We start from the raw sequence: 40424 nt of genomic DNA on the forward strand, positions 1-40424 counted from the left end.
GCCTTCCAGCGGGCCCTCCGGGCGCTTCGTTCTTTCGTGTTTCCAGCTTACCAGATGTTTTCCGCTCCGTTTTCCGGAGTTTCATTCATCCGATTCCCGCTGGCGGGATTTCCTGCGAACTTCGTCCCGAAGCCTATCAAAGCTTTCGGAGTGTTCCGTCCGTGGGATTTGCTTCATCAGAGGGTGCGCATTTCGTGAAATGCACTCGCCTCGATTTCGGCGGTGTCGTAGACACTAACGCCCGGGCCCGACCGTTGTCCAGTCAGTCCCAACCGTTCAAACCTACTAGCCCACCCTCACCACGTCAATGGTTTGGTCGGGATGCGAGAAGAGTAGCAGGTCAGCGGCCTGTTGATCACATCGGCTCAGGCCGCGACGGGCTGAAGGTCCGCCCGATCGGCCGCATCCACATCGCCGAACTCTCCGCTCGCCGCCGCCTTTCGGCCCAGCCCCAGGGCATAGAGGAGGAAGGCCGCCTCGGCCACCACGCCGATGGAAATGCGCGCCCAGGTCGGCAGGCCGGACGGGGTGACGAAGGCTTCGAGCACACCGGAGACCGCCAGCACCGTCGCCAGGCCCATCGCCATGCCGACGATCGAGCGGCCCTGTTCCGCCAGGGCCACCCCACGGGTGCGCGGTCCGGGGTCGATGACCGTCCAACCGAGGCGCAGGCCCAGGCCGCCGGCCACGAAGACCGCGGTCAGCTCCAGCAGGCCGTGCGGAATGAGCAGGCCGAGGAAGGTGTCGAGCCGCCCGGCCGAGGCCATCAGTCCGATGCCGATGCCGAGGTTGACCACATTGGTCCACATCACCATGAGCACCGGAATGCCCAGCGCGATCCCGAAGACCAGGCACTGCGCCGCCACCCAGGCGTTGTTCGTCCAGACCTGGGCCGCGAAGGAGCTGGCCGGCCGGTCCGAGTAGTAGGCCTCGTACTGTCCGCCGGGGCGGGTCATCTCCCGCAGGTCGTCGGAGGTGAGAAGGCTGTTGCGGACCTCGGGGTGGGTGGCCATCCACCAGGCGAGCAGCACGGTGAGCACCATCGACACGGCCGCCACCGGCACCCACCAGCGGCGGGCGCGGTACAGCGCGGCCGGGAAGCTGACCGTGTAGTAGCGGGCGACGTCCTGCCACCCGCTGCTGCGAGCGCCGGTCACCGTGCTGCGGGCCCGCGAGACCAGACCGGTCAGCCGGCTGACCAGGGCCGGATCCGGCGCGGCGGCCTGAACCTTGGCGAGGTGGCCGGTGGCGCGCTGGTAGAGCGTGACCAGCTCGTCGGCCTCCTCACCGCTGAGCCGGCGCCTGCGGGCGAGGGCGTCCAGCCGGGCCCACTCCCCCTGGTGGGTGGCGACGAAGACGTCCAGGTCCATTCGGCGGCTCCATGGTCGGCGATGGCGCGAGGCGATGGCGCGAAGCGCGCGTGCGCGGTCGGGCAGGTACGTACGGACACGTGCGGGCCCAGCATGCCAGGAGCCGTCACCACCCCGGCCGTCGGGATCTCACTTCCCGTGCGCCCACCGGGCGCCGTATGTTGGCCGCTGCGGATCGGACTGCGGAGAGCGGGCAGTGGGGGCCGATCCAACCGCACTCCACCCGCCCGCGTGAACGTGAACGGACAGGTGTCTTGAGCGACCTGGTGACGGGTGAGGCGGTCGTCCTCGACCTGCAGACGGCGAAGCTTCCGAGCAGGGCTCTGGCGGTCGTCCTCGACCTGCTCATCGAGTTCGCCGCGCTGTTCGTCACCACCCTGGTGATGACCGTCGCCCTGTCCGACCTGGACAGCGCCGCACTGGCGGCCACCATGATCGGCATGACGGTGTTCTACCTGATCGCCCTGCCGGTGATGATCGAGACCCTCAGCCACGGGCGCTCGGTCGGCAAGGCCGCGCTCGGTCTGCGGGTGGTGCGCACCGACGGCGGGCCGGTGCGGTTCCGGCACTCGCTGGTGCGCGGGCTGGTGGGCTTCTTCGAGGTGATCGCGATAACCGGCGCCCCGGCCGTGATCACCTCCGCGCTGAACTCGGACGGCAAGCGGCTTGGCGACATCTTCGCCGGGACGGTGGTGGTCCGCGAGCGCACCCCGGGCGGGGCCGGTGCGACCGCTCCGCTGCCGCCGGTGCACCCCCAGCTGCTGCACGACATGGGCCGCGAGCTGGTCGCGATGGACCTGTCCGCGGTGCCCGAGCCGCTCTGGCTCGCGAGCCGCCAACTGCTCGGCCGGATCGGCCAGTTGGACCCGGGCGTGACGTTCCGGATGTCCACCGAGCTGGCCGCGGACCTGGCCGCCCGGATCGGTCACCCGGTGCCGTCGGGGCTGCACCCGGCCGCCTACCTGGGCGCGGTTCTCACCGAGCGCCAGCGCCGGGAGTGGATGCGCGCCCAGCAGCGGTTCGTGGTGCCGAACCCGATGCCGGTGCCCACCCCGCAGCCGGCCGCCGCGCCGGTCGCCGCCACGGCCGACGACCGGCCCCACCGCGTCCTCGGGATGCCCGCCGCGCCCGCCGCGCCCGCCGCGGCCCCCACTCCCCCGATCACCCCCACCACACCTGCTGCCCCGGTACCGGCCGCCCCCACCGCGCCGTCCTTCGAGAAGCCCGCAGCCCCTGCCCCCGCACCCGCACCTGCCCCTGCCCCTGCCCCCGACGCCGGCTTCGCCCCGCCCGCCTGAGCCCGCGTCCGGCCTGAGCCCACGTCCCGTCCGGGCCCGCTACTCCCCCACCACCGGCCAGGCGTTCGGCGGCGACGCCAGCTCCTCCAGCTCGACCCCCGCCGCCGCCAGCACCACGTCCCCCGCCAGGTGCACGACCTGCTGCTCCCCCGTCTCCAGGTCCGCCACCTGGTACCGCTCGACCGTCAGCACCCCCGAGTCCGTCTCGTGGGTGTCCACGCCCTCCAGCAGCCACCCCTGGTCGAAGGTGCGCGGCGCCAGCACCGGCTCGGTGAACGCCACCAGCCGTACCCGCGCGCTCGCCCCCTCCCGCAGCCGCAGCATCCGCGCGGTGGCGATCAGGAAGCCCGGCGAGCGCCCGGCGAACCCGTGCGCCCGGTCGTGGCCCTCCACCGCCTGCCCGCCACCCGGGTCGGCCGCGTCGGTGCGGACCCAGGCCACGCCGTCCACCGCGCCACCGCGCACCTGCCAGCCGCCGGCCCGCAGTTCCATCCGCAGCGGCCGGGCCCGCGAGTCCAGGGTCAGGTCGACGCCGCCGATCACCCGGCCGTCCGGCGCGTAGGTCTTGGAGACGTACCGCCAGCCGGCCGCCCCGGGCGCGCAGCTGAAGCGCTCCTCTCCGAGCAGCAGGTGGTCGTGGGTGTCGTGGAGCGAGTACCGGCCGTTGGGCATGCCCGAAGCCTACGCACGAACTCCCGTGCAACGTTCCGGGCCGGTGGCCGCATCAGTGGGTCGGACGGCGCGGGAGACGCCGTCCGAACGCCGGGAGCGGAACGACGAGAGGGGGTGCGGATGGCGAAGCCGACGCGTGACGAGGAGTTCACCGAGTACGTGGCCTCCAGGGGCGGCTGGCTGCGCAAGGTCGCCTATCTGCTGTGCGGGGACTGGCACCGGGCCGACGACCTGGTGCAGGAGACGATCACCAAGCTGTACGTGCACTGGTCGAGGGCGAGCCGGGCGGACAACCTGGACGGCTACGCCCGCCGGACGCTGGTCAACACCTTCCTCGCCGAACAGCGCACCTCCTGGTGGCGCCGCACGGTGCGGACGGACGTCGACCCGGAGAGCGCGGTCGCGGCCCTCGACCTGGAGGCCTCGCTCGACCTGCGCCGGGCCCTCGCCGCCCTGCCGCCCCGACAGCGGGCCACCGTCGTCCTGCGGTACTACTGCGACCTGTCGATCGACCAGGCCGCCGAGGCCCTGGGCTGCTCCTCGGGCAACGTGAAGAGCCAGAGCTCACGCGCTCTGGAGGCACTGCGCAACACCCTGCTCCCCCGCCCCAGCGCCGCCGCAGAGAGGACGTCATGACGAACCTCGACAACGTCGAACTGGCCGTCCGGCTGGCGGACCTGGCCGCCGAACCGGCGCCGCCGCCGACCTTCGATCCCCACACGGCCGTCGCCACCGGCCGGACCAGGCTGCGCCGTCGGCGCCGAGCGGTGGCCGCCGCGGTGGCCACCGCCACGGTGGCGGCGGTCACCGCCGCGCTGCTGCTCGTCCCCGGTGGCGGCGGCTCGTCCTCGCTCCGCCTGGTGCCGGCCGCCCCGCCGCACGGGGAGCAGGGCGTGGTCGTCCCGAAGCCGGTCCGGACAGCAGTGGGCACTCCCACCGACCCGCTGATCAGCGGCGGGACCTTCGGCTGGCTGCCGGACGGGCTGGACCCGGTCCGCGACGTCAGTTACGAGGCGGGCCAGGACGCGGTCGTCACCCGGGCCTCGCAGCCCGTCTCGAACGGGCTGAACCTGGCGCTCATCGTCCACCCCACCGGGGCCGAGCCCCCGTTGGTCGACACGGCGCAGCAGAAGCAGGTGAAGGTGCCGGCCCCGCCCGTCGACGGCCGGACCGCCTACTGGGTGACCGACCCGACGCATCCGACGTTCGACCGGCAGCGGATCCTGCGGTGGCTGACCGCCTCCGGCCGCTGGGCGCAGCTGATCTCCAGCCCGCCGCAGGACGCCGGCGTCCCCGACGACGCGCTGCTCCGCGTCGCGGCCGAGGCCGTGGTGGACGAGCGGCCCGTCCCGATGCCGTTCTGGTTCTCCGGCCTGCCGACCGGCACCCGGGTGACGGGGGCGGCGGTGACCCGCCCGGCGAACGGGCAGCCCTGGACCGCCAGCGCCGACCTGTGGCTCGACGGCAAGACCCTCGGCGTCTTCGTCCTGCCCGACGACAACCGGCGGTACGGGAAGACCGACACCCGCTGCCGCCGCGAGCAGGGCCTGCAGATCTGCGCCACGGCCGAGAGCGACGACCTGCCGCTGGCCCCGCAACTCGGCGACCTGGACGCGGTGACCAACCTGATGCACGTCACCGGCCCGGACGAGAAGACCTGGACCACCCGGGTCATCCGCTGAACACGCCGGTGGCCGGCACCCCCGGGCGGGGGTGCCGGCCACCGGCGTCGCAGGCGTCACCGCATCAGTAGCGGTACTGCTCCGCCTTGTACGGGCCCTCGACCGGAACGCCGATGTAGTCGGCCTGCTCCTGGCTCAGGGTGGTCAGCTTCACGCCCAGCGCGTCGAGGTGCAGGCGGGCGACCTTCTCGTCCAGGTGCTTCGGCAGCACGTAGACGCCGATCGGGTACTGCTCGGTCTTCGTGAACAGCTCGATCTGGGCGATCGTCTGGTTCGCGAAGGAGTTGGACATCACGAAGGACGGGTGGCCGGTCGCGTTGCCCAGGTTCAGCAGGCGGCCCTCGGACAGCACGATGATGGTGCGGCCGTCGGCCTTGCGCCACTCGTGGACCTGCGGCTTGACCTCGGTCTTCACGACGCCGTCGAGCTTGGCCAGGCCGGCCATGTCGATCTCGTTGTCGAAGTGGCCGATGTTGCCCACGATGGCCTGGTGCTTCATCCGGGCCATGTGCGAGGCCATGATGATGTCCTTGTTGCCCGTGGTCGTGATGAAGATGTCGGCGATCTCGACGACGTCCTCCAGCGTGGCGACCTGGTAGCCGTCCATCGCCGCCTGCAGCGCGCAGATCGGGTCGATCTCGGTGACGATGACGCGGGCGCCCTGGCCGCGCAGCGACTCGGCGCAGCCCTTGCCGACGTCGCCGTAGCCGCAGACCACGGCGACCTTGCCGCCGATCAGGACGTCGGTGGCGCGGTTGATGCCGTCGATCAGCGAGTGGCGGCAGCCGTACTTGTTGTCGAACTTCGACTTGGTGACCGAGTCGTTGACGTTGATCGCCGGGAACAGCAGCTGGCCGTCACGGTGCATCTCGTACAGGCGGTGGACACCGGTGGTGGTCTCCTCGGTGACGCCCTTGATGGTGGCGGCGACCTCGGTCCACTTGTTCGGGGTGTCCTTGAGGGTGCGGTTGAGCAGCTCCAGGATGATCCGGAACTCGTCGTTGTCCGCGGTGGACGGGTCCGGGGCGGCACCGGTCTTCTCGAACTCGACGCCCTTGTGGATCAGCAGGGTGGCGTCGCCGCCGTCGTCCAGGATCATGTTCGGGGTCTTGCCGTCGGGCCAGGTGAGCGCCTGCTCGGTGCACCACCAGTACTCCTCCAGGGTCTCGCCCTTCCAGGCGAAGACCGGCACGCCCTGCGGGTTCTCCGGGGTGCCCTCCGGGCCGACGGCGATGGCGGCGGCCGCGTGGTCCTGGGTGGAGAAGATGTTGCAGGAGCACCAGCGGACCTCGGCACCGAGCGCCGTCAGGGTCTCGATCAGCACCGCGGTCTGGATGGTCATGTGCAGCGAGCCGGTGATCCGGGCGCCGGCCAGGGGCTGCGACTCCGCGTACTCGGCGCGGATGGACATCAGGCCGGGCATCTCGTGCTCGGCCAGCTGGATCTCCTTGCGGCCGAACGGCGCCAGGGAAAGGTCGGCGACCTTGAAGTCACCGGTGATGTCGGTCGACATGCGTCTGCTCCTCGCTGATGGGGGTGGGGCACGGCCAAAGGTCCGGATGTGCGTTGCGCATGGCGGGCCGTACGGGTGCACGGCTACGCCGGGGCGCCCTGGTCCCGTGGTGCGGACCGGCTCCCCGCTGCGCAGCACAAACCGTCGGAGGACCTCTCTCCCTCGACCGGCGCACACCCTACGGGCGCGGACCGCCGATCGACCGCCATCAGCAGCGACGTTCTGGCTCTGGTGACGAATCTACACCGGCGGCCCCGTCGGCCGTCCGCCGATGACCGATTTCGGTCGCGGACCCGACCGCCGCTCGACCGGGGCCCGAGCCGCGTCCCCGGGCGTCGCGCAGGACGGACCGTCAGTGCGCGGGGGCCGGTCCGGGACCGCCCGGGGTGGCGGCCGGGTCCTCGCCCGCAGCGGCCTTCTCCGCGCTGTAGACGTCCGGCTCCAGGTAGATCGCCCGGGCGATCGGGACGGCGGCGCGGACCCGCTCCTCGGCCTCGTCGATGGCCCGCGCCACCCGGGCGGCGCTGTCCTCCGCGTTGACGGCGATCTTGGCGGCGACCAGCAGTTCCTCGGGGCCGAGGTGCAGGGTGCGCATGTGGATCACCCCGGTGACCGACTCGCCGTCCACCAGCGCGGCACGGATCCGCCGCACCGACTCCTTGTCGGCGGACTCGCCGAGCAGCAGCGACTTGGTCTCCAGCGCGAGCACCACGGCGATCAGCACCAGCAGCACGCCGATGGCCAGGGTGCCGACGCCGTCCCAGACGCCGTTCCCGGTGACCACGGTGAGCGAGACGCCGAACAGCGCGAGCACCAGGCCGATCAGCGCGCCGGTGTCCTCCAGCAGCACCACCGGCAGCTCCGGCGCCTTGGCGGTGCGGATGTACTGCACCCAGCCCTGACCGCCCTTGGCCTTGGTGGACTCGCGCACCGCGGTCAGGAAGGACCAGCCCTCCATCGCGACGGCGAAGAGCAGCACGCCCACCGCCCAGCCCCAGGAGTCCAGCGTCTCGGGGTGGTTGACCTTGTGCCAGCCCTCGTAGACGGCGAACAGTCCGCCGACGCTGAACAGCACGATCGCCACCAGAAAGCCGTAGACGTAGCGCTCGCGCCCGTACCCGAACGGGTGCTCCTCGTCGGCCGCCCGGCGCGCCCGCTTGCCGCCGATCAGCAGCAGCACCTGGTTGCCGGAGTCGGCGACCGAGTGCACGCCCTCGGCCAGCATCGAGGAGGATCCGGTGAAGCCGAAGGCGGTGAACTTGGCCGCCGCGATCGCCAGGTTCGCGGACAGCGCCGCGACGAGTGCCTTCGTTCCGCCCTCAGTGCTCATGCGGAGAACGCTAGCGGGAAGGCCGTCAGGACTGCGCGGCGGCGAGCCCCAGGTAGACGGCGGCGAAGTCGGTCAGCGCGACCAGGTCGGCCAGCGCGTGCAGCGGGTCCGGGCGGGTGCTCGCGTACTCGGTCAGCCGGACGTCGTGGGCGGCGGCGAGCCGGTGCGCGCGGCTCGCGCCGAAGCTGCGCGGCCGCTCGTCGTCCTCGGTCACCTCGGCCGGGCCGTCCTGCTCCCCCACCGCGACGGTGCCGGCGGCGCTACCGGCCGCGGTACCCGGGAGGTGCCGCAGCAGCAGCACCTGGAGGTGCAGCGGGTCGGGCTCCTCGACCCGGTCGCGGAAGAAGTCGTCCGGGTCCGCGCCCGCGCCCAACTGGCCGGTGAACATGCCGCGGTGGGCGGTGAGCACCTGCGGCAGCGACCCGGCCAGCGCCGGGCGGCCGGCCCGGTCGGCGAGCTGGGCGGCGAACCGGCCGGCGGCCGCCCCGGCGAGCGGGCCCTCGGCCCACAGCAGCGGGACCGTCCCGGCCAGCCGGGCGGCCAGCCCCTTGGCCGGGTTGGTGTACGCGGCGGCGTCCGGGCGGCAGCGCACGGCGGCGGCGTCCAGCAGGTCGGCGACGCCCGGCAGCGCGTCGTACGGCAGCTGGGTGAGGCCGAGCTTCTGGGTGAGCGCCAGCAACGGGGTCAGGTGGGACCACAGCGCGGCCGGGTCCTCGGCCGGCAGGTCCGGCTCGGCGGCCGGCGCGGCGGGCCGGCCCTCGTCGGGCAGCACCCCGGCGACGTACGGCAGCGGCAGGGCGCGCACCTGCAGCGCGGCCTCGGCCAGCGGGCTGCCGGCCGGGGCGGTGACGACGATGGCGCAGCCGCGCGCGTAGGCCTGCTCGGCGAGGCCGATCAGGCCCCGCTCGCCGCCGTCGGCGGAGCTGATCACCAGCAGGTCGAGCGGGCCGGCCCAGCCGGGCAGTTGCCAGCCGAGTCCGGCGGTGAAGACCGGCGGGGCGCCGGCCCGGTCGGCCCGCGGGGCGGCGGCCTCGGTCGGCGGCAGCGGGGTGACCAGGGTGGCGGAGCCGGCCAGCGCGGCGAGGACCTCGGCGGCGGTCAGGGCACTGCCGTGCCCGGCGACCAGGACGGTGCGCGGGCGGCCGTCCGGGCGCAGCCGGTCGAGGCCGGCCGCGTCGGCCTGCCGCAGCGCGGTGCGGACCCGGGCGCCGGCGCCGGCCAGGGACAGCAGGGCGCGGTCGTGGTCGGCGCGCTGGAGGGCGGCCGGGTCGTCGAGCAGGGTGTCGTCGAGCATGCGGCGGGCCTCCGGCTGTCCTGTGGGCGGCGGGCGCGGTTGGGGCTCTGGCGCGGTTGGGGCTCTGGCGCCGTCGGGGCGCCGGGCGCCCCAACAGGATCAGGCCGGGCGGCGGGCCTCGTCCACCAGGAGGACCGGAATGCCCTCGCGGATCGGGTACGCGAGGCCGCAGTCCGCGCCGGTGCAGACCAGCTCGGGCTGGTCCTCGGTGCCGCCCTCGACGAGCGCGGCCCGGCACTGCGGGCAGACCAGGATCTCCAGCAGGAAGGATTCGAGCTTCATGGGGCTCTCCAAAGTTCGGGGGTGGCACGGAGGTGCCCCGGCCGATAGGCAACCCTACCGGCCGGGGCACCCGGGCCCGCGGTCAGGCGCAGCGGATCGGCGGACGATCAGCCGCGGACGATCGCGAGCACACCGTCGCGCAGTTCGGCCATCTTCGCCGGGTCCTTGGCCTCGACGTTCAGGCGCAGCAGCGGCTCGGTGTTGGAGGCGCGCAGGTTGAACCACCAGTCCTGGCCGGCCACGGTGAGGCCGTCCAGCTCGTCGACGGCGGTGCCCTCCAGGCCGGCGTAGGCGGCGCGCACGGCGGCGGTGCTGGCGGCCTGGTCGGCGACGGTGCTGTTGATCTCGCCGGAGGCGGCGTAGCGGTCGTACTCGGCGGTCAGCTCGGAGAGCGTGCCCGGCTGCCCGCCGAGCGCGGCCAGCACGTGCAGCGCGGCGAGCATGCCGGTGTCGGCGCGCCAGAAGTCGCGGAAGTAGTAGTGCGCGGAGTGCTCGCCGCCGAAGACGGCGTCGGTGACGGCCATCTCCTGCTTGATGAAGGAGTGGCCGACCCGGGTGCGCACCGGGGTGGCGCCGAGCTCGCGGACCACCTCGGGGACGGTCCAGGAGGTGATCAGGTTGTGGATGATCGTCGGCTCGGCCTCGCCGGCGGCCTGGGCGCGGGCGATCTCGCGGGCGGCGACCAGGGCGGTGATCGCGGACGGGGAGACCGGCTCGCCGCGCTCGTCGACGACGAAGCAGCGGTCGGCGTCGCCGTCGAAGGCCAGGCCGAGGTCGGCTCCGACCTCGCGGACCTTGGCCTGGAGGTCGACCAGGTTCTTCGGGTCGAGCGGGTTGGCCTCGTGGTTGGGGAAGGTGCCGTCCAGTTCGAAGTACATCGGGACGAGGTCGATCGGCAGGCCGTCGAAGACGGTCGGCACGGTGTGGCCGCCCATGCCGTTGCCGGCGTCCACGGCGACCTTCAGCGGGCGGATCGCGGTGAGGTCGACCAGGCCCAGCAGGTGGTCGGCGTAGCCGCGCAGGGTCTCCTGGGCGGAGAGCGCGCCGGGCTTGACGTCCTTGGCCGGGACGGTGACGGTGTCGTCCTCGGCGGTCCAGGACTCGACCAGCTCGCGGATCTCGGACAGGCCGGTGTCCTGGCCGACCGGGGCGGCGCCGGCCCGGCAGAGCTTGATGCCGTTGTACTGGGCCGGGTTGTGGCTGGCGGTGAACATCGCACCGGGCAGGTCGAGCTTGCCGCTGGCGTAGTAGAGCTGGTCGGTCGAGCAGAGGCCGATCTCGACCACGTCGGCGCCGTAGGCCGCCGCGCCCTCGGCGAAGGCCCGGCTGAGCGACGGGGAGGAGGGGCGCATGTCGTGCCCGACCACGATCGCGGACGCGCCGGTGACCTGCACGAACGCGGCGCCGAAGGCCCGGGACAGGCTCTCGTCCCACTGGTCCGGGACGACGCCTCGGACGTCGTACGCCTTCACGAGCTGCTTGAGGTCGCGCACTGCGGCTCCACCCTGGTTCTCTGCTGATCGATACGTCGGGCCACCCCGCCCGTCGCTCGACGGGTCGCGGTGGGGTCAGACGGGCAGCGTACCCGGGCCGGGCGAACGCGCCGTGCGGGTGAGGCGCTCAGTTGTCGGGCGAGCGCAGCACCCGGAGGTGGCCGCGGCGGCCGCCCTCGGTGGAATCGGGGTCGGGACCGCGGCCCTGACGGGGGGTCTGCGGGCGGGCGGCCTCGCGGACGGCGTTGGCGAGGGCTTCCAGGTCGTCGCTGCTGCGGCGCAGCGGCCCGGCCTCGGCGGCCAGCCGGACCACCTCCCAGCCGCGCGGGGCGGTGAGCCGCTCGGCGTGCTCGGCGCACAGGTCGTAGCAGTGCGGCTCGGCGTAGGTGGCGAGCGGGCCCAGGACGGCGGTGGAGTCCGCGTAGACGTACGTCAGCGTCGCGACGGCCGGTCGGCCGCACGCGGTCCGCGAACAACGACGTACAGAGCTCACGAAGGTGGACGGTACCGCACTCCCCGCCGGGGAGCGAAGACCGCCTGCCCGGTGGGGGTGCCGTGTCGCGGTCCGGGTACCCGCCCGCGCCCCCCGGCGCGCCGCCCGGCTCCCGTCGTCCGGCTCGCTCCGGCCGTTCGGGCACGCGCCGCCGCACCGGTGATTCCCCCGTCGGAGTGGTCCACTTCCGACCAACCAAGGACTACTCTCGGCAGTGATATGGACAGCTCCGCACCGCAGTCATCGACAGGGCCCTCGCGCCGCCCGCGGCACCGCGACCGGCACGGCAGGGGGCTGCGCGGCCCGCTGGCGCCGCCCCAGGTGCCGATCTCGCTCACCCGCTCCGAGCTCTTCGACGACTACGTGCGTGAGTCGGTGGAGCGGTTGGAGCGGCGGTGGCCGCAGCTGATCGAGGTGGAGTTCGCCGTGCAGGAGGTACCGCTGCACGAGCCGGACGGCTCCGACACCGAGGACGGCGTGCCGCTGGGCCGGGTGTCGCCGGGTCAGAAGGGGCGCAAGAGCCAGATCGTGGTGTACCGGCGGCCGGTGGAGATCCGGGCGAAGACCCGGGAGGACCGGGCGGCGCTGGTGCACGAGATCCTGATCGAGCAGGTGGCCGAGCTGCTCGGCCTGTCGCCGGACGCGATCGACCCGCGCTACGACGAGGAGTGACCTCCCGGGTGCCCCGGTCGGGGGCACCCGGTGCGCCGGACTCGCGAGGCCCTAGCGCAGCACCACGCCCGGGTCCTGGGTGGCCCGCGGGACCTGGACGGTGCTGCGGTCGTCGCGCAGCGCCTGGACGGTGAACATCGGCACGTCCTTGGTGGGGACGGAGAGCATCCGGGCGGCGACCACCGGGCCGCCGGACTCGGTCTCCACGGTGACCGCGAAGACGCCGTTCAGCCCGGCGGGCTCGGGTGCCGGGATCGCGACCGTGCCGCCGGCCGGGATCTGCACCTCCTTGGTCGCCGGGGTGCCGCCGCCGCTGCCGGCCGATCCGGTGACCTTGACGGTGGCGGCGTCGCCGCTGGAGGTCAGGAACACCGTGGAGGCGCCGGCCCGGTTGTCGGCGACGGTGGCGCGGGCGCCGACCGGGACGCTGCCGCTGAGCCAGGCCGCGTCGCTCTTGCCGTTGCCGCCGGTGCGGTCGACCCGCAGGCCGGCCACGATCCTGGTGGGGTGCTTGTCGTCGGTGGGCGACAGCCGCAGCCCGGCGACCTCGTCCCGGGTGACCTTGCCGAGGTCGACGGCGGCCACCATGCCCGCCTTGACGTGGATCGACTCGTTGCCGGCCGGGGTGAACCAGCCGTTCTTGCCGGAGAGCTGGATCTTCAGGTCGGCGTCGTCCTCCGGCGGTGCCCAGACCACCAGGTGGGCGGCGGAGGTGTCGGCGGGCAGACCGGCCATCACCTGGGTCGGGGCCGGGTCGGCCGAGGCCGGGATCCAGTCGGCGCCCTTGTTGCCGTCGGCGGCGTGCAGCGCGGCGCCGATCCGGCCGGAGCGCACCACCACGTTGACGGCGAGGTCGTTGACCGCGCCCTTGCTGAGGGTCGACAGCAGGACGGACTGCGAGCTGCCCGGGGCGACGGTGATGCCGTTGGCGGCGTCGTTGTCGATCAGGCCCTTGTCGCCGTACAGCTTGATGTCGACCACGGCGGCCGAGGACTCGGGGTTGACCAGGCTGAGGTAGTCGACCCGGTCGCCGGCCGTGCTGGCCCCGGCGAACCAGAAGTTGGTGTTCTCCGGGGTGCAGGTGAGGCCGGACAGGCCCGTGCCGCGCTGCTCGGTGACCACGGTGGTCTGGGAGACGGTGAAGCCGGGGGCGAGCGCGCCGTTGGCGACGGCTCCGATGCCGGGGGCGTTGTCGCCGTTGCTCGCCGGGCCGGTGGCCGGGGTGCCGGGCTTGGTGACGGTCAGCTTGGCGTCGGCGGGCGCGGCGTTCTTGTCCGGAGCCGGGGTGGCCGGCGCGCCGGAGCCGCTCGGGGCCGCGCTCGGCGCCTGGGTGGCCGGGGCCGAGGAGGCGGCGGTCGGCGGGACGGCCGGGGCGGACTCCTCGGAGAGCCAGCCCGCGCCGCCGGTGGCGGAGCCGGTGCCGGGCGGGGTGTAGGCGGTCAGCGTGGTGGAGCCGGTCAGGCCCTGGAACGGCTGGGGGCAGACCGCCGCGGTCCGCTCGACCTGGGCGGTGCTCGGGGCGGCCCCGCCGTCCGCCTTGGCCGGGCTCGCCGGGGGGCGCGCCTCGGCGATCCCGAACACCGCGGCCAGCACCACGGCCGCGGCCAGCAGGGACTGGGTGGTCTTCCCCGCGGACCGGCCGGGGAGCCGCACCGACGGACCGGCGGACCCGGTCGGCTCGGCGGACTCGGCCGCCCCGGCGGTCTCGGTCGGCTCGAAGGGCTCCTCGGCCCCGGCGCCGGACTTCTTCCTGAAAGCGGGCTTCTTCATCGCGGGTCAGCTCCCCGATCCGTGCTGGTGCGGACGGTAGTTCCCAGAGGAGTGGCCGGTGCCGCCCGGGTCGTTGGGGTCGTAGTACGGCTCGCCCTGCTGCTGGCCGGGCAGCCAGGCCTGCGGGGACTGCTGCTCGGGCTGCTGCTGGTAGGGGTCGTAGCCGTACTGCTCCTGCGGGTACGGCTCGTAGCCCTGCTGCTGTTCGTAGCCCTGCTGCGGGTAGCCCTGCTGCTGCCCGTCGTAGCCCTGGCCCTGGTAGCCCTGCCCGTCGTACCCCTGGTTGCCGTACGGCACGGCGGCCGGCTGCTGGGCCGCGTACTGGTCGTAGCTGTACGGGTCGGCCTGCTGGTACGTCTGGTACGGGTCGGTGTACGGCTCCGCCTCCTGGACGGCGGCGGCCGCCTGGACGGCCTCGGTCACCGGCTCGCCGGTCGGCTGGGCCGGGATCGTGCCGGGCCGGCCGTCGTACACCCCGGGCTCGTCGGCGCCGGGCTCGCCGCCCTCGCCGCGCTCGGCCATCCGGCGGGCCCGGCGGCTGCCGGGGGCGGGGGTCTGCGCCTGGGCGGCGGCGGCCAGCGCGGCGGCGGCCACCACCTCCTCGGGCAGGTCGTCGTCCTTGTGGTTGCGGCGGCCGGGCAGGGCCAGCACCAGGATGGTGAGGCCGAGCAGCACCTGGGCCCAGATCCAGCCGGTGTGGGCGAGGCCGCCCTCCCGGGTGACGCTCAGCTTGCCGCCGGCGGCCGGGAGCTTGAAGCCCTGCGCCCAGCCGTCGACCGTGACGGACTCCAGGGCGGTGCCGTTCACGGTGGCCTTCCACTCGGGGGCGGCGGACTCGGCGAGCCGCAGCACCCGGCCGTCCGGGCCGGCCGGGACGGTGCCGGTGAGGTCGCGGGCCCCGGACGGGACGACCACCGGGTTGGCGCCCGGGGCGGTGATCACCGCGCGCACCGCGGGGGCGCCGTTGACCTGCCAGAGCGCGGAGTCGCGGTCCTGGTTGGCCTTGACCAGGCCGGGGGTGGTGTCCAGGACGTCCTTGAAGGCGTCCACGGCCTGGCGCTCGACCAGCACGTAGGCGATGCCGTAGCCGGCCAGGGCGTTCGCCTGGTCGGCGCCGGAGCCGGCCAGCAGGCTGCCGACCATCCGGTTCAGGCCGTCCTGGGTGCCGGTGGCCGGGTCGACGGTGGACTCCGCCTGGCCGAGGGTCAGGCCGGCGCCGCGCACCACGCTGTAGCGGACGTCGCCCTTCTGGCCGGTGACGATCAGGGTGCGGGACCGGTCGGTGGTGCCGGCCTCCTCGGCGATGAAGGCGGGCACCTGGTCGGCCTGGGAGCGCTGCAGCGGGCCGCCGGCGCCGGTCAGCGCCCACCACAGGCCGGTGCCCAGCGGGGCGAGCACGGCGGTGGCCACCACCAGGGCGGCCACCGGCTGACGCCAGCCGAAGGCGATCCCGGCGACCCGGGCGTTGGCGCCGTCGGCGCCGATCGCGGCGGCGGCGAGCAGGGCGATCCCGGCGATCAGGGTGGCCGGGCCGGCCCAGGCGGGCACCGGCTGGCCGCCGGAGGCGGGGGTGACGGAGGTGCCCGCCACCGCGACCGCGAAGACCAGGCCGGCCCCGGCCGCGCCCCAGGCGGCGAGCACCGCGCGGCGCCGGTCGGCGCGCAGCAGCGCGGCCAGCGCGGCCAGCACCACACCGGTGGACAGCCAGACCGGCGGCACGCCGGCGCCGCCCGGGTTGACCAGCAGCAGGCCGGCCGCGCTCGCCCCGGCGCCGTGCAGGCCGGGCAGGCCGGCCTCCAGCAGCAGCCACTGCGGGTGCGACAGCACCTTCAGCGACCAGGGGGCGAGCACCGCGACCGGCACCGCGAGGATCACCAGGACGCGCAGCCCGAGCAGCCGCAGCGCGGTGCCGCCGGAGCCGAAGGCGCCGCCGCGCAGCACCGCGAGGAGCAGCACGGCCAGGCACAGCGGTACGGCGAGCGCCCAGGTCAGCGGGACGAAGGCGGTGGCCAGGGTGAGCAGCAGGACGGTCATCCAGACCGGCCGCCAGCCGGGGCGGGCGCCCTTGGCGGCGCTCTCCTGGCGGATGCCGAGGCCGGCCGAGATCGCGGCGGCGCGGGCCAGCGGCGGCAGCAGCACGGCGAGGACGGCGGTGCCGATCCGGCCCTGGGCGAGCGCGCCGGTCGCGGCGGGCAGCAGCGCGTAGGTGGCGCTGGCCCAGGCGCGGACCAGCTTGGAGTCCAGCAGCGGCCGGGAGACCAGGTAGGCGCTGACCGCGGCGAGCGGGACGGTGAGCACGACCAGCAGGGTGAGCGCGAGGTCGGCGTGGCCGAACAGCAGCCAGGAGAGCACCGCGAGCACCCCGAGGTACGGCGGTGCGGTGGCGCTGGAGCCGGTGCCGATCGGGTGCCAGGCGTCGGCGTACATCGCCCAGAGGCCGCCGGCGCCGTCGGAGGCGGGCAGCAGCGCGCCGCCGAACAGCGAGCCGCTGCCGAACAGGCCGCGGCAGGCGACCAGGGCGAACACCAGCAGGGCGGCGAACAGCACCGGCGCGGGGCGTCGGGCCAGCTTCTTGATCAGCGCGAACTGCTCGACGACCAGGTCCTCGCCGTCCTCGTCGCCGCCCGCCTCGACCGAGCCGTGCCGGCTGCCGGAGTCGTCGCCGCCCCCTATCCCGAGCGAGCCGATGACGCCCTCGACGGCGAGCCGGGTGGTCGCGCCGGGGGCCGGGAAGAGCGTGCGGTCGTCCAGCGGGTCCGCCGCGCGGGTCCGGGAGCGCTGCTTGCGGGCGGCCAACAGCCTTGGGAAGCGGACGAGTTCGTGGCCGAGACCGGCCAGTTCGTCGACCGCCTGGCGCGGGTCCTTGCCGAGCAGGTTGGTGACGGCGCGCACCAGGGTGCCGAGCACCAGGCGCAGCAGCACGTACGGGAACAGCGCGCCCCGGCAGTTGGCGAGCAGGGTGTAGACGGCGCCGGCCTTGTCCACCCGGTGCGGGTGGGAGGCGCCGCAGTCGATCGCCCGGCGCTCGCGGCTGGCCGCCTCGGCGTGCCGCAGCACGGCGTCGGGGGCGATCACCACGCGGTGGCCGGCGGCGTTGACCCGCCAGCAGAAGTCGGTGTCGTCCCGCATCAGCGGGAGGGCCCGGTCGAAGCCGCCGAGCTGCTCGAAGACGTCCCGGCGCACCAGCATGCCCGCGCTGGAGACGGCGAGCACCGGGCGGACCTGGTCGTGCTGGCCCTGGTCCTGCTCGCGGCGGTCCAGACCGGTCCAGCGGCGGCCGGAGCGGGCGATGGTGACGCCGACCTCCAGCAGCTGGCGGCGGTCGTACCAGCTGCGCAGCTTGGGGCCGACCACGGCGGCGCTCGGGGTGGAGTCGGCGACCTGGAGCAGTCGGCGCAGCGCGTCGGTCTGCGGTTCGCAGTCGTCGTGCAGCAGCCAGAGCCATTCGACCGGCTCGGTCTCGCGCGGGCCGCCGCGGCCGAGGTCGTCCTCCTGGCCGAGCGGGTCGCCGAAGTCGTCCCAGCCGCCGGTGACCGGGTCGTAGCCGGAGGGGTCGAGCCGGTACGGGAGGTCCTCCGGCCGCAGCGGGGCGCTGCCCGCCACGGCCTCGGCGACGGCGGTGCCGAAGCCGGCCCGGCGGCCGAGCACCAGCGGGCCGCTCTCGGGCAGCCAGTCGGCCAGGGTGTCGGCGAGCAGCTGCGGGGAGTTGTCGGTGGATCCGGTGTCGACCGCGAGGATCCGCTGGACCTGGCGGTCCTGGCCGAGCAGGCCGGCCAGGGCCTGCGGCAGCCAGCGGGCGCCGTCGTGCGAGACGATCACCGCGGTGACCAGGTGACGCGGGTAGGCGGGCGGCCTGGCAGCGGTGAAGCCGCTCTGGTGGCTGTAGACGGTCATCGAGTGCGCGGGCCCCAGTTCTCGGTGGACACAGCCGGTGAACGGCAACCGGATGGCGCACCACACTAACGGCTCCGGATGGCCACTTCGTGCCCGGTGCCGGTGGGGAGGACGTGAAGAAGCGGGGCCGGGACCGGCGGGAACGCCCCGGGGAGGCGGAGGTCGAAGGCCGGGAAGACACCGGGAACACGCCGGGAACACGAAAGCGCCCCACCGTCGCGGTGAGGCGCTCGTACAGCTGTGCGGCCGTCCGCCGTTGGCGGAGGGTCAGCGGGTCCGGGAGTCGTCCCGATCAGACCGCACTCTTCTTGAGCCGGCGGCGCTCGCGCTCGGAGAGACCGCCCCAGATGCCGAAGCGCTCGTCATTGGCGAGGGCGTACTCCAGGCACTCCGAGCGGACCTCGCAGGCGAGGCAGACCTTCTTGGCCTCGCGGGTCGAGCCGCCCTTCTCGGGGAAGAAGGACTCGGGGTCGGTCTGGGCGCACAACGCGCGCTCCTGCCAACCGAGTTCCTCCTCTTCCTCCGCGATGCCGTCCCCGATCAACAGCTCAAAGAGCTCGCTCATGTGTGGCGCGCCTCCTCTGCCCCTACTTGGCGTCCCCGTGGTTGCCGTTGCCTCGTGCGGCTGACGACACGAGTGAAATTACAGTTGCGTCACTCTGGCCCAGTCAAGCCGAGCTCTGGTATTGAGGCCGGGATTCACTCCCTGGCACCAAGCCGTTACGAATAGTGTACATATCCGGACACATCGGACCTTCGGCCCGAAAGCCCTGAACGGCGTGGAACCGCCCGCAACCACTCGCAGGATGACGCCCGGTCACCGTCACAGGCCGGTCATCGGCCTGCCTTCCCGGCGATCTTCCCATCGAAACATAGAGAGTGATGAATCACCCCATCCGGGACGGATCCGGAACTAACCCACTCGAATGCCGCATCAATGGGTTTGACACCGCCCCCGCGGATGCGGTCTCCTTTCCTCCATGTCAGAGTTCGCCAGCCCCCGGAGCGGTTCCACCCTCCGTCGTGCCGTGAACTCCTGTTGTCGCCTCTGTTCCTGCTGTATCTAGGCGCCCGCGTCCCACCGCGCGCCGCCGCCAGGAAGCACAGAGGCCGCCCGCGACTCCCGCCCCAGGACATCCCGGATCCGGCTGCTCCCCGACCAGCCGACCCATCCGAGGACGACTCCCGTGCGCATGATCCGCATCCGCAAGCGGAACCGCGACCGCAACAAGCTCGCCCGCCGCGGCCCCGCCCGTACCGCCCCTGCCACCCGTACCGCCCGCTGGACGGACGGCCTCAGCGACGTGTCCATCGCCGGCGACCCGCTCGCCTTCCCGCACCTGGCCCGCACCGACCTGCCCGACCACCCCACCACCGTCGCCGGTTACGCCCGGCTGGTCCGCGAGATCGCCGCCGACCGCGCCCGCTGGGAGCCGCTGGTCCGCTACGACGCGCTCACCCGCTGGTACGCCCGGCTGGAGACCGGCCCCGGCTACGAGGTCTGGCTGCTCAGCTGGCTGCCCGGCCAGAGCAGCGGCTTCCACGACCACGGCGCCTCCTCCGGCGTCATGACCGTCGTCCAGGGCGAGCTGATCGAACGCTCCCACGGCCGCAGCGGCGAGGACGCCCGCACCCTGCGCCCCGGCGGCCGACGGGTGTTCTCCGGCGGCTACCTGCACGAGGTGGTCAACGGCGCCCTCGAACCCGCCGTCTCCATCCACCTCTACACCCCGGGCCTGACCGAGATGAACCAGTACGGCAGCGCCACCGCCGTCCCGGACCAGCACCCGCACACCCCCGCCCAGACGCCCTGAACCCGGACTGACGGGCAGTCCGACCGTGGCAGGATGACCTCATGCGCATCGTGGCACTGGCAGGCGGGATCGGCGGGGCGCGCTTTCTGCGCGGGCTCCTCGCGGCGGTCGGACCGCAGGACGAGATCACCGTCATCGGCAACACCGGCGACGACATCCACCTCTTCGGCCTCAAGGTCTGTCCCGACCTCGACACCGTGATGTACACCCTCGGCGGCGGCATCCACGAGGAACAGGGCTGGGGCCGGACCGACGAGACCTGGTCGATCAAGGCCGAGATGAAGGAGTACGGCGTCGGCCCCGCGTGGTTCGGGCTCGGCGACCGGGACTTCGCCACCCACCTCGTCCGCAGCCAGATGCTCACCGCCGGGTACAGCCTCAGCCAGGTCACCGAGGCGCTGTGCGTGCGCTGGAAGCCGGGCGTGCGGCTGCTGCCGATGAGCGACGACCGGGTCGAGACCCACGTGCGGATCACCGACGAGCAGGGCACCCGGGCGATCCACTTCCAGGAGTACTGGGTCAAGCTGCACGCCGCCGTCGACGCCGAGGCGATCATCCCGGTCGGCGCGGACACCGCCAAGCCCGCGCCCGGCGTGCTGGAGGCCCTCGCCGCAGCCGACGTCATCCTCTTCCCGCCGTCCAACCCGGTCGTCTCGATCGGCACCATCCTCGCCGTCCCCGGCATCCGGGAGGCCGTCGCCGCCGCCCCGGCACCGGTGGTCGGGCTCTCCCCGATCATCGGCGGGGCGCCGGTGCGCGGCATGGCCGACAAGGTGCTCGCCGCCGTCGGCGTCGAGGCCACCGCCGAGGCCGTCGCGCTGAACTACGGCGCCGACCTCGTCGACGGGTGGCTGGTGGACACCGCGGACTCCGGTGCCGTGCCGACCGTCGAGGCCGCCGGGATCGCCTGCCGGGCCGTCCCGCTGCTGATGACCGACGTCGAGGCCACCGCCGCGATGGCCCGGGCCGCGCTGGAGCTCGCCGAGCAGGTGCGCGCGTGACGCTGACCGTCGTCGGGGTCGAGGGGCTGCCGGAGATCGAGGCCGGGGCCGACCTCGCCGGACTGATCGCCAAGGCCGGGACGTACCAGGACGGCGACATCGTGGTGGTCACCTCGAAGGTCGTCAGCAAGGCCGAGGGCCGGCTGCTGCACGCCGCCGACCGCGAGGCCGCGATCGACGCCGAGACCGTCCGGGTGGTCGCCCGACGCGGGCACGCCCGGATCGTGGAGAACCGCAACGGCTTCGTCATGGCCGCCGCCGGGGTCGACGCCTCCAACACCGCCCCCGGCACCGTGCTGCTGCTGCCCGAGGACCCGGACGCCTCGGCCCGGGTGCTGCGCGCCCGGCTCCAGGAGCTCACCGGCCGCCGGCTCGCCGTCGTCGTCACCGACACCTTCGGCCGGCCCTGGCGCAGCGGGCTCACCGACGTCGCGATCGGCGCCGCCGGGCTCTCCGTCCTGGAGGACCACCGGGGGCGCACCGACAGCCACGGCAACGAGCTGGCGCTCACCGTCACCGCCACCGCCGACGAACTCGCCGCCGCCGCCGACCTGGTCAAGGGCAAGGCCACCGGCGTCCCGGTCGCCGTCGTGCGCGGGTTGGGGCACCTCGTCACCACCGAGGACGGCGAGGGCACCCGGCCGCTGGTGCGCTCCGCCGGCCAGGACATGTTCCGGCTCGGCACCTCCGAGGCGCTGCGCCAGGCCGTCACCCTGCGGCGCACCGTCCGGTCCTTCACCGAGGCCCCGGTCGACCCGGGCGCCGTCCGGCGCGCGGTGGCCGCCGCCGTCACCGCGCCGGCCCCGCACCACACCACGCCGTGGCGCTTCGTCCTGGTGGAGTCCGCCGAGACCCGCACCCGGCTGCTCGACGCCATGCTCGCCGCCTGGCAGCGCGACCTGCGCGAGCTGGACGGCTGGGACGAGGCCCGGATCGCCCGCCGCACCGCCCGCGGCGACGTGCTGCGCAACGCCCCGTACCTGGTGGTGCCCTGTCTGGTGATGGACGGCTCGCACGACTACCCGGACCCGCGCCGGGCCGCCGCCGAGCGGGAGATGTTCACCGTCGCGGCCGGCGCCGCCGTGCAGAACCTGCTGGTCGCCCTGACCGGCGAGGGCTACGGCTCCGCCTGGGTGTCCTCCACCATGTTCTGCCGCGACACCGTCCGGGCCGCCCTGGACCTGCCCGACCACTGGGACCCGATGGGCGCCGTCGCCGTCGGCCGCCCCGCCGAACCCCCGCGCGCCCGCCCGGACCGCGACGCCGAGGCCTTCATCGCGGTGCGGTAGCGGCTCAGCGTCGGCGGTGGTCGTTGGGGGCGAGCCGGGGGCCGTAGCGGGGGGCGTGGGTGCCGGTGGCCAGCAGGAGGCGGCAGAGCCGGTGGCGGTGGGGGCGGTAGGGCTCCAGCAGGGCGAGCATCTGGGCGTCGTCGCTGCGGGGGCGGTCGGCCAGGGCCCAGCCGACCAGGTTGGGGAGGTGGAAGTCGCCGACCGAGACCGCGTCCGGGTCGCCGTTGCTGCGCTGGAGGGTCTCGGCGGCCGTCCAGACGCCGATGCCCGGGACGGCCGTCAGCCGGGCGAAGGCCTCCTCGTGGCCCATCGCCGAGGCCTCCTCCAGCCGCGGCGCCAGCCGTACCGCGCGCTGCACCGTGGCCGAGCGCTTGGGGTCGACGCCCGCCCGGTGCCACTCCCAGCTCGGCACCATCGCCCACTCCCGGGCCGACGGCGCCACCCGCATGCCCTCGGCCGGGCCCGGCGCCGGGGTGCCGAAGTCCCGCAGCAGGGTGCGCCAGGCGCGGTAGGCCTCGTCGGTGGTGACCTTCTGCTCCAGGATCGCCGGCACGAGCGACTCCAGCACCAGCCCGGTCCTGGTCAGCCGCACCCCCGCCGTGCGGCGCTGGGCGTCCCGCAGCGGGCCGGGCGGCAGCACCAGCGCCTCCGGGTGGTCCTGCGCACCGAGCAGCACCGGCAGCCGCTCCAGCAGCCAGGGCGCACCCGGCCCCCAGGCGGTCGCCTCCACCTCGCCCGCGCCGGGGTGCGCGAGCACCCGCAGGGTGCCGATCCCGGCCGGGGTGCGGGAGGCGCGCCAGACGGCACCGTCGCCGGTGGTCCGGTACGAGGGGTCGGCGGGGCCCCGGCGCAGCGGCAGCAGGGTCCGTGCCGCGTCGAGCGGGAAGCCCGGCCGCCAGCGCCGTACCGACCCGCTTGCGCCCGTCACTGCCGTCGCCTCCTGTGTCGCCCGGGGCCATGAACGATACGCGGGGGCCGGGAGGCGCGGTGAACGGCTGGGCGGGCCGCGGGAGTTACGGGGCCTGGAGTCTGACCGCGGCGGTGCGCAGGGCGGGCAGCCGGGCGTAGAGGGACTTGCCGGGGCACTCGGTCTTGAAGGCGTCGCGGTGGCCGGAGACGGTCTCGAAGTCGACCACCGTGCCCTTGGGGTAGCGGCTGGCGTCGGAGGCGGAGGTGAGCTTGGCGTGGCCGTCGGCGGCCTGTCCGGTGAGGCCGAGCTTCCAGGCCGCGACGGCGGCGAGGCCGTTCAGGAGGTGCTGCGGCGGGGCGGCGTCGACGTAGGTGCCGATGGCGGCCACGCCGGAGGTGTCGGTGTTGAAGCCGAGGGTGTGGGCGCCGTGGACGGGCTGGTCGACGCCGCCGGCCCGGCCCTCGTAGACGGTGCCGCAGCGGTCGACCAGGAAGTTGTAGCCGATGTCCCGCCAGCCGCTGGTCTTGACGTGGTACTGGTAGATCGACCTGATCACCCGGGGGGTGTCGGAGCAGGCGTAGTCGGTGGCGGTCGCGGTGTGGTGGACGAAGACCACCTTCACCGGGCCGGTGTATTCGTAACCGGGTTCGCGGATGGACTCGTCGGCGCCCCAGCCCGCCCGGGTGACGATGGCCGGGCGCGGGGCCCGGTGACCGTCCGGCTCGGCCGCGGGCAGGCTGCGGGTGGCGGCGGGCGCGGCCGCCCCGGCGCTGGGGTCGACGAGTTCGAGCCGCAGACCGGGCGGCGGTCCGGCCGGGCCGGGCCGGACCTCGACCGCGACGCCGTCGCTGCGGCCGGTCCACAGCGGGGCGGTCGCGGCGTGCGCGGCGTGGTCGGGGCCGTCCTCGGTGTCGGCCTCCAGGGTGTGCCAGTCGCCCCAGCGGCCGGTGGCCGCGTCCCGGGTGCGGACCCGGACGGCGCCGTCGGCCAGCGCCCCGGCCGGGCCGTCCCAGCCGACGCCGAGGAGTTCGAACGGTCGGGTGGTCGTCGGTGCGAGCCCGGTCCCGGCGGGCAGCGGCAGTGCGACGGTCGAGCCGCCGCCCGGGAAGTCCCGGCGCTCGGCGGCGGGGGCAAGGGGCACGGCGGAGGCGGCGGGAGCGGGCTGGAGCAGCAGGGCGGCGGTGCAGCCGGCCAGCAGCGCGGCCGGGAACGGGCGGCGCACGGCCCTGGCGGCGCGGTGCGCGGCCCGGCCCCAGGGGGGCACGGCTGCGCCCGGGGAGTCCACGGCTCCGCCCGAAGGGTGCACGGCGTTGTCCGAGAGGCGCGCAGCGTCGTCCGCGAGATGCGCGGCATTGTCCGAAAGATGCATAAAGGGGATCGTCTCCGCAAACCGGACCGCCCGCCACGCCGCCTCGCGCCCTCCCGGCCGCCCCTCCCGACCGTCCACCCGAAGGCCGTAGGCTGGGGCGCACCATGACTGCGCCATTCGCTGCCGATGCCCGCACCCCCGTCGAGCTGCTGCACGCATACCTGCGCGGCGGCACCCCTTCGGTCGATCCCGCGGCCCCGCTGGTCACCTTCTACGACGACGCCACCGGCGAACGGGTGGAACTGTCCGCCCGGACGTTCGACAACTGGGTCGCCAAGACCGCCAACCTCCTCCAGGACGAACTGAACGCCGGCCCGGACGACCGCGCCGCCCTGCTGCTGCCCGCCCACTGGCAGAGCGCCGTGTGGCTGCTGGCCTGCTGGTCGGTCGGCGTGACGGCGGTGCCGGACGGCGACCCGGCCGCCACCGACCTGGTGGTGAGCGGCCCGGACGGCCTGGAGGCCGCCCAGGCCTGTGAGGGCGAGCGGGTGGCCCTCGCCCTGCGCCCGCTCGGCGGACGCTTCCCGCAGCGCCCGGACGGCTTCCTCGACTACGCCGCCGAGGTGCCCGGCCAGGGCGACCGCTTCGCGCCGTACTCCCCCGTCGCCCCGGACGGGCCGGCCCTGGAGACCTCGGTGGACGGGCTGCCGCTGAAGCTGACCGGCGAGCAGACCGTGGCGCTGGCCCGGGAGGGCGCCGTCCGCCTCGGCCTCAAGCCCGGCGACCGGGTCATGTCCACCCTCTCCTTCGACGACTGGGCGGGCCTGGAGGCCGGCCTGCTGGCCCCGCTGGCGGCCGGCGCCTCGGTGGTGCTCTGCCGCAACTCCCAGGGGCTGGACGCCACCCAGTGGGAGAAGCGGACCGAATCCGAACGGGTGACTGTCCGCCTCGGCTGACCCCGGCGCCGTCCCGGCGGGTAGGGATCCCTGCCATGGCCGAGGACGAGACCGAGCACCCCCCGACCGACGGAACTCCCCCGACGACCGCTCCCCCGAGCGGACCCGGACGCCCGCGCAGGCGCCGGCGGTGGCTGATGATCACCGCCGGCGTCGTCGCGTTCCTGCTGGTCGCCACCGGCGCGCTGCTCTGGATCGCGTACCGCAAGCTGGACGGCAACATCAGGACCGACTCGGCCACCGACCAGCTGCTGGCCAGGCTGGAGGCCGAGCGCCCGAGCCGCACCGCGGGGGCCGACGGCGCCGAGAACATCCTGCTGATCGGCAGCGACGACCGCTCCGGGGCGAACGCCGGGTACGGCGGCGAGCCCGGCACCCAGCGCTCGGACACCACGATCCTGCTGCACCTGGCCGCCGACCGGAAGCACGCGACCGCGGTCTCCGTCCCCCGGGACGTCATGGTCACCGTGCCCTCCTGCCAGAAGCCGGACGGCAGCCGCAGCAAGCCGGGCACGATGCAGTTCAACTGGGCCTTCGAGCTGGGCGGCCCGGCCTGCTCGATCCGCGCCGTCGAGCAGCTGAGCGGCATCCGGATCGACCACTACGTGATCCTCGACTTCAACGGCTTCAAGACCATGGTGAACGCGGTCGGCGGGGTCGAGGTGTGCGTGCCGCAGCCGATCCACGACAAGGACGCCAAGCTGGACCTCCCGGCCGGGCGCCAGGTGCTGCACGGCGAGCAGGCGCTCGGCTACGTCCGGGCCCGGGAGAGCCTCGGCGACGGCAGCGACACCCAGCGGATGGGCCGTCAGCAGCAGTTCCTGGCCTCGCTGATCCGCAAGGTGCAGTCGCAGGGGGTGCTGCTGAACCCGGCCAAGCTGTGGCCGGTGCTGAACGCGGCCACCTCCTCGGTGAAGGCGGACGGCGGGCTGTCCTCGCTCGGCGCGCTCTACGACCTCACCCAGGACCTGCGCGGCATCCCCTCGCCGGACGTGGTGTTCCTGACCGCGCCGCGCCGCCCGTACCGCTACGACTCGGACCGGGACGAGTTCGTGCAGCCGCAGACCGGCCAGCTGTTCGACGCACTGCGCGCCGACCGGCCGATCGCCGTGCAGCCGCCCGCCCCGACGCCCACGCCGGGCGCCCGGGGCGCCGTGGGTGCCGGCCCTGGCACCGGCACCGGCACCGGCCCTGGCTCCGACGGCGCGACGGCGGGCGCGACGGCGTCACCCTCGGCGAACGCCTCGCCCACCTTCGAGGGACGCACCGCCGACGTGGACGCCTGCGCCCAGCACTGATCCCCCCGCATGGACTTTGCCCGGCCATTACTTTTCCGTGACGGTTCTCATACCAGGAACGATTCCCCCGTTCGGCTCGTCTAGTGTGTCCGGACCGACCCACCGCCCGGGTGGGCCGCCGCCCGTGACCGGCCGGACGTAGGGAATCCCGTGCAGCAGGAACAACCGAACACCGGCCGGTTCAGCGGGGAAGGCCGCCGGGAGGCCCGCCTGCGGGCGGCCGCGGCCGCCAAACGCAGGCGGCGCCGGCGGGTGCTCAGGTGGACGGCGGGGACCGGCGCGCTGGCGATGGTCGCGGGCTGCGGCGGGGCGTACTACCTGTACCGGCACTTCAACTCCAACCTGACCTCGGTCAAGGTCCAGCTGGGCGACGAGGCGGAGCGGCCCAAGGCCGCCGGGGACGCGCTGAACATCCTGGTGATCGGCACCGACAGCCGGCAGGGCCTCGGCCGCGAGTACGGCGACGAGGGCAGCTCCGGGCACGCCGACACCACGCTGCTGTTCCACGTCGCCAAGGACCGCTCCAACGCGACGGTGGTCAGCATCCCGCGCGACCTGATGGTGCCGATCCCGGAGTGCCAGGACGGCCAGGGCAAGCGGATCCCCGGCTCGGCGCGGGACATGTTCAACAACAGCCTCGGCCAGGGCGGTCGCGACGCGGGCTGCACCTGGAAGACCGTGGAGAAGGTGACCGGCATCCGGGTCGACCACTTCGTGCAGGTCGACTTCGAGGCGGTGAAGACCCTCTCCACCGCCGTCGGCGGGGTCGAGGTCTGCGCGGCCAAGGACATCGACGACAAGGGCTCGCACCTGAAGATGTCCAAGGGCCGGCACGTGGTCCAGGGCGAGGAGGCGCTGGCCTTCGTCCGCACCCGGCACGCGGTCGGCTTCGGCGGCGACCTCACCCGGATCCCGCTCCAGCAGCAGTTCATCAGCTCGATGATCCGCAAGATCAAGAGCGACGGCACCCTGACCAACCCGGGCAAGCTCTACCAGCTCGCGGACGCCGCCACCAAGGCGCTCACCGTGGACTCCGGCATCGGCAGCGTGGACAAGCTGAAGGACCTGGCGCAGGACATCAGCAAGGTGGACACCAAGAACATCACCTTCACCACCGTGCCGGTCCTGGACGACCCCAAGGACGAGGACCGGCTGATACTCCAACAGCCGGACGCCGGGCAGGTGTTCGCGATGATCGCGGGCGACCGCTCGCTGACCGAGACCGCCGCCCCGTCCGCCGAGCCGGCGGCCCCCGCGGCGCCGAGCGCCACCGCCCCGGCGGTGGACGCCAAGGACGTCCCGGTGACGGTGCGCAACGGCAGCGGGACCCGCGGGCAGTCCGGACCGACGGTGGACCGGCTCAAGGCCAAGGGCTTCGCCCGGGCCGCGGTCGGCTCCGACGCGACGCCCGCCGCGACCACCACGGTGTCCCACCCGGCCGGGCGGGAGGCCGAGGCGGCCGCGCTGGCCGCCGCCCTCGGGCTGCCCGCCGACGCCGTCCGGCCCAACCCCGCGGCGGCCGCGAAGGACCCGCTGCTGCTGGTGCTCGGCAAGGACGTCCTGGCGGCCCCGGCGCAGGCGCCGACCGAGGCGCCGAAGGACCTGCAGCGGGTGCAGGCGGACGACGAGGACGTGTGCGCCAAGTAGCCCCGCCCGGCGACCGCGGGTCCGATGGCCCCCACCCGGCTACACCGGGCTGAGCGTTCCGTCCGTCTCGCGGTAGGCCTCGCCGGTCCGCGGGCAGGTCCAGAGCCCCGGGCCGGACGGCCGCAGCGGCTCGCCGGCCCGGCCGACCCAGCCGATCCGGCGGGCGGGCACCCCGGCCACCAGGGCGAAGTCCGGAACGTCCCGGTGCACCACGGCACCGGCCGCGACCAGCGCCCAACGGCCGACCGTCACCCCGGCGACCAGCACCGCGCGGCCGCCGATCGAGCAGCCCCGGCGGAGCGTCACCGGCTCGGCGTGCCAGTCGGGGCGGCCCTTGAGCCGGCCGTCGGGGGTGACCGCGCGCGGGTGGCGGTCATTGGTCAGCACGGCGGCCGGACCGATGAACACCCCGTCCTCGACCACCGCCGGCTCGTACACCAGCGCGTGGTTCTGCACCTTGACCCGGTCGCCGATCCGCACGCCCGGGCCGAGGTACGCGCCGCGGCCGATCACGCACTCCGCGCCGACCACTGCGTCCTCGCGGACCTGTGCCAGGTGCCAGACCCTCGTCCCGGCGCCGAGCACGGCCCGTTCGTCGACGTCCGCGCCCGGTTCGATCCGGGCCGCGTCCGCTCCGTCCTCAACTGTCCCCATGCGGACCGACGGTAGCCGGTCCGGGGCGCAGCGTGAGGGTCGATCCACAAGGTCAACCCGCTTGGGAGAGCACGTCCTTCGGGGTCGGGCGGACACTCCCTATCACCCGGCGGGCCAGTGAGCGGGGCGAGGTGATGAAGCCGAAGCCCCAGCTGAGGTGCATGGTGGCGAGCGCCACCGGCAGCAGCGCCCTGGCCCGCAGCGACAGCCCGCGGCCCTCGACCACCGAGCCGCCGAGGATGCCCAGCAGGTAGACGCCGGGCACCGCCAGGAAGGCCGGGTGGACGGCGGCGCCGAGCACCAGGCCGAGCACCACCGCGAGCAGCGCGCTCGGCGGGGCGAGGTAGCGCAGGTTGACCGAGCCGCGGTGGTAGCGGGTGACCACCCGGCGCCAGCGGCCGTAGTCCTTGTACTGCTTGGCCAGCGCCCGGACGGACGGCCGGGGCCGGTACGTCACCTTCAGCTGCGGGGTGAACCAGACCAGCCCGCCGTCCTGGCGGATCCGGTAGTTCAGCTCCCAGTCCTGGGCGCGGATGAACTCCTCGTTGTAGCCGCCGAGCTTCTCCAGCACCTCGCGCCGGAACACCCCGAGGTAGACGGTGTCCGCCGGGCCGGCCAGGCCGCCGGTGTGGAAGGCCGCGTTGCCGACGCCGATCTTGGAGGTCATCGCGGCGGCGACCGCGTTCTCCCACTCGGTCTCGCCCTCGGCGTGCATGATGCCGCCGACGTTGGCGGCGTCCATCTCACCGAGCAGCCGGACCGCCGTGGTGATGTAGCCGGGGGTGAGCAGGCCGTGGCCGTCCACGCGCACCACTATCGGGTACTGCGAGCCCCGGATCGCGGCGTTCAGCCCCGCGGGAGTGCGGCCGGTGGGGTTCTCCACCGTGCGCACCCGCGGATCCTCGGCCACCAGCTCGGCCGCGATCTCCGCGGTGCGGTCGGTGGAAGGGCCGAGGGCGATCACCACTTCCATCGGCCCGGGGTACTCCTGGTCCAGGATGCGCCGGACCGCCGTGCGCAGGTGTCGTTCCTCGTTGAGCACCGGCATGATCACGGAAACAGCCGGCAGCTCCTCAGCAGCCTTGGTGTTCATCGGGGCCAACCGTACCGGTGTCGACGTCTCTCCGTCTTGTCCCGGTTCGGCGGCCCCCGGTCCCCCGAAGGGCGGTACCGGCGCCGTGATCAACATCACCGTACCGCCCCGACCGTCCGAACCCGAATCGGCGGGGGAACCGTGCAGGTTCGGCGTAGGTTCCGCGTGCCTGGTGAACGGCGGTGAACAGGGCGGATCGGGCCGTCGGCGGCCGCCGACGACGCGGGGGCCGGGTGCCCGTGAGCACCCGACCCCCGCTGTTCCCCCGTTCCCCGTGGGTTCCCCCGTTCCCCGCGGGTTCCCCCGTTCCCCCGTGGGGTGACCCGACGTCCCCGTCGTCGGGTCAGTCCGTCGCGATGGCCGCGAGGACGTTCATGCGTCCGGCCCGGAAGGCCGGGACGAGGGCGGCGACCAGGCCGATCACCACCGAGGCGACCAGCGTGACCACCACCGTGGTGGTCGGGACGGAGAGCGTCCCGAGTCCCTGGTCCCGCAGCACCCGCTGGGCGGTGACGCCCCAGGCCAGGCCCAGCCCGGTGCCGAGCACCGCGCCGAACAGCGCGATCACCACGGACTCCAGCCGGATCATCCGGCGCAGCTGGCGGCGGGAGAGCCCGATCGCCCGCAGCAGGCCGATCTCGCGGGTCCGCTCCACCACCGACAGCGCCAGGGTGTTGACCACGCCGAGCACCGCGACGGTGATCGACAGGCCGACCAGGCCGTAGATCAGGTAGAGCAGGGTGTTGACCTGGGACTGGACCAGCTCCTTGTAACCGGCCTGGTCCTTGACCGTCAGCTGCGGGTACGGCTTGAGCGCGTCCTCCAGGGCGGTCAGGGTCTTGGCGACGTCGGTGCCGGAGGAGGCCTTGGCGAAGAAGGTCCGCACCGACGGCTGCTCGGCGGCCGGGACGACCTCGGCCATGGTGTCGAGGCCGACGAAGGAGCCGTCGCCCAGCAGCCCGCCCTTCTTGAACACCACGCCCACCGGCAGCTGTTGGGTGCGGCCCTTGCCGTAGTCGACGGTCACCCGGTCGCCGACCTTCAGGCCGTGGTCGGCGGCGAAGGTCTCGCCGATCCCGAGCGAGCCGCGTCCGACCGAGTCGACCGTGCCGGAGCTGACCGTGGGGTGGAAGTCGGTGCCGAAGAAGCTGGCCGGCACCGCGCTCAGGCCCGTCCGCGCGGTCTGTCCGCCGGGCAGCTGGAGCTTGGTCCGGAGGAAGTCCTCCTGGGTGGTGACGTGGTCGATGCCCGGGGTGCGGCGGACCGCGTCCGTCATCTCGGGGGTGACCGGGGCGCCTCCGCCCGAGATGATGTAGTCCACGCCCACCGACCGGTCGATCTGCGCGCTGGCCGAGCTGACCGCGGAGGAGCTGAACACCGAGGAGCCGATCACCAGCGCCAGCCCGATCATCAGGGCGGCGGCGGTGGCCCCGGTGCGACGCGGGTTGCGCATCGCGTTGCGCTGGGCGAGCCGGCCGGAGGGGCCGAACACGGTCGGCAGCAGCACCCCGAGCACCTTGATGACCACGGTGGCCAGCAGCGGGCCGAGCACCACGAAGCCGACCAGGGTGAGCAGCAGGCCCAGGCCCAGGTACTCGCCGCCGGTGGCCGTCCGGTCGGCCGTACCGGCGAGCAGCAGCAGTCCGGCGCCGCCTGCGGTGATCAGCAGGCCGAGGACGGTGCGGACGGTGTTGGAGCGGGCCTCGGCCGGGGTGCCGTGGTCGCGCAGGGCGGCCATCGGCGCGATCCGGCTGGCCCGGCGGGCCGGGATCCAGGCGGCGACGACGGTGATCAGGATGCCGACCGCGTAGCCGGCCGCGAACACGTCCGGCCCGATCTGCAGGTCGCTCGCGTTGATGCCCATGCCGACGGCGTTCATCAGCTTGATCAGGCCGACCGCGACGCCCAGGCCGACGGCGACCCCGAGGGTCGAGCCGAGTACGCCCAGGATCAGCGCCTCGACCAGCACCGAGCCGTTCACCTGCGCCCGGCTGCCGCCGATGGCCCGGAGCAGGCCGAGCTCGCGGGTGCGCTGGGCGACCAGCATGGAGAAGGTGTTGATGATCAGGAAGCCGCCGACGATCAGCGAGATGCCGGCGAAGCCGAGCATCGCGTACTTCATGAAGTCGAGGCCGCTGCCGATCGCCTTGGTGTTCTCGTCCTTCTGCTCGGCCGCGGTCTTCACCTGGTAGCCGGTGCCGAGCGCGGCGAGGGCGTCCGCCTTGAGCCGGTCGTCGCTGCGGCTGCCGTCGCCGAAGGCCTCGACGGAGGTGTACGCCTGCTCGCCGAGCAGCACCTGCTGGGCGGTGGCGGTGTCCAGGAAGGCCAGGGCCGCGCCGGGGTTGGTGGTGGTGAAGGTGGCGATGCCGGCGATGGTGAACTCGTGCTTGCCGCCGGCGTTGTCGACCCGGACCTTCGCGCCGAGGCCGAGCTTGGCCTTCTTGGCGGTGTCGGCGTCCAGCACCAGTTCGCCGGCGTTCTGCGGGACGTGCCCGGAGGTGATCCGCACCGGGTTGCGCGGGGTGTCGGTCCAGTTGCCGACCAGGGTCGGCGCGCCGCTGGTCGGGCCGACCAGTTTGTCGGTGGCCGGGTCGACCAGGACCGCGTCGTGGACCATGACCTGGCCGACGGCGGTCTTCACGCCGGGCAGCGCGGCGACCCGCTGGGCCAGCGGGACCGGGACGGTGGCGGGCTTGTCCCCGGGCTGCGGCTCCTCGTCGTCGGCCGGCTTGGGCGGCTGGACCGAGAGGTCGGAGGCGGTCGCGGCGAACAGCTTGGAGAAGGTGCTGGTGGCGGTGTCGGAGAACACCAGGGTGCCGGACACGAAGGCGACCGACAGCACGACGGCGATCAGCGAGAGCGCCATCCGGCCCTTGTGGGCGAAGAAGCTCCGCAATGCGGTTCTGAGCAGCATGGTTGCGTCCTCCCGCCGCTCAGCTGGTGCGCTTGCCGTCGAAACGGCGCATGCGTTCGAGGACGGAGTCGGCGGTCGGGGCGTGCATCTCGTCCACGATCACGCCGTCGGCGAGGAAGAGCACCCGGTCCGCGTAGCCGGCGGCGACCGGGTCGTGGGTGACCATGACCATGGTCTGGCCCAGCTCGTCCACCGAGCGGCGGAGGAAGGTCAGCACCTCGGCGCCGGCCCGGGAGTCCAGGTTCCCGGTGGGCTCGTCGCCGAAGATGATCTCGGGGCGGGCGGCCAGGGCGCGGGCCACCGCGACGCGCTGCTGCTGGCCGCCGGAGAGCTGGGTCGGGCGGTGCTTGAGCCGGCCGGCCAGGCCGACGGTCTGCACCACCTGGTCCAGCCAGGCCTGGTCGGGCCGGCGCCCGGCGATGTCCATCGGCAGGGTGATGTTCTCCAGCGCGTTCAGGGTCGGGAGCAGGTTGAACGCCTGGAAGATGAAGCCGATCTTGTCCCGGCGCAGCCTGGTCAGCTGCTTGTCCTTGAGGCCGGTGATCTCGGTGTCGCCGATCCGGATCTGTCCGGCGCTGACCGTGTCCAGCCCCGCCAGGCAGTGCATCAGGGTGGACTTGCCGGAGCCCGAGGGGCCCATGATCGCGGTGAAGCGGCCGCGCTGGATGTCCACGTCGACCGCGTCGAGCGCGATCACCCTGGTCTCGCCCGAACCGTAGGCCTTGGTCACCTGGCGGGCCGAGGCGGCGACGGCGGACGATCCGCCGGGAAGCTGGGGGTCGTACACGGCTGCTGCTGCCGTCGTCACTGGATTCTCCTCGGAAGTGGCCCGCCCGTCGGCCCCACCCTCCCGGCGCGGCCGGGTCGCGGACCCGACGGAGTCGGGCCGCGTTCGGATGGGTGGGGACGTGAGAACCACGTTAGGAGCCGACGTCCGGCCGCTCGTCCTCCGTCGGAATGAAGCACGGCAACCAAGGTTCTACGGGTGCGGGACCCCCTCCCCCCTAGGGGGTTCCGCGGGCCTTCTCGGGGACGCCCCGTACGGGGTCGGGCGCCGGTGGCTCAGCCGGTCAGGACCGGTGCCGCCAGCCGTTCGAGGGCGTCGGCGAAACCCTCCACCACGGGGACGAGCTGGGCGTCGGTCCGGCACTCGACCAGGGTGGTGCCGTCCTCCGCGACGGTGATGTCGCGGTCGAGCACGAACCAGCCCTGGGTGATGTGGCCGGCGCCCATCGAGCTGAGCACCGGGCGCAGCGCGTAGTCCACCGCGAGGACGTGCGCGGGCGAGCCGCCGGTGGCCAGCGGCAGCACGGCCTTGCCGGCCAGCGCGTACTGCGGGAGCACGTCGAGCAGGGCCTTGAGCAGGCCGGAGTAGGCGGCCTTGTAGACGGGGGTGCCGATCACGACGCCGTCGGCGCGGGCGAACAGTTCGGTGACGGCGACGATCTCGGGGTGGTCGAAGTCGCCGGCGAGCAGTGCCTGCGCGGGCAGGTCGCGGGCCTGGAAGGGGACGACGTGGTGGCCGCGGTCCACCAGGCGCGCGTCGACGTGGCGCAGCAGCCGGGTGGTGCGGGAGGTGGCGGAGGGGGAGCCCGAAACGGAGAGGACGGTGGCCATGGTTCACCTCTGGCTGGAAGCGGAGGGAGCTTCACGGCGGCCCGCTCGGGGCGGCCGCGGGTGGTGCTCGGCGGTGCCCGACGGTTCCGGCGGTCCCGGCGGGCGTGCTTCAGCGGCGACAGAGGGAACCGGACACGCGTTGCAGATCGACGTGCCGCCGACGCGTGAGTGCCCGACTCTGATCCATGTCCGGCATGCAAACACGGTGCATTCGAGCGGGTCAAGAATCGTTTCAGCAAACGGAACACGGGTGACGGTCGTGTTTCGCGCCGGAACGATCCGGTACGTGCATCAAAACTGCTACAAGAGGCCCGGTGGGCACCCCGGGGGGAGTCAGCCGGACCGGGGTCGGGCATCCTCGACGGCATGAACACGTGGCAGGAGGGCCGCCCGGGCGGCGGAGGGAACCCCTACGGAGGCAACGGTGGCGGCGCGGCCGAGCGGCCGCTGCCGGCCTCGCTGAACCCGCGCGGGCCCGGTGCGCCCGCCCCGCGGCAGCCGGGGCAGCCGTCCCGCCTCGGCGGCGTCCCGCCGCAGAACGCCCCCGGTGGCCCCGGCCGACCCGGTTCCGGCGGTCCGGGTGGGCCCGGTCGGCCCGGTGGCCCGGGCGGTCCCGGTGGTCCCGGCAGTGCCCGACCGGCCGGGGCCCGGCGCTGGCCGCGGCGGCGGATCGTGAAGTGGACGGTCTTCGGCCTGCTGATAGCCGTCATGGTGACCTCGGTGTCCACCTGGTTCTGGGCGGACTCCAAGCTCAACCACGAGAACGTGCTGGCCGACTACCCGAACCGCCCGGCCGCCGGCAAGGGCACCAACTGGCTGATCGTCGGCTCCGACAGCCGCGACGGGCTCAGCGAGTCCCAGATGGACACCATGCACACCGGCCACGACGTCGAGGGCAAGCGCAGCGACTCGATGATGATCCTGCACATCGGGGACCACGGGAACACCCTGATGAGTATCCCGCGCGACTCCTGGGTGCCGATCCCCGAGTTCAGGACCAGCAGCGGGAAGACCGTCAAGGCCACCACCTCGAAGATCAACTCGGCCTTCGCCAACGGCAACGGCCGGCTGCTGGTGCAGACCGTCGAGCTGAACACCGGCATCCGGATCGACCACTACGCCGAGATCGGCTTCGCCGGGTTCGCCGGCATCGTCGACTCCATCGGCGGCGTCGAGATGCACATCGACCAGGACATCAAGGACCGGGACTCCGGCCTCGACCTCAAGGCCGGCGACCAGACCCTCAACGGCGTCCAGGCCCTGGCCTTCGTCCGCCAGCGCCACCAGATGGCCGACCAGGACCTCGGCCGGATGCGCAACCAGCAGAAGTTCCTCGGCGCCCTCGCCCACCAGGCCGCCTCCCCGGGCACCGTGCTCGACCCGTTCACCTTCTACCCGCTGGTCGACTCGGCGCTCGGCACCCTGATCGTCGACGACGACTGCGGACTGACCGACCTGGGCTCGCTCTTCCTCGCCATGAAGGACGTCAACGGCGGCGACGGCAAGACCCTGACCGTCCCGATCGGCAACGCGGACTACCACACCAAGACCGGCGAGTCGGCGGTCCAGTGGGACGCCGCCAAGTCCAAGCAGGTCTTCGACGCCTTCAAGAACGACACCGCCGTGCCGGACATCAAGTAGCCGCGACTGCGGGTGACCGTCCCGACACAATGGGTGGATGTCACTCGTCACCGCACTCGTCTACCGCCGACGTCACCGCCTCCTGGGCCGCCTGGTCCAGGAGGCGCTCGCGCTCTACGGGATGGAGGTGCCGGCCGCCTGCGAGATCGGGCCCGGGCTCACCGTGTTCCACCGCGGCTTCGGCACCGTCCTGCACCCGTACACCACGCTCGGCGCGGACGTGACGCTCTACAACGGCGTCACCATCGGCCGGGCCGACCCGTGGGTGCCGCAGGAGCTCAGCGCGATGCGGCGGGTGGTGGTCGGGGACGGCGCGGTGCTGTGCGCGGGCGCCAAGGTGGTGTGCAAGGAGGGTGTGCTCACCGTCGGGGCGGGCACCGTGCTGGGCGCCAACGCCGTACTCACCCGCTCGACCGGGCCCGGCGAGATCTGGGCCGGGGTGCCCGCGCGCAAGGTGGGGATGCGGGAGGGGCACCGGATCCCACCGACCGTCCCCGCCCAGGCCCTGGCCTAGGTCCGGTCCCTGGCCCAGGCCCTGGCCCTGGCCCTGGCCGGCCGATCCTGCCGGACAGGGGCCAGGACATGCCACCGCCCCGGAGCGGGAGGTCGGCAGGTCCGACTCCCCGCTCCGGGGCGGTGGCTCATCAGCAGCCCCGGAGGGCTGTGATCAGGCGACCTCGCCGGACTTGGCGATCTTGATGGTGGCCGAGGTGCGGCCGCTCTGCGAGCCGAGGCCCTCGATCTTCTTCACCAGGTCCATGCCCTCGACGACCTCGCCGAAGACGACGTGCTTGCCGTCCAGCCAGTCCGTGATGATGGTGGTGATGAAGAACTGCGAGCCGTTGGTGTTGCGGCCGGCGTTGGCCATCGACAGCAGGCCCGGGCGGTCGTGCTTGAGCTGGAAGTTCTCGTCCGCGAACTTCTCGCCGTAGATGCTCTTGCCGCCGGTGCCGTTGTGGTTGGTGAAGTCACCGCCCTGCAGCATGAAGGCGGGGATCACGCGGTGGAAGCCGGAGCCCTCGTAGCCGAAGCCGTTCTGGCCGGTGGCCAGCTCGCGGAAGTTGCGAGCGGTCTTCGGGACCACGTCGTCGTAGAGCTTGAAGACGATGCGGCCGGCCGGCTCGTCGTTGATGGTGATGTCGAAGAAAACGTTGGAACCCATGCAGGGATCATGGCACGAGCGGCAAAGCGACGCGCGCCACCCCTCGGGGCCCGAGGTCACAACGGCGTGTTTCCGCCGCCTGCCGCTTCCGCCGACGCGCCGGAACGGCGGAGGCTAACCTCGATGTCGGGTTCGAGCCTTCGGGGGGAACGGCGCGATGGACGGCATGCGGATCGGCGAACTGGCCCGGCGCACGGGCGTGAGCGAGCGCTCGCTGCGGTACTACGAGCAGCAGGGCCTGCTGGTCGCGCAGCGCACCCCGGGCGGGCACCGGGAGTACCCGGCGACGGCGGTGGACCGGGTGGTGCACATCCAGGAGCTGTTCGCGGCCGGGCTGCGCAGCCGCACCATCAACAAGATCCTGCCCTGCATGCGGGACTGCGACGGCGGGCCGAACGAGACCGCCACGCCCCTGCTGGTCGAGGAGTTGACCGCGGAGCGGGACCGGATCGACCGGATGATCAGCGATCTGCTGCGCTCGCGGGAGGTGCTGGACGAGGTGATCGCCGGCGCCTCGGGGGCCGCGGCGGCGTAGCACCGGCCCGGGCCCTGCGGGCGGCCGTGGTGCCGGTCAGGCCTTGAGCTTGCGCCAGACGGTCTCCAGCGCCGCGATGTCCGCCTCGTCCAACCGGTCGGTGAACACCGGCGCCAGGACGGCCCGTCGGGTGGCGTCCGCCTCGGCGAAGAGCGCGCGGCCCGACCCGGTCAGCTCGATCCGCACCGAGCGCGCGTCCGAGGCGGAGGGCGTGCGGGAGACCAGTCCGCGCCCGGCCAGGGCGTCCACCACCCGGGAGACCTGACTGCGGCTCAGCATGGTCTTGGCGCCGAGGTCGGAGGCGGCCACCGGCTCCCGCTGCCCGGCCAGCCAGAGCATCACCTCGAACCAGGACAGCGGCAGCTCGTGGACCCGGGTGAGCTCCCGGTCGATCCGGGCGGCCAGGGTGGTGCCCGCCCAGACCAGGCCGTAGAAGGCGTGGTCCTGCTCCGTCAGCGGGCCCAGGGTGAGTTCGGCGCGGTCCATGTCGTTCATCGTACCGAGGTTGCGTGCGCGTGCACACAGTGCCTAATGTGTGCGTGCGCACGCAACACGCTGCCGTGCGGAACGTACGGGACGTACGAGAAGAGGGTCGACGCATGACCGAGAACAGCACCGCCGCGGACCGCCTCCGCGCCGCCCTGACCGACGCGGCCGCCGAGAACCGCGCCCGCGCCTTCCTCTACCGGTGGCTGGAGCTGCTGGAGCGGACCACCGGGGACGCCGAGCCGCTGCGCGAACTGCTCGCCGACGACCTGGCGATGACCCTCACCGACGGGCGGGTGCTGCACGACCACGACGAGGTCGCCGCCTGGTACCTCGGCACCCGCGAGGCCGTCCAGCTCAGCCTGCACCACGTCCGCGGGCTCACCGTCACCCCCGGTGCCGGCCGCACCTACGACCTGCTCATCGACTTCGACTGGCAGGGCATCGCCAAGGACGGCAGCCCGATGACCGCCCGCACCCGGCACGCCTGGACCCTCACCGACACCGGCGAGTCCCACCTGCGGCTCTCCCGCTTCGCGGTCACCGCCGTCGAGCCGTTCACCCCGGTCCCCGCCGAGGAGGCGCTCGCCCGCTTCGCGGCCGCCCGGACCGCCTGACACCCCCGACCGGCCCGTGGGCAAGGGGAGTTGAACGAATCCGGACCCTACAGCTCGACCTCCGCCACCACCTGGGTACCGCTCAGCTCGCCGGTCGGGCGGAAGCCCAGCCGGGTGTAGAACCCGACCGGGCCGTCCGGGCCGGGGTGGTAGGTGACCGTCGCACGGGTGCCGCCGCGGCGGCGGATCTCCGCGCAGACCTGCTCGACCGCGAACCGGCCGTAGCCGCCCCGCTGGTGGCCGGCGTCGATCAGCAGGCGCCAGAGGCCGGAGCGGGGGCGGTCACCGGGCCGGTCCGGGTGGAAGCGGAGGTCGAAGAAGGCCATCACGAAGCCGACCGGCCGGTCGCCGTCCAGGATCAGCCGGGGCCAGGCCGCCTCCCCGTGCACGTACGCCTCGGCCAGCGACGTCGCCACCGGCGCGACCAGGTGCTCCTGGTCCGGGCGGACCCGCAGGGCGAGGGCGGCGTCGATGGTGTCGGGGGTGAGCACGGCGAGGCTGAGCGCGGTGGACATGGCGGGCAGCCTAGGAGGTCCGGCCGCCCGCCGTCCGGGATTTTCCGCGCCGCCGCGCGCGCCCGCTATGAACCCGCTACGAGCCCGCCGGGAAGTCCGTGCCGCGGCCGACGGCGGCCCAGGTCTCGGCCTCCTGGCGGGCGCCGTCCAGGGTGCCCAGGATCGCGTCCACGGCGTCGGTGCCGAGCGCGAGCCGCAGCGGGGTCCGCTCCGCCGCCAGGGCGGTCAGGATCGCCTCGGCGGCCTTCGCCGGGTCGCCCGGCTGCTTGCCGTCGGAATCCGGCAGGCCGCTGCGGACCGGGCCGACCACCGGCTCGTACGCGGCGATCGGGGCGGACTGGGCGAGCGCGCCACCGCCCGCGAAGCCGGTCCGGAACGCGCCCGGCTCGACGATCAGCACCTTGATCCCGAAGGCCGCCACCTCCAGGGCCAGCGCCTCGGACAGGCCCTCCAGCGCGAACTTGGTCGCCGAGTAGGCGCCCACGCCGGCGAAGGAGAAGCGGCCGCCCATGCTGCTCATCTGCACCACGGCGCCGGAGCCCTGGGCCCGCATGTGCGGCAGCACGGCCCGGGTGAGCGCGGCCGGACCGAAGAAGTGCAGCTCCATGAGGTCCCGCAGCTCGCGGTCGGTGGACTCCTCGACGGCGCCGATCACCCCGCGCCCGGCGTTGTTCACCAGGACGTCGATCCGGCCGTGCCGCTGCACGGTCTCGGCGACCACGGCGGGGATCCGTTCCTGGTCGGTGACGTCCAGCTGCACCGGGACCAGCCGGCCCGGGTGGGCGGCGGCCAGCTCGGCCAGCGTCTCGGGGCGGCGGGCGGCCGCGACGACGGTGTCGCCGGCCGCCAGCGCGGCCTCCGCGATCGCCTGGCCGAAACCGGAGTTGGCGCCGGTGATCAGCCAGACCTTGCCGCCGCCGTGCTGCTCGGGGGTGTTGCCCATGACCTGTCGTCTCCCGTAATCGTCATGCCGTGCGCACAAGTTGACGATCATTTATGACATCCGGGCGGCCGGTCCGTCCAGGAAGGTTCGATGCCGGACGACGAACGGCCCCCGACCGCCGGGGCGCGGTCGGGGGCCGTTCGGGAGTCGTTCGGGAGTCGTGGCCGTTACGGGAGGTTGCGGGCCATCACGATCCGCTGGACCTGGTTGGTGCCCTCGTAGATCTGGGTGATCTTCGCGTCCCGCATCATCCGCTCCAC

At 73.7% G+C, this 40424-nt stretch carries 39 protein-coding genes; 15 read left to right on the forward strand and 24 right to left on the reverse strand.

Annotation, left to right across the window (positions count from 1 at the left end):
- Positions 1–198: hypothetical protein (locus tag ACIP4P_RS44285; RefSeq protein ID WP_400929959.1), on the forward strand; the 198-nt coding region annotated here is incomplete at its 5' end.
- 167 nt (positions 199–365) lie between these two features.
- On the opposite strand, the gene ACIP4P_RS44290 is transcribed toward ACIP4P_RS44285, so the two are convergent.
- Positions 366–1370 (reverse strand): stage II sporulation protein M, encoded by a 1005-nt coding sequence (locus ACIP4P_RS44290; protein ID WP_400929962.1) that lies wholly within the window; start codon positions 1368–1370, stop codon positions 366–368.
- 254 nt (positions 1371–1624) lie between these two features.
- Here ACIP4P_RS44290 and ACIP4P_RS44295 point away from each other — a divergent pair, with 254 nt between their 5' ends.
- A complete protein-coding gene (locus ACIP4P_RS44295) occupies positions 1625–2668 on the forward strand; it encodes an RDD family protein (protein WP_400929965.1) in 1044 nt (347 codons plus the stop codon).
- Positions 2669–2707: 39 nt separating this feature from the next.
- On the opposite strand, the gene ACIP4P_RS44300 is transcribed toward ACIP4P_RS44295, so the two are convergent.
- Positions 2708–3340 (reverse strand): hypothetical protein, encoded by a 633-nt coding sequence (locus tag ACIP4P_RS44300; protein ID WP_400929968.1) that lies wholly within the window; start codon positions 3338–3340, stop codon positions 2708–2710.
- A gap of 120 nt (positions 3341–3460) precedes the next feature.
- On the opposite strand from ACIP4P_RS44300, the gene ACIP4P_RS44305 reads away from it, so the two are divergent.
- Both ACIP4P_RS44305 and ACIP4P_RS44310 read left to right on the forward strand, forming a co-directional pair.
- Positions 3461–3976 carry a SigE family RNA polymerase sigma factor gene (locus ACIP4P_RS44305; RefSeq protein WP_400929971.1) on the forward strand — a complete coding sequence of 172 codons (516 nt, stop codon included), beginning with the start codon at positions 3461–3463 and terminating at the stop codon, positions 3974–3976.
- Positions 3973–5022, forward strand: a complete 1050-nt coding sequence (locus ACIP4P_RS44310) for a hypothetical protein (RefSeq protein WP_400929974.1) — start codon at positions 3973–3975, stop codon at positions 5020–5022. The genes ACIP4P_RS44305 and ACIP4P_RS44310 overlap by 4 nt, the downstream gene beginning before the upstream one ends.
- A 64-nt stretch (positions 5023–5086) precedes the next feature.
- Here the strand turns inward: ACIP4P_RS44310 and ahcY are convergent, their stop codons facing one another.
- From ahcY to ACIP4P_RS44340, 6 genes are all read right to left on the reverse strand, one after another.
- The gene (ahcY, locus tag ACIP4P_RS44315) at positions 5087–6535 is read right to left on the reverse strand and encodes an adenosylhomocysteinase (protein WP_400929977.1); all 1449 of its coding nucleotides are present in this window, start codon (positions 6533–6535) and stop codon (positions 5087–5089) included.
- Between the two features lie 352 nt (positions 6536–6887).
- A complete protein-coding gene (locus tag ACIP4P_RS44320) occupies positions 6888–7865 on the reverse strand; it encodes a cation diffusion facilitator family transporter (RefSeq protein ID WP_400929980.1) in 978 nt (325 codons plus the stop codon).
- A gap of 25 nt (positions 7866–7890) precedes the next feature.
- Positions 7891–9159, reverse strand: a complete 1269-nt coding sequence (locus ACIP4P_RS44325) for an SIS domain-containing protein (RefSeq protein WP_400929983.1) — start codon at positions 9157–9159, stop codon at positions 7891–7893.
- 99 nt (positions 9160–9258) lie between these two features.
- Positions 9259–9441, reverse strand: a complete 183-nt coding sequence (locus tag ACIP4P_RS44330) for a Trm112 family protein (RefSeq protein WP_350517958.1) — start codon at positions 9439–9441, stop codon at positions 9259–9261.
- Positions 9442–9548: 107 nt separating this feature from the next.
- Entirely contained in the window at positions 9549–10934 is a 1386-nt protein-coding gene (locus ACIP4P_RS44335) for a phosphomannomutase/phosphoglucomutase (RefSeq protein WP_400929987.1), read from the reverse strand.
- A gap of 127 nt (positions 10935–11061) precedes the next feature.
- Positions 11062–11427 (reverse strand): DUF3499 domain-containing protein, encoded by a 366-nt coding sequence (locus tag ACIP4P_RS44340; RefSeq protein ID WP_350517956.1) that lies wholly within the window; start codon positions 11425–11427, stop codon positions 11062–11064.
- A gap of 219 nt (positions 11428–11646) precedes the next feature.
- On the opposite strand from ACIP4P_RS44340, the gene ACIP4P_RS44345 reads away from it, so the two are divergent.
- Positions 11647–12099: a metallopeptidase family protein gene (locus tag ACIP4P_RS44345; protein ID WP_350517955.1), complete on the forward strand. Its 453-nt coding sequence runs from the start codon at positions 11647–11649 to the stop codon at positions 12097–12099.
- A gap of 51 nt (positions 12100–12150) precedes the next feature.
- Here the strand turns inward: ACIP4P_RS44345 and ACIP4P_RS44350 are convergent, their stop codons facing one another.
- From ACIP4P_RS44350 to ACIP4P_RS44360, 3 genes are all read right to left on the reverse strand, one after another.
- Positions 12151–13869 (reverse strand): DUF5719 family protein, encoded by a 1719-nt coding sequence (locus tag ACIP4P_RS44350; RefSeq protein ID WP_400929992.1) that lies wholly within the window; start codon positions 13867–13869, stop codon positions 12151–12153.
- A 6-nt stretch (positions 13870–13875) separates the two neighbouring features.
- Positions 13876–17763: a glycosyltransferase family 2 protein gene (locus ACIP4P_RS44355; protein WP_400929995.1), complete on the reverse strand. Its 3888-nt coding sequence runs from the start codon at positions 17761–17763 to the stop codon at positions 13876–13878.
- Between the two features lie 292 nt (positions 17764–18055).
- Complete coding sequence (locus ACIP4P_RS44360) at positions 18056–18328, reverse strand: WhiB family transcriptional regulator (RefSeq protein WP_063349134.1); 273 nt, start codon at positions 18326–18328, stop codon at positions 18056–18058.
- 622 nt (positions 18329–18950) lie between these two features.
- On the opposite strand from ACIP4P_RS44360, the gene ACIP4P_RS44365 reads away from it, so the two are divergent.
- From ACIP4P_RS44365 to ACIP4P_RS44375, 3 genes are read left to right on the forward strand one after another with little or no spacing between them, the layout of a single operon-like run.
- Positions 18951–19577 carry a cysteine dioxygenase gene (locus tag ACIP4P_RS44365; protein WP_400929998.1) on the forward strand — a complete coding sequence of 209 codons (627 nt, stop codon included), beginning with the start codon at positions 18951–18953 and terminating at the stop codon, positions 19575–19577.
- 41 nt (positions 19578–19618) lie between these two features.
- Positions 19619–20578, forward strand: a complete 960-nt coding sequence (gene cofD / locus ACIP4P_RS44370) for a 2-phospho-L-lactate transferase (RefSeq protein WP_400930001.1) — start codon at positions 19619–19621, stop codon at positions 20576–20578.
- Positions 20575–21867 carry a coenzyme F420-0:L-glutamate ligase gene (locus ACIP4P_RS44375; RefSeq protein ID WP_400930004.1) on the forward strand — a complete coding sequence of 431 codons (1293 nt, stop codon included), beginning with the start codon at positions 20575–20577 and terminating at the stop codon, positions 21865–21867. The genes cofD and ACIP4P_RS44375 overlap by 4 nt, the downstream gene beginning before the upstream one ends.
- A 4-nt stretch (positions 21868–21871) precedes the next feature.
- Here the strand turns inward: ACIP4P_RS44375 and ACIP4P_RS44380 are convergent, their stop codons facing one another.
- Positions 21872–22795 (reverse strand): DNA-3-methyladenine glycosylase family protein, encoded by a 924-nt coding sequence (locus ACIP4P_RS44380; RefSeq protein WP_400930007.1) that lies wholly within the window; start codon positions 22793–22795, stop codon positions 21872–21874.
- Between the two features lie 85 nt (positions 22796–22880).
- Positions 22881–24062 (reverse strand): peptidoglycan recognition protein, encoded by a 1182-nt coding sequence (locus ACIP4P_RS44385; protein ID WP_400930010.1) that lies wholly within the window; start codon positions 24060–24062, stop codon positions 22881–22883.
- Positions 24063–24250: 188 nt separating this feature from the next.
- Between ACIP4P_RS44385 and ACIP4P_RS44390 the strand changes: the two genes are divergently transcribed.
- The 3 genes from ACIP4P_RS44390 (at position 24251) to ACIP4P_RS44400 (ending at position 27987) form a co-directional block, all read left to right on the forward strand.
- A complete protein-coding gene (locus tag ACIP4P_RS44390; RefSeq protein WP_400930013.1) occupies positions 24251–25042 on the forward strand; it encodes a TIGR03089 family protein in 792 nt (263 codons plus the stop codon).
- 35 nt (positions 25043–25077) lie between these two features.
- Entirely contained in the window at positions 25078–26340 is a 1263-nt protein-coding gene (locus ACIP4P_RS44395) for an LCP family protein (RefSeq protein ID WP_400930016.1), read from the forward strand.
- A 150-nt stretch (positions 26341–26490) separates the two neighbouring features.
- Positions 26491–27987 (forward strand): LCP family protein, encoded by a 1497-nt coding sequence (locus ACIP4P_RS44400; protein WP_400930018.1) that lies wholly within the window; start codon positions 26491–26493, stop codon positions 27985–27987.
- A 39-nt stretch (positions 27988–28026) separates the two neighbouring features.
- Here ACIP4P_RS44400 and ACIP4P_RS44405 read toward each other — a convergent pair whose 3' ends face one another.
- The 6 genes from ACIP4P_RS44405 to ACIP4P_RS44430 all read right to left on the reverse strand — a co-directional run bounded on the left by ACIP4P_RS44405 (position 28027) and on the right by ACIP4P_RS44430 (position 34476).
- Complete coding sequence (locus tag ACIP4P_RS44405; RefSeq protein ID WP_400930021.1) at positions 28027–28641, reverse strand: acyltransferase; 615 nt, start codon at positions 28639–28641, stop codon at positions 28027–28029.
- A 52-nt stretch (positions 28642–28693) separates the two neighbouring features.
- Complete coding sequence (locus ACIP4P_RS44410) at positions 28694–29734, reverse strand: glycosyltransferase family 2 protein (protein ID WP_350517944.1); 1041 nt, start codon at positions 29732–29734, stop codon at positions 28694–28696.
- Positions 29735–30077: 343 nt separating this feature from the next.
- Positions 30078–32648, reverse strand: coding sequence for an ABC transporter permease (locus ACIP4P_RS44415; protein ID WP_400930024.1), 2571 nt, complete (start codon positions 32646–32648; stop codon positions 30078–30080).
- A 19-nt stretch (positions 32649–32667) separates the two neighbouring features.
- On the reverse strand, positions 32668–33456 hold the full coding sequence (locus tag ACIP4P_RS44420; protein WP_400930027.1) for an ABC transporter ATP-binding protein: 789 nt from the start codon (positions 33454–33456) through the stop codon (positions 32668–32670).
- A 254-nt stretch (positions 33457–33710) separates the two neighbouring features.
- The gene (ssuE, locus tag ACIP4P_RS44425; protein ID WP_350517941.1) at positions 33711–34265 is read right to left on the reverse strand and encodes an NADPH-dependent FMN reductase; all 555 of its coding nucleotides are present in this window, start codon (positions 34263–34265) and stop codon (positions 33711–33713) included.
- Between the two features lie 109 nt (positions 34266–34374).
- Positions 34375–34476 carry a putative leader peptide gene (locus tag ACIP4P_RS44430; protein WP_400930031.1) on the reverse strand — a complete coding sequence of 34 codons (102 nt, stop codon included), beginning with the start codon at positions 34474–34476 and terminating at the stop codon, positions 34375–34377.
- A 155-nt stretch (positions 34477–34631) separates the two neighbouring features.
- Between ACIP4P_RS44430 and ACIP4P_RS44435 the strand changes: the two genes are divergently transcribed.
- Positions 34632–35906 (forward strand): LCP family protein, encoded by a 1275-nt coding sequence (locus ACIP4P_RS44435; protein WP_400930034.1) that lies wholly within the window; start codon positions 34632–34634, stop codon positions 35904–35906.
- A 37-nt stretch (positions 35907–35943) separates the two neighbouring features.
- Positions 35944–36420, forward strand: a complete 477-nt coding sequence (locus tag ACIP4P_RS44440) for a hypothetical protein (protein WP_400930037.1) — start codon at positions 35944–35946, stop codon at positions 36418–36420.
- Between the two features lie 153 nt (positions 36421–36573).
- Here the strand turns inward: ACIP4P_RS44440 and ACIP4P_RS44445 are convergent, their stop codons facing one another.
- Complete coding sequence (locus ACIP4P_RS44445; protein ID WP_350518905.1) at positions 36574–37068, reverse strand: peptidylprolyl isomerase; 495 nt, start codon at positions 37066–37068, stop codon at positions 36574–36576.
- 166 nt (positions 37069–37234) lie between these two features.
- Here ACIP4P_RS44445 and ACIP4P_RS44450 point away from each other — a divergent pair, with 166 nt between their 5' ends.
- On the forward strand, positions 37235–37603 hold the full coding sequence (locus ACIP4P_RS44450; RefSeq protein ID WP_400930050.1) for a MerR family transcriptional regulator: 369 nt from the start codon (positions 37235–37237) through the stop codon (positions 37601–37603).
- A gap of 36 nt (positions 37604–37639) precedes the next feature.
- Here ACIP4P_RS44450 and ACIP4P_RS44455 read toward each other — a convergent pair whose 3' ends face one another.
- Positions 37640–38089 (reverse strand): MarR family transcriptional regulator, encoded by a 450-nt coding sequence (locus tag ACIP4P_RS44455; protein ID WP_350518906.1) that lies wholly within the window; start codon positions 38087–38089, stop codon positions 37640–37642.
- 113 nt (positions 38090–38202) lie between these two features.
- Here ACIP4P_RS44455 and ACIP4P_RS44460 point away from each other — a divergent pair, with 113 nt between their 5' ends.
- Positions 38203–38706 (forward strand): hypothetical protein, encoded by a 504-nt coding sequence (locus ACIP4P_RS44460; protein ID WP_400930041.1) that lies wholly within the window; start codon positions 38203–38205, stop codon positions 38704–38706.
- A 47-nt stretch (positions 38707–38753) separates the two neighbouring features.
- Here the strand turns inward: ACIP4P_RS44460 and ACIP4P_RS44465 are convergent, their stop codons facing one another.
- From ACIP4P_RS44465 to ACIP4P_RS44475, 3 genes are all read right to left on the reverse strand, one after another.
- The gene (locus ACIP4P_RS44465) at positions 38754–39221 is read right to left on the reverse strand and encodes a GNAT family N-acetyltransferase (RefSeq protein WP_400930044.1); all 468 of its coding nucleotides are present in this window, start codon (positions 39219–39221) and stop codon (positions 38754–38756) included.
- A 76-nt stretch (positions 39222–39297) separates the two neighbouring features.
- A complete protein-coding gene (locus ACIP4P_RS44470) occupies positions 39298–40164 on the reverse strand; it encodes an oxidoreductase (protein ID WP_400930047.1) in 867 nt (288 codons plus the stop codon).
- Between the two features lie 167 nt (positions 40165–40331).
- On the reverse strand, positions 40332–40424 hold a 93-nt coding region (locus ACIP4P_RS44475), incomplete at its 5' end, for an acyl-CoA dehydrogenase family protein (protein WP_132919430.1).

It is taken from the genome of Kitasatospora sp. NPDC089509 (assembly GCF_044749365.1).
Classification (GTDB): Bacteria; Actinomycetota; Actinomycetes; order Streptomycetales; family Streptomycetaceae; genus Kitasatospora.

What these genes read in the sequence shown, in the direction of transcription:
- ACIP4P_RS44290 (WP_400929962.1), bottom strand. Translation starts at nt 1,370, where the DNA reads ATGGACCTGGACGTCTTCGTCGCCACCCACCAGGGGGAGTGGGCCCGG.
- ACIP4P_RS44300 (WP_400929968.1), bottom strand. Translation starts at nt 3,340, where the DNA reads ATGCCCAACGGCCGGTACTCGCTCCACGACACCCACGACCACCTGCTG.
- ACIP4P_RS44305 (WP_400929971.1), top strand. Translation starts at nt 3,461, where the DNA reads ATGGCGAAGCCGACGCGTGACGAGGAGTTCACCGAGTACGTGGCCTCC.
- ACIP4P_RS44310 (WP_400929974.1), top strand. Translation starts at nt 3,973, where the DNA reads ATGACGAACCTCGACAACGTCGAACTGGCCGTCCGGCTGGCGGACCTG.
- ahcY (WP_400929977.1), bottom strand. Translation starts at nt 6,535, where the DNA reads ATGTCGACCGACATCACCGGTGACTTCAAGGTCGCCGACCTTTCCCTG.
- ACIP4P_RS44320 (WP_400929980.1), bottom strand. Translation starts at nt 7,865, where the DNA reads ATGAGCACTGAGGGCGGAACGAAGGCACTCGTCGCGGCGCTGTCCGCG.
- ACIP4P_RS44325 (WP_400929983.1), bottom strand. Translation starts at nt 9,159, where the DNA reads ATGCTCGACGACACCCTGCTCGACGACCCGGCCGCCCTCCAGCGCGCC.
- ACIP4P_RS44330 (WP_350517958.1), bottom strand. Translation starts at nt 9,441, where the DNA reads ATGAAGCTCGAATCCTTCCTGCTGGAGATCCTGGTCTGCCCGCAGTGC.
- ACIP4P_RS44345 (WP_350517955.1), top strand. Translation starts at nt 11,647, where the DNA reads ATGGACAGCTCCGCACCGCAGTCATCGACAGGGCCCTCGCGCCGCCCG.
- ACIP4P_RS44350 (WP_400929992.1), bottom strand. Translation starts at nt 13,869, where the DNA reads ATGAAGAAGCCCGCTTTCAGGAAGAAGTCCGGCGCCGGGGCCGAGGAG.
- ACIP4P_RS44355 (WP_400929995.1), bottom strand. Translation starts at nt 17,763, where the DNA reads ATGACCGTCTACAGCCACCAGAGCGGCTTCACCGCTGCCAGGCCGCCC.
- ACIP4P_RS44360 (WP_063349134.1), bottom strand. Translation starts at nt 18,328, where the DNA reads ATGAGCGAGCTCTTTGAGCTGTTGATCGGGGACGGCATCGCGGAGGAA.
- cofD (WP_400930001.1), top strand. Translation starts at nt 19,619, where the DNA reads ATGCGCATCGTGGCACTGGCAGGCGGGATCGGCGGGGCGCGCTTTCTG.
- ACIP4P_RS44390 (WP_400930013.1), top strand. Translation starts at nt 24,251, where the DNA reads ATGACTGCGCCATTCGCTGCCGATGCCCGCACCCCCGTCGAGCTGCTG.
- ACIP4P_RS44395 (WP_400930016.1), top strand. Translation starts at nt 25,078, where the DNA reads ATGGCCGAGGACGAGACCGAGCACCCCCCGACCGACGGAACTCCCCCG.
- ACIP4P_RS44405 (WP_400930021.1), bottom strand. Translation starts at nt 28,641, where the DNA reads ATGGGGACAGTTGAGGACGGAGCGGACGCGGCCCGGATCGAACCGGGC.
- ACIP4P_RS44410 (WP_350517944.1), bottom strand. Translation starts at nt 29,734, where the DNA reads ATGAACACCAAGGCTGCTGAGGAGCTGCCGGCTGTTTCCGTGATCATG.
- ACIP4P_RS44415 (WP_400930024.1), bottom strand. Translation starts at nt 32,648, where the DNA reads ATGCTGCTCAGAACCGCATTGCGGAGCTTCTTCGCCCACAAGGGCCGG.
- ssuE (WP_350517941.1), bottom strand. Translation starts at nt 34,265, where the DNA reads ATGGCCACCGTCCTCTCCGTTTCGGGCTCCCCCTCCGCCACCTCCCGC.
- ACIP4P_RS44430 (WP_400930031.1), bottom strand. Translation starts at nt 34,476, where the DNA reads ATGCACCGTGTTTGCATGCCGGACATGGATCAGAGTCGGGCACTCACG.
- ACIP4P_RS44435 (WP_400930034.1), top strand. Translation starts at nt 34,632, where the DNA reads ATGAACACGTGGCAGGAGGGCCGCCCGGGCGGCGGAGGGAACCCCTAC.
- ACIP4P_RS44440 (WP_400930037.1), top strand. Translation starts at nt 35,944, where the DNA reads ATGTCACTCGTCACCGCACTCGTCTACCGCCGACGTCACCGCCTCCTG.
- ACIP4P_RS44445 (WP_350518905.1), bottom strand. Translation starts at nt 37,068, where the DNA reads ATGGGTTCCAACGTTTTCTTCGACATCACCATCAACGACGAGCCGGCC.
- ACIP4P_RS44450 (WP_400930050.1), top strand. Translation starts at nt 37,235, where the DNA reads ATGCGGATCGGCGAACTGGCCCGGCGCACGGGCGTGAGCGAGCGCTCG.
- ACIP4P_RS44455 (WP_350518906.1), bottom strand. Translation starts at nt 38,089, where the DNA reads ATGGACCGCGCCGAACTCACCCTGGGCCCGCTGACGGAGCAGGACCAC.
- ACIP4P_RS44460 (WP_400930041.1), top strand. Translation starts at nt 38,203, where the DNA reads ATGACCGAGAACAGCACCGCCGCGGACCGCCTCCGCGCCGCCCTGACC.
- ACIP4P_RS44465 (WP_400930044.1), bottom strand. Translation starts at nt 39,221, where the DNA reads ATGTCCACCGCGCTCAGCCTCGCCGTGCTCACCCCCGACACCATCGAC.
- ACIP4P_RS44470 (WP_400930047.1), bottom strand. Translation starts at nt 40,164, where the DNA reads ATGGGCAACACCCCCGAGCAGCACGGCGGCGGCAAGGTCTGGCTGATC.